General features: G+C 71.8%; 55 protein-coding genes and 1 riboswitch (2 of these 56 only partly in view). Of the genes, 38 read left to right on the forward strand and 17 right to left on the reverse strand.

Annotated features, from left to right (window positions below):
* The 6 genes from G5B31_RS11660 to G5B31_RS11685 form a co-directional block, all read left to right on the forward strand.
* Nucleotides 1-164: the final stretch of a monovalent cation/H+ antiporter subunit D gene (locus G5B31_RS11660; protein WP_165017691.1), read on the forward strand. The gene continues 1483 nt to the left of window position 1, outside the view; the window shows 164 of its 1647 coding nt (coding positions 1484-1647); its start codon lies beyond the left edge, outside the window; the stop codon is at nucleotides 162-164.
* The gene (locus tag G5B31_RS11665; RefSeq protein ID WP_165017694.1) at nucleotides 161-652 is read left to right on the forward strand and encodes a Na+/H+ antiporter subunit E; all 492 of its coding nucleotides are present in this window, start codon (nucleotides 161-163) and stop codon (nucleotides 650-652) included. The genes G5B31_RS11660 and G5B31_RS11665 overlap by 4 nt, the downstream gene beginning before the upstream one ends.
* Complete coding sequence (locus G5B31_RS11670) at nucleotides 649-933, forward strand: K+/H+ antiporter subunit F (RefSeq protein ID WP_165017697.1); 285 nt, start codon at nucleotides 649-651, stop codon at nucleotides 931-933. Before G5B31_RS11665 ends, G5B31_RS11670 begins: the two co-directional genes overlap by 4 nt.
* Nucleotides 930-1301 (forward strand): monovalent cation/H(+) antiporter subunit G, encoded by a 372-nt coding sequence (gene mnhG / locus G5B31_RS11675; protein ID WP_165017700.1) that lies wholly within the window; start codon nucleotides 930-932, stop codon nucleotides 1299-1301. Before G5B31_RS11670 ends, mnhG begins: the two co-directional genes overlap by 4 nt.
* Before the next feature lie 55 nt (nucleotides 1302-1356).
* Nucleotides 1357-1572: riboswitch (cobalamin riboswitch) on the forward strand.
* 33 nt (nucleotides 1573-1605) lie between these two features.
* Entirely contained in the window at nucleotides 1606-1983 is a 378-nt protein-coding gene (locus tag G5B31_RS11680; RefSeq protein WP_165017703.1) for a DUF1636 family protein, read from the forward strand.
* Nucleotides 1980-2669, forward strand: coding sequence for an ABC transporter ATP-binding protein (locus G5B31_RS11685; protein ID WP_165017706.1), 690 nt, complete (start codon nucleotides 1980-1982; stop codon nucleotides 2667-2669). The genes G5B31_RS11680 and G5B31_RS11685 overlap by 4 nt, the downstream gene beginning before the upstream one ends.
* A gap of 245 nt (nucleotides 2670-2914) precedes the next feature.
* On the opposite strand, the gene G5B31_RS11690 is transcribed toward G5B31_RS11685, so the two are convergent.
* Nucleotides 2915-3871, reverse strand: a complete 957-nt coding sequence (locus G5B31_RS11690) for a LysR family transcriptional regulator (RefSeq protein WP_165017709.1) — start codon at nucleotides 3869-3871, stop codon at nucleotides 2915-2917.
* A 99-nt stretch (nucleotides 3872-3970) separates the two neighbouring features.
* Here G5B31_RS11690 and araD1 point away from each other — a divergent pair, with 99 nt between their 5' ends.
* From araD1 to G5B31_RS11745, 11 genes are all read left to right on the forward strand, one after another.
* Nucleotides 3971-4960, forward strand: coding sequence for an AraD1 family protein (gene araD1 / locus G5B31_RS11695; protein ID WP_165017712.1), 990 nt, complete (start codon nucleotides 3971-3973; stop codon nucleotides 4958-4960).
* Nucleotides 4961-4968: 8 nt separating this feature from the next.
* The gene (locus G5B31_RS11700; protein WP_165017715.1) at nucleotides 4969-6480 is read left to right on the forward strand and encodes an aldehyde dehydrogenase (NADP(+)); all 1512 of its coding nucleotides are present in this window, start codon (nucleotides 4969-4971) and stop codon (nucleotides 6478-6480) included.
* A gap of 92 nt (nucleotides 6481-6572) precedes the next feature.
* Nucleotides 6573-7529 (forward strand): galactofuranose ABC transporter, galactofuranose-binding protein YtfQ, encoded by a 957-nt coding sequence (ytfQ, locus tag G5B31_RS11705; RefSeq protein ID WP_165017718.1) that lies wholly within the window; start codon nucleotides 6573-6575, stop codon nucleotides 7527-7529.
* A 58-nt stretch (nucleotides 7530-7587) separates the two neighbouring features.
* Entirely contained in the window at nucleotides 7588-9093 is a 1506-nt protein-coding gene (locus tag G5B31_RS11710) for a sugar ABC transporter ATP-binding protein (RefSeq protein ID WP_346763910.1), read from the forward strand.
* Nucleotides 9093-10115 carry an ABC transporter permease gene (locus G5B31_RS11715; protein WP_165017724.1) on the forward strand — a complete coding sequence of 341 codons (1023 nt, stop codon included), beginning with the start codon at nucleotides 9093-9095 and terminating at the stop codon, nucleotides 10113-10115. Before G5B31_RS11710 ends, G5B31_RS11715 begins: the two co-directional genes overlap by 1 nt.
* A complete protein-coding gene (gene yjfF, locus G5B31_RS11720; protein ID WP_165017727.1) occupies nucleotides 10112-11077 on the forward strand; it encodes a galactofuranose ABC transporter, permease protein YjfF in 966 nt (321 codons plus the stop codon). The genes G5B31_RS11715 and yjfF overlap by 4 nt, the downstream gene beginning before the upstream one ends.
* Nucleotides 11074-12054, forward strand: coding sequence for an aldose epimerase family protein (locus G5B31_RS11725; protein WP_165017730.1), 981 nt, complete (start codon nucleotides 11074-11076; stop codon nucleotides 12052-12054). The genes yjfF and G5B31_RS11725 overlap by 4 nt, the downstream gene beginning before the upstream one ends.
* Nucleotides 12055-12156: 102 nt before the next feature.
* Nucleotides 12157-13134, forward strand: coding sequence for a glycosyltransferase family 2 protein (locus G5B31_RS11730; protein ID WP_165017734.1), 978 nt, complete (start codon nucleotides 12157-12159; stop codon nucleotides 13132-13134).
* Entirely contained in the window at nucleotides 13134-14102 is a 969-nt protein-coding gene (locus G5B31_RS11735; RefSeq protein WP_165017737.1) for a lysylphosphatidylglycerol synthase transmembrane domain-containing protein, read from the forward strand. The genes G5B31_RS11730 and G5B31_RS11735 overlap by 1 nt, the downstream gene beginning before the upstream one ends.
* Nucleotides 14099-15412, forward strand: coding sequence for an NAD(P)/FAD-dependent oxidoreductase (locus G5B31_RS11740; RefSeq protein ID WP_165017740.1), 1314 nt, complete (start codon nucleotides 14099-14101; stop codon nucleotides 15410-15412). Before G5B31_RS11735 ends, G5B31_RS11740 begins: the two co-directional genes overlap by 4 nt.
* Complete coding sequence (locus G5B31_RS11745; protein ID WP_165017743.1) at nucleotides 15405-16271, forward strand: UbiA family prenyltransferase; 867 nt, start codon at nucleotides 15405-15407, stop codon at nucleotides 16269-16271. The genes G5B31_RS11740 and G5B31_RS11745 overlap by 8 nt, the downstream gene beginning before the upstream one ends.
* Before the next feature lie 4 nt (nucleotides 16272-16275).
* Here G5B31_RS11745 and G5B31_RS21065 read toward each other — a convergent pair whose 3' ends face one another.
* The gene (locus G5B31_RS21065) at nucleotides 16276-16443 is read right to left on the reverse strand and encodes a hypothetical protein (protein ID WP_205911906.1); all 168 of its coding nucleotides are present in this window, start codon (nucleotides 16441-16443) and stop codon (nucleotides 16276-16278) included.
* Here G5B31_RS21065 and G5B31_RS21070 point away from each other — a divergent pair.
* Nucleotides 16433-16903, forward strand: coding sequence for a hypothetical protein (locus G5B31_RS21070; RefSeq protein WP_205911907.1), 471 nt, complete (start codon nucleotides 16433-16435; stop codon nucleotides 16901-16903). The genes G5B31_RS21065 and G5B31_RS21070 overlap by 11 nt on opposite strands.
* Before the next feature lie 38 nt (nucleotides 16904-16941).
* Here the strand turns inward: G5B31_RS21070 and G5B31_RS11755 are convergent, their stop codons facing one another.
* Genes G5B31_RS11755 through G5B31_RS11770 form a run of 4 tightly spaced genes read right to left on the reverse strand, consistent with a single transcriptional unit; the run spans nucleotide 16942 to nucleotide 22522 of the window.
* Complete coding sequence (locus tag G5B31_RS11755) at nucleotides 16942-18939, reverse strand: DUF2298 domain-containing protein (RefSeq protein WP_165017746.1); 1998 nt, start codon at nucleotides 18937-18939, stop codon at nucleotides 16942-16944.
* Complete coding sequence (locus G5B31_RS11760; RefSeq protein ID WP_165017749.1) at nucleotides 18936-20531, reverse strand: hypothetical protein; 1596 nt, start codon at nucleotides 20529-20531, stop codon at nucleotides 18936-18938. Before G5B31_RS11760 ends, G5B31_RS11755 begins: the two co-directional genes overlap by 4 nt.
* Nucleotides 20528-21523: a hypothetical protein gene (locus tag G5B31_RS11765; protein ID WP_165017752.1), complete on the reverse strand. Its 996-nt coding sequence runs from the start codon at nucleotides 21521-21523 to the stop codon at nucleotides 20528-20530. Before G5B31_RS11765 ends, G5B31_RS11760 begins: the two co-directional genes overlap by 4 nt.
* A 3-nt stretch (nucleotides 21524-21526) precedes the next feature.
* Nucleotides 21527-22522, reverse strand: a complete 996-nt coding sequence (locus G5B31_RS11770) for an autotransporter outer membrane beta-barrel domain-containing protein (protein WP_165017755.1) — start codon at nucleotides 22520-22522, stop codon at nucleotides 21527-21529.
* A 117-nt stretch (nucleotides 22523-22639) separates the two neighbouring features.
* On the opposite strand from G5B31_RS11770, the gene G5B31_RS11775 reads away from it, so the two are divergent.
* The 7 genes from G5B31_RS11775 (at nucleotide 22640) to G5B31_RS11805 (ending at nucleotide 32542) form a co-directional block, all read left to right on the forward strand.
* Nucleotides 22640-24343 (forward strand): glycosyltransferase family 39 protein, encoded by a 1704-nt coding sequence (locus G5B31_RS11775; RefSeq protein WP_165017758.1) that lies wholly within the window; start codon nucleotides 22640-22642, stop codon nucleotides 24341-24343.
* On the forward strand, nucleotides 24340-25656 hold the full coding sequence (locus tag G5B31_RS11780) for an FAD-binding oxidoreductase (protein WP_165017761.1): 1317 nt from the start codon (nucleotides 24340-24342) through the stop codon (nucleotides 25654-25656). Before G5B31_RS11775 ends, G5B31_RS11780 begins: the two co-directional genes overlap by 4 nt.
* A complete protein-coding gene (locus tag G5B31_RS11785; RefSeq protein ID WP_165017764.1) occupies nucleotides 25653-26387 on the forward strand; it encodes an SDR family oxidoreductase in 735 nt (244 codons plus the stop codon). Before G5B31_RS11780 ends, G5B31_RS11785 begins: the two co-directional genes overlap by 4 nt.
* A 48-nt stretch (nucleotides 26388-26435) precedes the next feature.
* On the forward strand, nucleotides 26436-29807 hold the full coding sequence (locus G5B31_RS11790) for a PAS domain S-box protein (protein ID WP_165017766.1): 3372 nt from the start codon (nucleotides 26436-26438) through the stop codon (nucleotides 29805-29807).
* An 83-nt stretch (nucleotides 29808-29890) separates the two neighbouring features.
* Nucleotides 29891-30868, forward strand: a complete 978-nt coding sequence (locus tag G5B31_RS11795; RefSeq protein WP_165017769.1) for a PleD family two-component system response regulator — start codon at nucleotides 29891-29893, stop codon at nucleotides 30866-30868.
* 306 nt (nucleotides 30869-31174) lie between these two features.
* Nucleotides 31175-31990: a response regulator gene (locus G5B31_RS21460; RefSeq protein WP_165017772.1), complete on the forward strand. Its 816-nt coding sequence runs from the start codon at nucleotides 31175-31177 to the stop codon at nucleotides 31988-31990.
* A gap of 144 nt (nucleotides 31991-32134) precedes the next feature.
* Nucleotides 32135-32542, forward strand: a complete 408-nt coding sequence (locus G5B31_RS11805) for a response regulator (RefSeq protein WP_165017775.1) — start codon at nucleotides 32135-32137, stop codon at nucleotides 32540-32542.
* Between the two features lie 277 nt (nucleotides 32543-32819).
* Here the strand turns inward: G5B31_RS11805 and G5B31_RS11810 are convergent, their stop codons facing one another.
* From G5B31_RS11810 to G5B31_RS11820, 3 genes are all read right to left on the reverse strand, one after another.
* Nucleotides 32820-35000: a histidine kinase N-terminal 7TM domain-containing protein gene (locus G5B31_RS11810; protein WP_165017778.1), complete on the reverse strand. Its 2181-nt coding sequence runs from the start codon at nucleotides 34998-35000 to the stop codon at nucleotides 32820-32822.
* Nucleotides 35001-35078: 78 nt separating this feature from the next.
* Nucleotides 35079-35441 carry an Hpt domain-containing protein gene (locus G5B31_RS11815; RefSeq protein WP_165017782.1) on the reverse strand — a complete coding sequence of 121 codons (363 nt, stop codon included), beginning with the start codon at nucleotides 35439-35441 and terminating at the stop codon, nucleotides 35079-35081.
* A 12-nt stretch (nucleotides 35442-35453) separates the two neighbouring features.
* Nucleotides 35454-36380, reverse strand: a complete 927-nt coding sequence (locus G5B31_RS11820) for a PleD family two-component system response regulator (protein ID WP_165017785.1) — start codon at nucleotides 36378-36380, stop codon at nucleotides 35454-35456.
* Between the two features lie 247 nt (nucleotides 36381-36627).
* Here G5B31_RS11820 and betI point away from each other — a divergent pair, with 247 nt between their 5' ends.
* From betI to G5B31_RS11835, 3 genes are read left to right on the forward strand one after another with little or no spacing between them, the layout of a single operon-like run.
* Nucleotides 36628-38175, forward strand: a complete 1548-nt coding sequence (gene betI / locus G5B31_RS11825) for a transcriptional regulator BetI (RefSeq protein ID WP_165017790.1) — start codon at nucleotides 36628-36630, stop codon at nucleotides 38173-38175.
* Nucleotides 38172-39260, forward strand: a complete 1089-nt coding sequence (locus G5B31_RS11830; protein WP_165017793.1) for a Zn-dependent alcohol dehydrogenase — start codon at nucleotides 38172-38174, stop codon at nucleotides 39258-39260. Before betI ends, G5B31_RS11830 begins: the two co-directional genes overlap by 4 nt.
* A 29-nt stretch (nucleotides 39261-39289) precedes the next feature.
* A complete protein-coding gene (locus G5B31_RS11835; protein ID WP_165017796.1) occupies nucleotides 39290-40219 on the forward strand; it encodes a glycine betaine ABC transporter substrate-binding protein in 930 nt (309 codons plus the stop codon).
* 232 nt (nucleotides 40220-40451) lie between these two features.
* On the opposite strand, the gene G5B31_RS11840 is transcribed toward G5B31_RS11835, so the two are convergent.
* The gene (locus G5B31_RS11840; protein ID WP_165017799.1) at nucleotides 40452-40832 is read right to left on the reverse strand and encodes a putative zinc-binding protein; all 381 of its coding nucleotides are present in this window, start codon (nucleotides 40830-40832) and stop codon (nucleotides 40452-40454) included.
* A 128-nt stretch (nucleotides 40833-40960) separates the two neighbouring features.
* On the opposite strand from G5B31_RS11840, the gene G5B31_RS11845 reads away from it, so the two are divergent.
* From G5B31_RS11845 to G5B31_RS11860, 4 genes are all read left to right on the forward strand, one after another.
* Nucleotides 40961-41584, forward strand: a complete 624-nt coding sequence (locus G5B31_RS11845; protein ID WP_165017803.1) for a MarR family winged helix-turn-helix transcriptional regulator — start codon at nucleotides 40961-40963, stop codon at nucleotides 41582-41584.
* Nucleotides 41585-41658: 74 nt separating this feature from the next.
* Nucleotides 41659-42390, forward strand: coding sequence for a hypothetical protein (locus G5B31_RS11850; protein ID WP_165017806.1), 732 nt, complete (start codon nucleotides 41659-41661; stop codon nucleotides 42388-42390).
* 49 nt (nucleotides 42391-42439) lie between these two features.
* A complete protein-coding gene (locus G5B31_RS11855; protein ID WP_165017809.1) occupies nucleotides 42440-42898 on the forward strand; it encodes a redoxin family protein in 459 nt (152 codons plus the stop codon).
* Nucleotides 42895-43581: an MOSC domain-containing protein gene (locus G5B31_RS11860; RefSeq protein ID WP_165017812.1), complete on the forward strand. Its 687-nt coding sequence runs from the start codon at nucleotides 42895-42897 to the stop codon at nucleotides 43579-43581. Before G5B31_RS11855 ends, G5B31_RS11860 begins: the two co-directional genes overlap by 4 nt.
* A gap of 2 nt (nucleotides 43582-43583) precedes the next feature.
* Here the strand turns inward: G5B31_RS11860 and G5B31_RS11865 are convergent, their stop codons facing one another.
* The gene (locus G5B31_RS11865) at nucleotides 43584-44051 is read right to left on the reverse strand and encodes an Lrp/AsnC family transcriptional regulator (RefSeq protein ID WP_165017815.1); all 468 of its coding nucleotides are present in this window, start codon (nucleotides 44049-44051) and stop codon (nucleotides 43584-43586) included.
* Between the two features lie 123 nt (nucleotides 44052-44174).
* Between G5B31_RS11865 and phhA the strand changes: the two genes are divergently transcribed.
* Together phhA and G5B31_RS11875 are read left to right on the forward strand one after the other, a co-directional pair.
* Nucleotides 44175-44966, forward strand: coding sequence for a phenylalanine 4-monooxygenase (gene phhA / locus G5B31_RS11870; protein WP_165017818.1), 792 nt, complete (start codon nucleotides 44175-44177; stop codon nucleotides 44964-44966).
* Nucleotides 44963-45268 (forward strand): 4a-hydroxytetrahydrobiopterin dehydratase, encoded by a 306-nt coding sequence (locus G5B31_RS11875; RefSeq protein WP_165017820.1) that lies wholly within the window; start codon nucleotides 44963-44965, stop codon nucleotides 45266-45268. The genes phhA and G5B31_RS11875 overlap by 4 nt, the downstream gene beginning before the upstream one ends.
* A 2-nt stretch (nucleotides 45269-45270) precedes the next feature.
* Here the strand turns inward: G5B31_RS11875 and G5B31_RS11880 are convergent, their stop codons facing one another.
* Both G5B31_RS11880 and G5B31_RS11885 read right to left on the reverse strand, forming a co-directional pair.
* On the reverse strand, nucleotides 45271-45570 hold the full coding sequence (locus G5B31_RS11880; protein ID WP_165017823.1) for an I78 family peptidase inhibitor: 300 nt from the start codon (nucleotides 45568-45570) through the stop codon (nucleotides 45271-45273).
* A gap of 110 nt (nucleotides 45571-45680) precedes the next feature.
* Nucleotides 45681-46106, reverse strand: coding sequence for an Rrf2 family transcriptional regulator (locus G5B31_RS11885; RefSeq protein WP_165017826.1), 426 nt, complete (start codon nucleotides 46104-46106; stop codon nucleotides 45681-45683).
* A 152-nt stretch (nucleotides 46107-46258) separates the two neighbouring features.
* Here G5B31_RS11885 and G5B31_RS11890 point away from each other — a divergent pair, with 152 nt between their 5' ends.
* The 4 genes from G5B31_RS11890 to G5B31_RS11905 all read left to right on the forward strand — a co-directional run bounded on the left by G5B31_RS11890 (nucleotide 46259) and on the right by G5B31_RS11905 (nucleotide 49494).
* Entirely contained in the window at nucleotides 46259-46633 is a 375-nt protein-coding gene (locus G5B31_RS11890) for a DUF488 domain-containing protein (RefSeq protein ID WP_165017829.1), read from the forward strand.
* Nucleotides 46630-47643 carry a nitronate monooxygenase family protein gene (locus G5B31_RS11895; RefSeq protein ID WP_165017833.1) on the forward strand — a complete coding sequence of 338 codons (1014 nt, stop codon included), beginning with the start codon at nucleotides 46630-46632 and terminating at the stop codon, nucleotides 47641-47643. The genes G5B31_RS11890 and G5B31_RS11895 overlap by 4 nt, the downstream gene beginning before the upstream one ends.
* Nucleotides 47643-48329 (forward strand): 5-formyltetrahydrofolate cyclo-ligase, encoded by a 687-nt coding sequence (locus G5B31_RS11900; protein WP_165017835.1) that lies wholly within the window; start codon nucleotides 47643-47645, stop codon nucleotides 48327-48329. The genes G5B31_RS11895 and G5B31_RS11900 overlap by 1 nt, the downstream gene beginning before the upstream one ends.
* 325 nt (nucleotides 48330-48654) lie before the next feature.
* A complete protein-coding gene (locus G5B31_RS11905; protein ID WP_165017838.1) occupies nucleotides 48655-49494 on the forward strand; it encodes a fumarylacetoacetate hydrolase family protein in 840 nt (279 codons plus the stop codon).
* 305 nt (nucleotides 49495-49799) lie between these two features.
* Here G5B31_RS11905 and G5B31_RS11910 read toward each other — a convergent pair whose 3' ends face one another.
* From G5B31_RS11910 to G5B31_RS11925, 4 genes are all read right to left on the reverse strand, one after another.
* Nucleotides 49800-51245, reverse strand: a complete 1446-nt coding sequence (locus tag G5B31_RS11910; protein WP_205911908.1) for a cobyric acid synthase — start codon at nucleotides 51243-51245, stop codon at nucleotides 49800-49802.
* Nucleotides 51246-51364: 119 nt separating this feature from the next.
* Complete coding sequence (locus G5B31_RS11915) at nucleotides 51365-52615, reverse strand: ABC transporter substrate-binding protein (protein ID WP_165017841.1); 1251 nt, start codon at nucleotides 52613-52615, stop codon at nucleotides 51365-51367.
* Nucleotides 52616-52700: 85 nt separating this feature from the next.
* The gene (locus G5B31_RS11920; protein WP_205911909.1) at nucleotides 52701-53753 is read right to left on the reverse strand and encodes an aldo/keto reductase; all 1053 of its coding nucleotides are present in this window, start codon (nucleotides 53751-53753) and stop codon (nucleotides 52701-52703) included.
* On the reverse strand, nucleotides 53750-54025 hold the 3' portion of the coding sequence (locus G5B31_RS11925) for a TIGR04076 family protein (RefSeq protein WP_165017843.1). The gene runs 69 nt beyond the window's last position; 276 of the gene's 345 nt are visible here — the last part of the coding sequence; the start codon falls outside the window, past its right edge; it ends in the stop codon at nucleotides 53750-53752. The genes G5B31_RS11920 and G5B31_RS11925 overlap by 4 nt, the downstream gene beginning before the upstream one ends.

Here is a 54025-nt window from a genome sequence, read left to right on the forward strand (position 1 = left end):
TGGTCGTGCTGCTCCTGGTCCTGACCGTCAAGGCCGATGCCGCCATGCGCTACATGCAGCAGACCGCCAATGCGCTGCTGCAACCCTCGATCTATGCCGAGGGCGTGCTCGGCGCGCCGCGGGCGGCCGAGAACGGCGATGCGAAGGCGGAGGGCGCAGAATGAGCCGCTTCCTGCCCCATCCGCTGCTGTCGCTGGGCCTGGTCTTCGTCTGGCTGCTGCTGACCCGCTTCTCGCTGGGCCACCTGATCCTGGGCACGGTGATCGCCGGTTTCGCCGGCTGGGCCTTCGCCCGGATCGAGCCCGACCGCCCCCGCATCCGCGCCTATCTGCCGCTGGTCCGGCTGGCGCTGGTGGTCGGCCTGGACATCATCCGCTCCAACTGGGCGGTCGCCTTGCTGATGCTGACCAACGGCCGGCACGGCGCCCGCAATTCCGCCTTCGTCGAGATTCCGCTGCGCCTGCGCGATCCGGTCGGGCTGTCGCTCCTGGCGATGATCGTCACCGCGACGCCGGGCACCGCCTGGCTGGAATACGATGCCGAGACCGGCGTCCTGCTGCTGCATGTTTTCGACATGATCGAGACGGACGACTGGCCGGCCCTGATCTGCGGCCGCTACGAGGCCCGCCTGCTGGAGGCTTTCGAGGAATGACCAGCGCCACCCTCCTGTGGATCGCCCTGACCTATGCCCAGACCATGCTGGCCATCGCCGGCTGCCTGGCCACCTGGCGGATGTGGAAGGGTCCCCGCGCGCAGGACCGGGTGCTGGCGCTGGACTGCCTCTACATCACCACCATGCTCTTGTTCTTCGTCACCGGGATGCGGCTGGACACGCCGTTCTTCTTCGAGGCCTCGCTGGTCATTGCCATCGGCGGCTTCGTCTCCAGCCTGGCGCTGGCCAAGTTCCTGCTGCGCGGCGAGGTGATCGAATGACCCCGCTCGATTCCCTGCCGCTCTGGCTGGCGGCCCCCGTGGCGGCGCTGCTGGTGATCGGCAGCACGCTGACCGTGCTCGGCGCCTTCGGCCTGGCGCATCTGCGCAGCTTCTACGACCGCATCCACGCCCCCACCCTGGGCACCAGCTGGGGCACGGCGGCGATCCTCTTGGCCTCGATCCTGGCCTATTCCTGGGTGCAGGAGCGGCTGGTGGTGCACGAGATCGTCGTCGGCATCTGCGTGATGGTGACGACGCCGGTGACCACGATGCTGATCGGCCGCGCCGCCCTGCACCGCGACCGCAAGGAGGGCGCCGCGGGCGTGCCGCCCTCGCGCCGCGCCCGCGGCGGCGCGGCAAAGGGCTGACCGGGGCAGGGCGCCGCACCTGCCGGGCCGGGGCTTGACGAGGCCGGCCAAGTCGCGCTTTGCTGTCGGCGATGGTTCCCGGGCGGAGTCCGCTCCTCCGGGTGAAAAGGGAATGCGGTGCGGCGCCTCCGGGCGCCAAGGCCGCGACTGCCCCCGCAACTGTAAGCGGCGAGCCTGCCCCCGCAAGACCACTGGCCCCTCGGGGCCGGGAAGGTGGGGAAAAGGCCGCGACCCGCGAGTCAGGAGACCTGCCATCGCCAGATGAACCCATGACCCGGGCGGGGTGCCCCGGAAGGAGCTTGCGATGGACCATCCCCGGCCGCCCGCGGCCAATCCCTTCCTTCCGCCGCCGCAGCGGCACCAGCTGCATCTCTGCCGGGACTGCCGCCACACCGGCCGGCCCTGCCTTGCCGGCCTCGCCCTGCTGGAGCGGCTGCGCGCCGCCATCGCCGCCTCCGGCGCCGAGGAGGGGTTCGAGATCTCCGGCTCGGCCCGGCTGGAGAGCTGCGACCGTCCCTGCACCGTGGTCTGGCAGGTCTCGGCCGGGGCGGCCTGGCTGTTCGGCGATGCCGATCCCGCCGGGGACATCGGCGAGATGGTGGCGCAGGCCGGACACGGCGACCTGCCGCGCGAGGGCGGCCCCGCAGCGGTGATCGCCACCCGCGCGGGGGCGATCCAGTGACCCCGGCACCAGTCGCCCCCGCCATCGAGGTCCGCAACGTTCGCTGCGGCGGCAAGGGCGCGCCGGGCAGCCTGGAGGGCGTCAGCCTCGCGGTGGCGGCGGGGGAATGCCTCGCCCTCTGCGGTCCGGCCGGATCGGGCAAGGCCACGCTGCTGCGGCTGATCGCGCGCAGGCTGCCGCCGCGGTCCGGCGCGGTCTGCCTGTTCGCGCGCGACATCTGGCTGATGTCGGCCTCCGAGGTGGCGGGCATGGTGCTGCCGCTCTCTCCCGCCGATACGGCCTTGGACGCGATGACGCCCCGGCAGATCGTGGCCGAGGCCTGCCGCCGCGGGGTGCAGGACCCGTCCCCCGCCGCGCGCTCGGCCGCCACCCATGCGGCGCTGCGGCAGGCCGGGCTGGCGGCGGTGCAGGACCGGGCCTTCGGCCTGCTGCCGCCGGAGGACCGGCTGCGGGTGCTGGCCGCCCGCGCGCTGCTGCTGCGGCCGCGGATCGTGCTGCTGTCCGGGGCGCCGCGGTTGCCGGCCGGCCTGCTGGCCGATCTGCGCGATGCCGGCCTTACCGTGATGGCGGCGCTGGAGGAGGCGGCCGGCGCCGCGGCCGGCCGGGTGGTGCACCTGGACCGCGGCCGGATCGTCGCCGACAGCGCGGAGGGTGCCAAGCCGGTGCTTCACGGCAGCCTGGGGTAGGTCGGGCGGGAGAAGGCGAGGCACTGCCTCGCCCCCGCCCGTGCGTGGCGGATGCACCCGGAGACGGTGGCAGCACGAGACCCCGAGAGGCCGGCGCCCGGCCCGGCGGGCGAGAAGCGCCCGCCGAGGGCGGGGCGGGCGCTGGCCGGGCCATTGAGGCCCGGCCGGTCCCGGTTCCAACCGTCGCGCCGTGGCGAAGGCACGCGCCTTCGCCAAGCACGCAGGGGAAAGGACACCTCGCCCCCTCACAGCGCCATACCCGGCCCGCTCTTTGCCCCCGACAACGCGATCAGCCGTTCCCGCAGCCGCATCGCCAGCGGCGACAGCGGCCGGCGGCGCAGGTCCAGCAGGTAATAGGGCGAGACCCGGATGTCGTGCGGCACCCGCAGCGCCACGAAGCCGGCCGAGATCGGCGGGCGGATCAAGAGTTGCGCCACCTCGTCCGACAGAGGCGCCACCGCGTCGCTTTCGGCCAGATAGGCCAGCGTCAGCAGCACCGAGGGGCTGTTGACCACGTTCACCGGCTCGGTCAGCCCCAGCCCGGCGAAGGCCGCCAGCGCCGCCTCGCGGATCGGGGCGCCGCGGCTCTGGATGATCCATTCGTAGCCGTGCAGCTCCGTCAGCGTGACCGAGGGCGAGCGGGCCAGCGGATGGCTGGCGCGGGTCAGGAAGCTGACCTTCTCGTCGCGGATCGGCAGGATGTTGAAGGCCTGGCTGTCGAACTCGGGCAGGATGCGGCCGATGGCCATGTCCAGCTCTCCGGCCGTCAAGAGCGCCAGCAGGTCGCGCGAAGGCATGGCGTCGATGCTGATGTCGGCATCCGGTGCCTGCCGCTTGATGTCGCGCACCGCCCGCACCAGGAACTGCACCGCCGGGCCGGTGACCGCGCCGATCCGCACTGAGCCGGCAAAGCCGTGGCGCAGGTTCTCCAGGTCGCTGGCCATGCTGGCCATCTCGCGCAGCACCACCCGGGCGCGGCGCAGCACCGCGAGCCCGGCCTCGGTCGGTTCCATCCCGCGGGGCTGGCGCAGGAACAGCGGCGCGCCGACCTGCCGCTCCACCTCGGCCAGCATCCGCGAGGCGGCGGGCTGGGTCATGCCGAGCGCCTCGGCCGCGGATTGCAGCTGGCCCTGGTCGGCGATCTCGCGCAGCAGTTGCAGCGCGGCGGGCTTCAGCATCAGGCGGGCGGCGGTCTTCGGCATATCAATTCCGCTATGCAGATGGGTGCAAAAGTCATTTTACCCGCATGTCAGGGAAAAGCTATGTCTGGGCAGCGTCTTTTTTGGAGGGGGAGGACCGGGATGTTCCTGTCGCAGATCCGGCAAGCCGACGGCGCCCGCGCCGTGGTGGCGCGGGACGGCGGGCGGGCGCATGTGGTGCCCGGCGCGGCCTCGACCCGCGATCTGGCTTTGGCCGCCCTTGCCGCCGGGCGCGGGCTGGCCGAGGAGGTCGCCGCGCGCGGGCAGGGGGCCGAGGTCGACCTGCCCGCGCTGCTGGCGCAGGGCAGGGTGCTGCTGCCGCTGGACCATCCCGACCCGGCGCATCTGCACCTGACCGGCACCGGGCTGACCCATCTCGGCTCGGCCTCTGCCCGCAACGCCATGCACGCCAAGGCCGACCCCGAGGCGATGACCGACAGCATGAAGATGTTCCGCATGGGGCTGGAGGGCGGCAAGCCCGCCGCCGGCGCCATCGGCGTGCAGCCGGAGTGGTTCTGGAAAGGCAACGGCGCCCACGCCGTCGCCCCCGGCGCGCCGCTGGTCTCGCCCGGATTCGCGCTGGACGCGGGCGAGGAGCCGGAGGTGGCGGGGCTTTACCTCGTCGCCCCGGACGGCACGCCCTGGCGTCTCGGCTTCGCGCAGGCCAACGAGTTTTCCGACCATGTGACCGAGCGCGGCAATTACCTCTGGCTGGCGCATTCCAAGCTGCGCCCGGCCAGCTTCGGCCCCGAGATGCTGGTGGGCGACCTGCCGGCGCATGTGGAGGGCAGCAGCGCCATCCTGCGCGACGGCCGGGTGATCTGGGAAAGGCCGTTCCTGTCGGGCGAGGACAACATGTCCCACAGCCTGGCCAATCTGGAGCACCATCATTTCAAGTATGACCTGTTCCGCCGGCCGGGCGATGTGCATGTGCATTTCTTCGGCACCGCCACGCTGAGCTTCGCCGACGGCATCCGGGCGGAGCCGGGCGACGAGTTCCGCATCCATTGTCCCGCCCTCGGCCTGGCGCTTTCCAACCCGCTGGACCAGCGGCCGGGCGAGGATGCCCCGGTCGGCGTCCGACCGCTGTGAGGCAGGCGATGACCCATATCCCCCATGGCAGGCACCTGATCGCCGGCGAATGGACCTGCTCCGCCGCCACCTTCGCCTCCGCCCCGGCGCAGGGGCCGGCGCATCGCTTCGCCCGCGGCGATGCCGCGCTGGTCGACCGGGCGGTGCGGGCGGCGGAAGCGGCGTTCGCGGAGTTCGGCTGGACCGAGCGCGAGACCCGTGCCGCCTTTCTGGAAGCGGTGGCGGAGGAGATCGAGGCCCGCGGGTCGCAGATCACCGAGATCGCCCAGCAGGAGACCGGCCTGCCCGCGGCCCGGCTGGAGGGCGAGCGCGGGCGCACCACCGGCCAGTTGCGGCTCTTCGCCGGGCATATCCGCAAGGGCGACTACCTCGACCGCCGCCACGACCCGGCGCTGCCCGACCGCCGGCCCGTGCCGCGGCCCGACATCCGGCTGATGCAGCGGCCCATAGGCCCGGTGGCGGTGTTCGGCGCCTCCAACTTCCCGCTGGCCTTCTCGGTGGCCGGGGGCGACACCGCCTCGGCCTTGGCGGCGGGCTGCCCAGTGGTGGTCAAGGGCCATCCCGCCCATCCCGGCACCGGCGAGATCGTGGCCGAGGCCTTCCACGCCGCCATCGCCCGCAGCGGGATGCCCGCGGGGGTGTTCTCGATGATCCATGGCGACAGTCCCGAGGTCGGCGCCGCGCTGGTCACCCATCCGCTGATCCGCGCCGTCGGCTTCACCGGCAGCACCCGCGGCGGCAAGGCGCTGTTCGACCTTTGCGCTGCGCGGCCCGAGCCGATCCCCTTCTTCGGCGAATTGGGCTCGATCAACCCGGTCTTCCTGTTGCCCGGGGCGCTTGCCGCCCGGCCCGAGGCGCTGGCACAAGGCTGGGCCGCCAGCCTGACCATGGGCGCGGGCCAGTTCTGCACCAATCCGGGGCTGGTGGTGGTCGAATCCGGCCCCGCCGCCGACGCCTTCCTGCACGCCGCCCGGGCCGCGCTGGAAACCGTCGCGCCGCAGGTCATGCTGACCGAGGGCATCGCCGCCGCCTATGACAGCGGCGCGGCCCGGTTGGCCGCTGAGGCGCAGGTGCTGCTGCCGGGCTGCGCGCAGGAGCGCCGGGCAAGCCCGGTGCTGCTGGCCGCGACGGCGGAGGAGTTCCTCGCCCGTCCCGCCCTCGGCGAGGAGGTGTTCGGGCCGCTCGGCCTGGTTGTCACGGTGCCGGAAGCCGGGGAGATGCCCGGCTTCGCGCAGCACCTGCAAGGGCAGCTGACCGTCACGCTGCACATGGAGCAGGACGACACCGATCTGGCCCGGCGCCTGCTGCCGGTGCTGGAGCGCAAGGCGGGCAGGGTGCTCGCCAACGGCTGGCCCACCGGAGTGGAGGTCTGCGACGCCATGGTCCATGGCGGCCCCTTCCCGGCCAGCACGAATTTCGGCGCGACATCGGTGGGGACGATGGCGATCCGGCGCTTCCTGCGCCCGGTCTGCTACCAGAACCTGCCCGCCGCGCTGCTGCCGCAGGACCTGGCCGGATGATCCGGCCCGGCTGACCACCGCCGGGGCGCGCATCGCCCCGGCCCCGGATGCCGGAGGAGGAACCGGCGCCGCAAAACCCAAGGGAGGATCCCATGACCATCAAGACCCTGCTTTCCACCGTGGCCTTCGTCGCCCTCGGCGCGACTTCGGCCATGGCCGAGAAGGTGATCGGCTTCTCGCAGATCGGCTCGGAATCCGGCTGGCGCGCCGCCGAGACCACGCTGACCAAGGCCCAGGCCGAGGAGCGCGGCTACCAGCTGCAATTCTCGGACGCGCAGCAGAAACAGGAAAACCAGATCGCCGCGATGCGGTCCTTCATCGCGCAGGGCGTGGACGCGATCCTGATCGCCCCGGTGGTCGCCACCGGCTGGGACGCCGTGCTGCAGGAGGCGAAGGAGGCCGAGATCCCGGTGGTGCTGCTGGACCGGATGGTGGACAGCGACCCCTCGCTCTATCTGACCGCCGTCGGCTCGAACCTCGTCCACGAGGGCGAGGTCGCGGGCCAGTGGCTGGCCGAGACGGTGGGCGACAGGGACTGCCGCATCGTCGAGTTGCAGGGCACCACCGGATCGTCCCCCGCCATCGACCGCAAGAAGGGCTTCGAGCAGGGCATTTCCGGCCACGACAACCTGAAGATCGTGCAAAGCCAGACCGGCGACTTCACCCGCTCGCTCGGCAAGGAGGTGATGGAAAGCTTCATCCAGGCCGAGAACGGCGGCAAGGACATCTGCGCGCTCTACGCCCATAACGACGACATGGCGGTGGGGGCGATCCAGGCGATCAAGGAGGCCGGGCTGAAGCCGGGCGAGGACATCCTGATCGTCTCCATCGACGGGGTGCCGGACATCTTCAAGGCCATGGCCGACGGCGAGGCCAATGCCACGGTGGAGCTGACCCCCAACATGGCCGGCCCGGCCTTCGACGCGCTGGAGGCGTTCTGGGCCGACGGCACCGAGCCGCCGAAGTTCATCCAGACCGAGTCGAAGCTGTTCACCCAGTCCGACGATCCGGCCGGGGAATATGAGGCGCGCAAGGGCCTGGGTTACTGATAGGCTGATCCCCGGGCCGGCTGCGGCCCGGGGCATCCCGAAGGAGGAGGGGGCTGGCGTGACGCTGCTGACGGTGCGGTCGCTGACCAAGGTGTTTCCGGGCACGAAGGCGCTGGACGGCGTGGACTTCGACCTGCGCGCCGGCGAGATCCATGCCCTCCTGGGCGAGAACGGCGCCGGGAAATCCACGCTGATCAAGTGCCTGACCGGCGCCTATGCCCGCGACGCCGGCACCGTCACGCTGGACGGCCGCCCCATCGCGCCGCGGTCGACGGTGGAGGCGCAGGACCTCGGCATCGGCACGGTCTATCAGGAGGTGAACCTGCTGCCGAACCTGACCGTGGCGCAGAACCTGCTGTTCGGCCGCGAGCCGCGCCGCTTCGGCCTGATCGACAGCCGCGCCCTGCGGCGGCAGGCGCGCGAGGTGCTGACGCAATACGGGCTGGACCTGAACGTCGACCGCGACCTGGGCAGCTATTCGGTGGCGATCCAGCAGATCGTCGCCATCGCCCGCGCCGTCGCCCTGTCCGGCAAGGTGCTGATCCTGGACGAGCCGACCGCGAGCCTGGACGCCCGCGAGGTGGGAATGGTGTTCGAGGTGGTGCGGGGCCTGCGCGACCGCGGCCTGGGCATCGTCTTCGTGTCGCATTTCCTCGACCAGGTCTTCGCGCTGACCGACCGCATCACCGTGCTGCGCAACGGCCGCAGGATCGTGACCGAGGACACCGCCGCGCTGGACCGGATGAGGCTGATCGAGCACATGCTGGGTCGTGCGCTGGAGGACGAGGTGATGCACAGCCCGCCCCCCGCCCGCGGCCCCCGCGCGCCGATGCTGCGCTTTGCCGGCATGGGCCGGCGCGGCGCGGTGGAGCCCTTCGACCTGGCCGTGGGGCAGGGCGAGGTGGTGGGGCTGGCGGGGCTGCTCGGCTCCGGCCGGACCGAGACTGCCGAGACCATCTTCGGCCTGCGCCCGGCACAGACCGGCAGCGCCGCCGACGAGAACGGGCCGCTCCGCCTGGCCTCGCCCCGCGCGGCCATCGCGGCGGGCTTCGGCTTCGCGCCCGAGGACCGCAAGACCGACGGCATCGTCGCCGACCTGACGCTGCGGGAGAACGTCGTCTTGGGCCTGCAGGCCCGCCGCGGCTGGATGCGGCCGATCCCGCGGGCCGAGCAGAACCGGCTGGCCGAGGATTACATCAAGCGGCTGGACATCCGCACCTCGGGCCGGGAAAAGCCGGTGGGGGAGCTGTCGGGCGGCAACCAGCAGAAGGTGGTGCTGGCGCGCTGGCTGGCGATGAACCCGCGCTTCCTGATCCTGGACGAGCCCACCCGCGGCATCGACGTGGGCGCGCATGCGGAAATCCTGCACCTGATCCATGACTTGGTGGAACGGGGCATGTCGCTGCTGGTGATCTCTTCCGAACTGGACGAACTGATCGCGGTGTCGGACCGGGTGATCGTCCTGCGCGACCGCCGCCATGTCGCCGAACTGACCGGAGCGGAGATCTCCGGCGAGACGATCATGCGGGCCATCGCCGCGGCCCCCGCGGAAGGAGCGGCCTGATGCGCGCGGACCTCCGGCGGCTGGCGCCGCAGCTGATCGCCCTTGCCGCGCTGATCGCGCTGGTGACGGTGTTCTATCCCGGCTTCCTGTCGGTCACGGTGAACGACGGCCGGCTGGTCGGCCCGGTGATCGACGTGCTGAAGCGCAGCGCGCCGGTGGCGCTCTTGGCCGTCGGGATGACGCTGGTGATCGCCACCCGCGGCATCGACCTGTCGGTGGGCGCCACCATGGCGATCTGCGGCGCGGTGGCGGCGCTGGCCATCGCCTCGGGCTGGGGGATCGCGGCGGCCATTCTGCTGGCGCTGCTGGCCGGCGCGGCGGCGGGGCTGTGGAACGGCGCGCTGGTCGCCGCGGTCGGCGTGCAGCCCTTCGTCGCCACGCTGATCCTGATGACCATGGGCCGCGGCCTGGCCCAGCTGGTCACCGAGGGCCGCATCCTGACCTTCACCGACCCGGCCTTCGCCTGGATCGGCTCGGGCAGCTTCCTCGCCCTGCCGGTGCCGGCCTGGATCTGGCTGGCGGTGGCGGTGGCCGCCATCCTGATCATGCGCCGCACCGCGCTCGGGATGCTGATCGAAGCCATCGGCATCAACCGCCGCGCCTCGGCGCTGGCCGGGGTGAACGCGCCGGTGCTGCTGGTGGCGGTCTATGTCATCGCCGGGCTTTGCGCCGCGCTGGCGGGGATGATCGTCACCGCCGACATCCGCGGGGCCGATGCCAACAACGCCGGGCTCTGGCTGGAACTGGACGCCATCCTCGCCGTGGTGATCGGCGGCAATTCCCTGCTGGGCGGGCGGTTTTCCATCATGGCCTCGGTGATCGGGGCGCTGATCATCCAGACCATCTCCATCGGCATCCGGCTGGCCGGGTTCCCCTCGGAATACAACCTCGTCATCAAGGCGGTGCTGGTGCTGGTGATCCTTGTCCTGCAATCGCCCCGCATCGCCGCCGAGTGGCGGTTCTGGCGCGAGGGCCTGCGCCGCCGCCGCGAGGGCGCGCCCGCAAAAGGAGCCACGGAATGAACACCCGCGCCCTGCCGCTTTACGTCACCATCGCCATCTTCGCGCTGGCCTGGGTCGTCTGCTGGCTGCAGTTCCCGGCCATGGCCTCCACCCGGGTGATCGGCAACCTGCTGACCGACAACGCCTATCTGGGCATCGTCGCCGTGGGGATGACGCTGGTGATCCTGTCGGGCGGGATCGACCTCTCGGTCGGCTCGGTCATCGCCTTCTCCGGCGTCTTCATCGCGGTGATGCTGCGCGACACCGGGCTGCACCCCTTGGCGGTCTTCGCGCTGCTGCTGGCGCTGACCACCGCCTTCGGCGCGGCGATGGGAGGGCTGATCCACGGGCTGGCGATGCCCGCCTTCATCGTCACCCTGGCGGGGATGTTCCTGGCCCGCGGCGCGGCCTACCTGCTGTCCATCGACTCGGTGCCGATCCAGCACGAGTTCTACAAGACCCTGCAGGGCGCCTACTGGCTGATGCCCGGCAAGGGGCGGCTGACGCTGATCGGGGTGCTGATGCTGGCGGTCTTCGTCCTCGGCATGGTGGTGGCGCACCGGACCCGCTTCGGCGCCTCGGTCTATGCGCTCGGCGGCGGCGAGGCGACGGCGCGGCTGATGGGGGTGCGGCAGGGGCGGACCACGGTGCTGGTCTATGCCTTCTCCGGCCTGATGGCCGGGCTTTCGGGGATCGTGTTTTCGATCTACACCGGCTCGGGCTATTCGCTGGCCACGGTGGGGACGGAACTGACCGCCATCGCCTGCGTCGTCATCGGCGGCACGCTGCTGACCGGCGGGGCGGGCTATGTGATCGGGACGCTGGTGGGGGTGCTGACCATGGGGCTGATCCAGACCTACATCGTCTTCGACGGCAGCCTGTCGTCCTGGTGGACCAAGATCGTGATCGGCATCCTGCTGCTGGCCTTCATCCTGCTGCAGAAGGGGCTGGTGCGGCTGTCGCAGGCCCGGATGGCGGCATGAGCCTGTCCGGTTTCGGCGTCACCCCGGACGGCCGCCCGGTCGAGGCCGTCGCCCTGCGCGGGCCGCGGCTGGCGGCGCGGGTGCTGACCCTGGGCGCCACGGTGCAGGACCTGCGGCTTGCGGGCGTGGCGCATCCGCTGGTGCTGGGGTTCCCCACCGCGGAGGCCTATTTCGGCCCCGGCCTCTATGCCGGCGCGCTGGTCGGGCGCTTCGCCAACCGGCTGGCCGGCGGGCGGTTCATCATCGACGGGAAGGAGTATCGGGCCGACCGCAACGAAGGCGGCCGGACCCTGCTGCACGGCGGGTCGGACGGCATCCACCACCACATCTGGAGCATCGCCGATCTGGCCGCGGACCGGGTCACCCTGACGCTGGAGCTGCCGGACGGCCACATGGGCTTTCCCGGTGCCCTGTGCATCCGGGCGGAGATCTCGGTCGCCGGGGACGCGCTGGCCTTCGACCTGCAAGCCACGACCGACGCCCCGACCCTGTGCAACCTGGCCCATCACGGCTATTTCGCGCTGGATGACAGCGGCGACGCCCGCGGCCACCTGTTGCAGGTCGCGGCCGACCATTACCTGCCGGTCGACGCCGACCTGATCCCGACCGGAGAGATCGCCCCCGTCGATGGCACCCGCTTCGACTTCCGCCGGCCCCGCGACCTGCGCGGCGGCGACTATGACCACAACCTCTGCCTCGCCCCCGCCCGCGGCCCGCTGCGGCCGGTCGCCGCGCTGACCGGCCGGACCGGCCTGCGGATGCAGGTTGAGACCACCGAGCCCGGCCTGCAACTCTACGACGGCCGGCATTTCGACGGCGCGGCCGGGCTGGACGGCCGCCGCTACGGTCCCCATGCCGGCCTGGCGCTGGAGACGCAGGGCTGGCCCGACGCGCCCAACCATCCCGGCTTCCCCGACGCGGTGCTGCGCCCGGAGCAGGACTACCGCGCCGTCACCCGCTACCGCTTCGGCCGCTGAAGGGCAAGGACCGCCGCCCTTCCCGCGCTGGACAGGGGCCGGTCCTCTCGCCTAGGCTTTCCCTGCGGGAAACCTTCCCCGGCGAGGAACCGACCAAGCGCCATGCCAGCATCGCCTTCCCCCGGCCCCTCCGCCCCTCCGCTGATCTCGGTCATCCTGCCCTGCCTCGACGAGGAGGAGGTTCTGGGCGAGACCCTCGCCCGGCTGGACCGGATGGCGGCGGACCAGCCGGGCTGCCGGTTCGAGTTCGTCTTCGTCGACGACGGCTCGCGCGACGGCACCGCGGCGATCCTGCGCGCCGCCGCCGCCCGCGACCCCCGGGTGCGGCTGCTGCGCTTCGCCCGCAACTTCGGCCAGCAGATCGCGGTCTCGGCCGGGATCGAGGTCGCCCGCGGCGATGCGGTGGTGCTGATGGACGCCGACCTGCAGGACCCGCCCGAGGTGGTGGGCGAGATGGTCGCGCTGTGGCGGCAGGGCTTCGACGTGGTCTACGGCACCCGCAGCGCCCGGCCCGCCGACGGCATGGTGAAACGCGGCACGGCGCGGCTGTTCTACGCCGTGATCAACCGCCTTTCCGAAGTGCCGATCCCCAGCGACACCGGCGACTTCCGGCTGATGAGCCGTCCGGTGGTGGAGGTGCTGCGCCGGATGCCCGAACGCCACCGCTTCATCCGCGGCATGGTCAGCTGGGCCGGCTTCCGCCAGACCGCGCTGCACTACGAGCGGCCCGAGCGCTTCGCCGGCCGCACCAAATACCCGTTGCGCAAGATGCTGGCCTTCGCCGCCGACGGGATATTGTCCTTCTCGATCAGACCCTTGCAGCTGTCCATCGCCCTCGGCCTGGTGGCGGCGGGGCTGGCGCTGCTGGGGATCGGCTATGCGCTTTTCATGCGCATCTTCACCTCGATCTGGGTCGAGGGCTGGACGGCGCTGATGCTGGCGGTGCTGTTCATGGGGGGCGTGCAGCTGCTGTGCCTCGGCATCCTCGGCGAATATGTCGGGCGGATCTACAGCGAGGTGAAGCGCCGCCCGCTTTACGTCGTGGCCGAGCGGGCGGGCTTCGACGAAGGCGAGGGCTGATGCGGCGGGGGGCGCATCTGCTCCTGGGGCTGGCGCTGGCGGGCCTCTGCGGCTGGCTGGTGCTGCGCGATCTGGACTGGCGCGCGCTGGCGGCGGCGCTGGCGGCGCCCGACCTGCGCTGGCTGGCGCTGGCGCCGGTCTTCCTCGCGGCGGGCTATGCCTGCCGGGTGGCGCGCTGGCGGGCGATGCTGGCGACCGCCCGGCCCGGCCTCGGGCTGGGGCGCTGCGCGGTGCCGCTGCTGGGCTCGATCGCCGCCAACAACCTGCTGCCGCTCCGCATGGGCGACGTGCTGCGCTGCGTCGGCTTCTCGCGCTGGCTGGGGCTGGACGCGGGCACGATCACCGCCACCGTTCTGGTGGAGCGGCTGCTGGACCTGCTGACCGTGCTTCTGGCCTTCGGGCTGGCGCTGCTGGTCCTTGCCCCCGGCCGGGCGCTGGTCGGCGCCGGGGCCGGGGCGCTGGTGGCGCTCGGCCTCGCCGCGCTGGTGCTGCTGCTCGCCCCCGGCCTGCTGCGCCCGCTGGTCCGGCTGGCGGAGGCCGGGCTGCGCCGCATCCGCCCCGGGGCGGGGGCCGCCTTCGCCCGCTTCGCCGAGCCGCTGCTGGCCACGCTGGCGCGGGGCCGCCGGATGCCGGGGCTGATCCTGTGGTCCGCCGCCGCCTGGGGCTGCGAGGGCGCGGTCTACTGGGCCGTGGCCAAGGCGCTGCCGGCGATCACCGCCCCGATGGCCGCCTGGCTGGCGATGCCGGCGGGGACGCTGGCGACGCTGCTGCCCTCCACCCCCGGCCATGTCGGCACCTTCGACTATTTCGCCATCCGGGCCGCCGAAAGCCTCGGCAATTCCGCCGCCGCCGCCACCGCCTTCGCGGTGCTGGTCCATGCCGTGCTCTACCTGACCACCACGCTGGCGGGCAGCCTGTGCCTGCTGGTCTGGCGCCTGCGCGCCGCGCCGCAGGACGCCCGGGCATGAGCCATGTGCTGATCCTCGGCGCCGGCTTCACCGGCCTTGCCGCCGGGCTGGACCTCGCCCGCGCCGGGCATCGCGTCACCCTGCTGGAGGCCGAACCCTTCGTCGGCGGCCTCGCCGGGGCCTTTGACACCGGCGGCGCGCGGCTGGAGCGGTTCTACCACCACTGGTTCACCTCGGACACCGCGATCATGGACCTGGTGCGGGAGCTGGGGCTGGAGGGCGAGATCACCACCCGCGCCACCGCGACCGGCGTCTGGCACAACCGCAGCCTCTACCGCCTGTCCTCGCCGCTGGACCTGCTGCGCTTCACCGCGCTGCCGTTCCACGACCGGATCAGGCTGGGCCTGCTTTACCTGCGCGCCCGGCGCATCCGCGACTGGCGGGCGCTGGAGGGGGTGACGGCGGCCGACTGGCTGCGGCGACTGGGGGGCGAGACCGTCTGGCGGGTGATGTGGCAGCCGCTGATTCAGGGCAAGTTCGGCCCCCATGCCGACGAGATTTCCGCGGTCTGGATCTGGAACAAGCTGAAGCTGCGCGGCGGCTCGCGCGGGGCGAAGGGCGAGGAGCGGCTGGCCTATTTCCGCGGCTCCTTCGCCCGGCTGGCCGAGGAGACCGCCGCCGCCATCCGCGCCGCGGGCGGCGAGGTGCGGACCGGCGCGCCGGTGACGGCGCTGGAGCGCGGCGCGGGCTGGACCGCCCGCGGCCCCTGGGGCGAAGTCACCGGCGATGCGGTGATCGCCACGCCGGCGCCGGCGGTGCTGGCCGACCTGCTGGAACCTGCCGGGCAGGCGGAGGCAGGGGCGCTGGCGGCGCTGCGCCGCATCCCCTATCTCGCCAACCTCTGCCTGGTGCTGGAACTGGACCGGCCGCTGAGCGGGACCTACTGGCTGAACGTCAACGATCCCGGCTTCCCCTTCGTCGGCGTGATCGAGCACACCAATTTCGAGCGGCCCGAAAGCTATGGCGGCCGCCACATCGTCTATCTGTCCAGATACCTGCCGGTGGAGGACCCGCTCTGGCAGATGCCCGACGATCGGGTGCTGGCATATGCCCTGCCGCATCTGGCGCGGATGTTCCCGGCCTTCCGCCCCGACTGGGTGCAGCGCCATCACGTCTGGCGCGCCCGCTGGGCGCAGCCGGTGGTGGGGCGGCATTATTCCGCGCTGATCCCGCCCGCCGAGGGGCCGCTGCCCGGCCTGTTCCCGGCCTCGATGGCGCAGATCTACCCAGAGGACCGCGGCACCAACCATGCCGTGCGTGATGGGCGCCGCGTCGCCGCCCGGGTGATCGGCAGGCTGGGCCATGGCTGACCTCCTGCGCGCGCTGCGCCCGCATCACTGGGTCAAGAACCTGCTGGTCTTCCTGCCGATGGTCGCCGCGCATCGCTGGGCGGAGTCCGCGCTCTGGCTGTCCGCCGCGCAGGCCTTCGCCGCCTTCTGCCTGTGCAGCTCGGCGCTCTATCTGGTCAACGACCTGATCGACCTGGCCGACGACCGCGCCCATCCGCAGAAGCGCCACCGCCCGCTGGCCGCCGGACGGCTTTCGCCCCGGACCGCCCTTGCCGCCGGTGCCGCGCTGCTGGCCGCGGCGCTGCTGCTGGCCGCGGCGGCCGGGGCGCTGGCGCAGGTCGCCGGCTATGCGCTGGCGGCGCTGGCCTATTCGCTGTGGCTCAAGACCCGGGCGCTGGCCGACCTGTTCTGGCTGGTCGGGCTTTACCTGCTGCGGGTGCTGGCGGGGGCGGCGGCGACCGGCATCCAGCCTTCGGACTGGCTGCTGGCGCTCAGCGCGCTGGTCTTCGCCTCGCTTGCCTGTGCCAAGCGCTGCGCCGAACTGACAGGGGCCGCAAGCGGCGCGCTGCCGCTGCCGCGCCGCCGCGGCTACCGGGTCGAGGACCGCGGGCTTCTGACCACCGCCGGCCTTGCCGCCGCCTTCGCCACCCAGATCGTGCTGCTCCTCTACCTGCAGGAGGCCGCGGCGGGGGCGCTTTACCCGCGGCCGGGCTGGCTGATGCTGGCCGGGGCGGTGATCCTCGGCTGGCTGATGCGGGTCTGGCTGCTGGTCGGGCGCGGACGGATGCAGACCGATCCCATCGTCTTCGCCCTGCGCGACCCCGCCAGCCTTGCCGCGGGGCTGGCGCTGGCCGGCTGTTTCCTGCTGGCGGCGGGCTGAGGGATCAGCGGGCGCCGCGCCGCGCCCAGAGCAGCAGCCCGGCCAGCGCCGCAAGGGCCGCGAAAAGCGCCAGCGGCAGCGCCCCGCCCGGGCCACCCCCGGCGCCGGGCACCACCGGCACATCCACCGGCGTGGGGGTGGCGGTCGGCGCGGTGGTTACCGTGGGCGTCACCGGAGGCGGTGTCGGTGTTGGCGTGACGGTGGGCGTGACCGGCGGTGGCGTCGGGGTCGGCGTGACGGTGGGCGTGACCGGCGGCGGCGTCGGTGTGGGCGTGACGGTGGGCGTCACCGGCGGCGGTGTCGGGGTGGGCGTGACGGTGGGCGTCACCGGCGGCGGTGTCGGGGTGGGCGTGACGGTGGGCGTGATCGGCGGCGGTGTCGGGGTGGGCGTGACGGTGGGCGTGATCGGCGGAGGCGTCGGTGTGGGCGTGGCGGTCGGCGTGACCGGCGGCGGTGTCGGGGTCGGCGTGACGGTGGGTCCGATCGGCGGGGTCGGCGTCGGCGTGACCGTCTGGGCCTCGGCCGCCAGTGCCAGCGCGCAGAGGCCAGGTCCGGCAAGGCCAATTCGCAGGATCGACCGGAACGTCATGGAACTGCCTCGCGCTGACATGCCTCTCGGGCGCCGAGGATAGCACAATCGCCTTCCCGCGCAACGAACTCTGCAGCGGGGTCAGCCCGGGCAGGCACCGGGCGGAATCCGCAGGATCGACCCGCCGGCCGAGGCATGGACCTCGGCGCCGAGGGCGCGCAGCCCGGCCTCGTCCAGCTCCGGGTAGCGGGCGCGCTCTTCCCGGCCGAGGATGACGTAGCGGATGCCGTAGCGGGCGGCGATCCGGCAGCGGGCGGCCGGGTCGGCGGTGGTGTAGAACAGGTCCACATCGGCGGCCCGCGCCAGCGCCGGGCCGGCCGCGCCGCGCCACAGCCATTCGTGCCCGGTCCAGCCGATCACCGCCGGCTGGCCGGTCATCGCCGAGACCCGGGCGCCGCCGGTGAAGGCGTCCGAGGAGGCCTCGACCAGCGCCTCGCCGGGGGCCAGCGGCAGGCGGTCCGCCGCCTCGATCAAGGCGCGCTCGTTGCCGAGAAAGGCGAGGCCGTCGAGGCTGCGGATGGTGGACAGCGGCGCCTGGACATGCGGCAGATAGGCCAGCGTCGCGACCAGCGGGGCCAGCGCGGCCAGCCCCGCGAGCGTCCAGCCGCCGCGCCGCGCCAGCACCGGCGCCAGCACGGCCAGCCCGGCGGCCACCAGCAGGGTCTGCGCCCGGAAGGCCAGCTTGAACATGGTGTTGGCGCGGGCGAAGTCGGCGCCGTAGATGTCCTTCAGGTAAAGCGTCTCGGGCAGGGCGACCAGCAGCAGCCCCGCCGCCGCCATGACGGTGATCGGCAGCAGCGGCGGCGCCGGCGCGCGGGCCAGCGCCAGCGCCGGGATCAGCAGCAGCGCCGGCAGGACATGGCCCCAGACCACCAGCAGCTGCCACGGCGGCGTGCGGGCGGGCGCCGCGGCGATCCCCTCGGCGAAGGGCCGGAAGCCGGCCAGGAAGGGCGCCGCCGCCAGCGCCGCCGCCGCCAGCGCAATCACCGCCGCGCCCCCCAGCCCGTCGGCCCGGATGCGGAAGGGCAGGGGCGAGGGCCGCGCCAGCAGCACCGCCAGCGCCACCAGCGCCATCAGCCCCAGGATCGCCAGGTCCCAGCTGTTCACGGTGAAGGCGACCCCGAGCATCCAGCCGAACCCGGCCGCCTGCACCGGGCCGGGCAGCGCTCCGGCCAGTCCGCGGCGCAGGATCGACAGCACCAGCACCGCGGCCAGCAGGAACAGCGGCGTCGCCAGCACATGGGCGTGCATGTCGCCTACCGTGTAGGCGTAGGAGGTGAACTCGGTGAAGGCCTTGTCCGGCCCCTCGGGGTCGAAGCCGATGAAGCGGGTCGAATCGGGGTAGTAGAAGCTGTCCTTGGTGGTCGGCATCCAGCCGCGGACCAGCTGGTAGAGGACGGAATGGCCGTTGCCGCCGTAGACCGCCAGCAGCCCCGCCGTTCCTCCCAGCACCGCCTGCATCCGCCGCCCCCAGGGCGCCGCCAGCCGCGCGGTCAGCAGGCCCGCGCCAAGCGCGGTCAGGGCGAAGAGGGTGGCCATCGCCAGCTGGTAGCCATGGGCGGCGCCGACCCCGGCCAGCTTGGCCCAGGCCGCCGCCATCGCCTGGCCGACGTAGTAGTAATTGACCGGATGGCCGGCGAACCAGGCGTCCTGCGGCGGCATCGCCTCGGCCCGCATCGCGGCGGCGAGGAAGGCCATGTCGGTGAACTTCTCCAGCCCCGACAGGCCGGCATTGTTCAGCCGCACCGCGAGGCCGAGCCAGAACAGGACGGCGAACGCGGCCTCCAGCGCCAGGAAGCCGCGCCAGTCGAAGGGCCGCAGGCCGAGGCGCAGCGCCAGCAGCGCCAGCGCCAGCAGCCCGGTGGCCGCCGCCGCGCCGAAGGGCAGGATCTGGAACGAGGCCAGCAGCCAGGGCACCCAGCCCACGACCAGCCAGCCGAGCAGCTTGCCGGCGATCCAGCCGCCTTCGCCCGGCATCAGCCGCAGCGCCAGCGGGCGGGCCAGGACGGTCGCCAGCGCCAGCCAGGCCAGCCAGCGCAGCACCTCGGCCCAGTCGGCGGCGGGAAGCGCGCCCATCATCGCGGGCGCTCCCATGCCGCGGCCAGCGCCGCGGGCGTGCAGTCGCCGGGCGGGGCGGACAGGCGGTCGGCCAGGGTGGCGGCGTCCAGCCGCTCCTCGTTGCGCAAAAGGATCACCTGGGGCCGGTCGAAGACGCTGCGGGTCTCCTCGGCGGCGAGGTCGGGTTGCAGCAGCGGGCCGAAGGGACTGGCGCGGCGGAAGAGGGCGACGGGGCGCCAGCCCAGGTCGCCCGCTGTCAGCGCGGCGTAATAGCCGCAGGCCAGCGGCGCGGCGGGATGGCCCGGCAGCACCGCCCAGTTGCGGCGGCTGGCGACCAGCATCCAGTCGGAAGCCGCCAGCACCCCGGCCAGCGCCGCCGGGTCCGGGTCCTCCAGCGGCAGGACCAGCGTTTCCAGCCCGGCGGTCTGCGGGCTGTCGTAGGGCTCCACCGCCAGCCTTGCGCCGGGGGCGGCGCGGGTGCGCAAGGCGGCCTCGGCCAGCACCCGCGGGTCGGTGGCCTGATAGCTGGCGGCGAGGTCGAGGCCGGTGACCGCCATCAGCGCCAGCCCGGCCCCGGCCAGGGCGCGCGCGGTCTGCGACGGCAGGGCCAGCAGCCGCGCCGCGCCGAGGCCGGCCAGCACCAGTAGCGCCGGGAACAGCGGCGCGAGGTAGCGGAAGAAGGCGGCGTGCCAGCCGAAGCTCAGCCCCGCATAGACCAGCGCGAAGGCGAGGCCCGGCACCAGCCCCCGCAGCCGATCCGCCGGTGCCAGCAGGCCGAGCGCGGCCAGCGCCAGCCCCGCCCCCGCGGTCGCGCCCCAGAGCTGGCGCAGCTGGAACAGCGGGCCGGAGCCGGCGGCGAACTGCCGGGTCCAGAACACCTCCAGGCTGCCGTCGACCACCCCGCGCTCGAACCGCATCACCGCCAGCCAGTCGGCGGGGGCGAAGATCAGCGAGGGCACGGCCGCCAGCGCCAGCGCTGCGGTCAGCGGCAGCGCCCAGGCCAGCGTGCGCAAGCTGGGTCCGAGGGGACGGCGTGTCACCGCCAGCGCGGCCAGCGGGATCACCGCCGCCGCCAGCGCCGAGGTCTTGATGCCGAAGCCCGCCGCCAGCAGCAGCGCCGAGGTCAGGGCGAGCCCGGAGTTGCCGATCTCGCCCCGCTGCCAGCGCAGGGCCTGCAGCCACAAGAGGGCGGTCAGCAGCACCAGCGCGCTTTCGGTGGTGCCGAAATGCGCCCATTGGATCAGCGGCGCCGAAGTGGCGGCGATCAGCGCGGTCGCCAGCATCGCCGGCTGGCCCGCCAGCCGCAGGGCGATGGCCGCCATCGCCCAGACCGAGACGGCGGAGAACAGCGCCGACAGCACCCGGGCGGCGGCGCGCAGGCAGGGCTCGGCCGAGGTGTCGCAGAAGGGCGCGGCGGCCAGTTTCGGCAGCCAGAGGGCAAGGTCGTTGTAGGCATGGAACGCGGGGATCCAGCGGCCCGGCCCCAGGGCGGCGGCGGCGCGGACCAGGTTGCCCTCGTCCGGGTGCAGCCCGCGGCCCTGGTCCCAGTCCAGCCCCTGCAACCGCAGCACCAGCGCGGCCAGCAACAGGGCGGGAAGCAGCCCGCGGCTCATGCCGGTTTCCGCGGAGGCGCGGCGATCAGCAGCGGCAGCACCAGAAGGTTGAAATGCACCAGCGTGTTCTGCGCCAGCCGGACCAGCGCCTGCGCCGCGGCGGGCGGGGTGAAGTCGACCGGCAGGAAGGCGCCGCTGCCGTCGGGGACCAGCAGGGTGGCGGGGGCATGGGCCTCGGCCAGGCTCCAGACCGCGGTGAAGGCGCCGGCGACCAGCGCCAGCGGAAAGGTCACCGCGGCCAGCGCCAGTCCTCCCGGCCGGCGCGCCAGCAGCACCGCCGCCAGCACCACCGGCGCGCCGAGGGCGAAGTCCGTCGGGCGCAGCGGGGCGAGGTAGAGGCTGATCTGCCCGCCCTCGGTCGAGGCCAGCAGGTTGGTCCCCAGGCTCCATCCCCCGGCGCGCTCGGCGAGGCGGCCGATCTCGGGCGCGGGCAGGGCCGAGAGCAGCAGGTCGGCCGCCTTCGCCAGCGGCAGGCTGAGCAGGTCGGCCAGCGGCAGCCACAGCGCCGTCAGCGGCAGCGCGATGAGCAGCAGCCGGGTCGCCCGGGCGGCGGGCAGCAGGCAGAAGGCCAGCAGCGCCACGGTCAGGAAGGGGAAGATCCCGGCATGGACGGTGTCGAAGGCCGCGGGCGCATGGGCCAGCAGCAGCGCCAGCACGGCGATGCGGAGCAGGTTGAACACCTGGATCGCCGCCAGCCCGAGCGCCAGCCGCGCCAGCCCGCCGCGCAGCGCCGCCAGCCCGGCGGCCAGCGAGATCGCCAGCCCGTGCCCGTCGCAGACCGCGCCGACGCGGATCGCCCAGCCGTCGGGGCTGCGCAACTCGGCGCCCCGGCGAAGAATCTCCGGCTCGAACAGGTGCAGCAGCGGCGCGACGGCGATGGCCAGCGCCCCGGCGACCGCATCGCTGAGCGCCTTGCCGGCGGCGCTGTCGGCGAAGGCGAAGCCCGCCGCCAGGACGGCCAGCGCCAGCGCCGTCTCGGCCGTCGCCCGCAAGCGTCAGAACCGGACGGTATAGCTGAACCGGGCGTCCAGCCCCTCGAAGCCGTCCTCGCCGAAATTCGACCCCAGCCCGAGGTCGAAGCCGGACCGCGCCCCGCTTTGTTGCAGGCCGAGGCCCAGCCGTCCGCTCCAGTCGCGGTCGTCGCCGGGGTCCAGCACCGCGGGCAGGCCGGAACTGCCGGCCAGGCGGAACCAGGTCTCGGCGTCCAGATAGGGCCGCAACTCGCCGGGCCGGCCCCAGGCGCTGCGGGCCGACAGCTTGCCGGACAGCTGCTCGCTGGTGAAGCCGGCCACCGCGGTGCCGCCGCTTTCGGTATAGGCGTCGTTCTTCTGGTTCACGTAGAGCAGGCCGAAACCAAGGGTGATCTCGGCCAGGTCGGTGCGGAAGACGTAGTCGCCGCTGAGGTCGACGAAGCTGCGGCGGGCGCCGAAGCTGCCGGTCACCGCGCCGTTGCCGCGGCTGACGTCGTAGTCCATCTCCATCAGCCCCAGGATGCCGGTCAGGAACAGCCGGTCGCCGGCCCGGTGGTCCACCCCGACGGCGATGCCGATGCCGTCGGCCTCGATCCGGCCGCTGTTGTAGGGGGTGTCGACGTCCAGCCGCTCGGCCAGCAGCCCGCCGAAGACCAGGGTGCGCCCGTCGATGGCATGGCCGAGGAACAGGGTGCCGATGCCGAGGCTGCCGTCCAGCCGCCCGGTGTCGAGGTCGCGGTGGTCGTAGCCGAAGGCCAGCGGCATGTCGCCGCCGACGACGCCCGCGCCCGAGACCCGGCCTGAGGTGGAGACGAAGACCGCGCCGCCCGTCCCTTCGCGCAGCGGCACCACATGCGCCTTGATCGAGCGCACGATCATGCCGGTGGCGATCTCGGTCTCCTCCGGCAGGGCGGTGGCGGCGGAGCCGGGAATGTTGTCGGCCGAGGCGGGAAGGGTGCCGAGGAGGAGGATCAGGGCGGTGAGAAGGCCGCGGAGCCGGGCAAGGACGGAATGCTGCATGTTCGGCGCCATGAAAGCTGATTTTGGCGATGCTAGCAGCGATGTTGCGATTTTCCAAATGCAATGGGCGGGAGGCTGTGAAAAAACCACGGGGTGAGAACCGACCGGAAGGGTGCCTTGCCCGCCTCCCGCCTCGACCCGCCGCTGCCCGTGCTGCTGGCCGCCACGCTGATCTTCGGGGCGGCGGTCTGGCTGCGGCTTTCCGGCGTGGCCTGGGACGGCTGGGCCAACCTGCACCCGGACGAGCGGCACATGATCTTCGTCGCCCAGGACCTGCAACGCAGCCTGGCCGCGGCGCTGGAGCGGGGGCAGGGGGTCTGGTCGGTCTGGTTCGGGCCGGAGCAGGTGCTGGATCCTCGGGCCGAGGGGCGGCTGCATGTCTACGGCGACCTGCCGCTCTTGGCGCTGGTCTGGCTCGGCCGGGCGGCGGGGATGGCGGACTGGGGCTCCACCCTCTGGCTGGGCCGCAGCCTGACCGCGGTGGTCGAGGCCGGCTCGGTGCTGGCGGTCTTCGTGCTGTCGCGGCAGTTGGGGCTGCCGGCGCGGGCGGCGCTTACGGCGGCGGCGCTGCTGGCGCTGGCGCCGACGCCGTTGCAGCTGTCGCTGTTCTTCACCGCCGATGCCTGGCTGGCGGCCTTTTGCACCTGGACGCTGGTGGCGCTGGTGGCGCTGGCCCGGGGCGGCGATCCGCGGGCGGCGCTGGCGGCGGGGGCGCTGGCCGGGCTGGCGGCGGCCTGCAAGCTGACCGCCGTCGCCCTGGTGCTGCCGGCGCTGGCGGCCCTGGCGCTGGTCTGGCGGGGGCAGGGCGGCCGCGCGGCGCTGCGCGGGCTGGTGCTGGGGGTGGCGGCGGGGCTGGTGGCCTTCCGCATCGCCAACCCTTCCGCCTTTGCGGGCGGTGGGTTCTGGGACCTGCGGCCCTCGGCGGCGATGATCGCCGATTTCCGGGAGCTGGCCGATCTGATGGCCAGCCCCGACATCCCGCCGAACTGGCAATGGCTGGCCGGCTATCCCGCCGCCGCGCTGGCCCGCGACGCGGCGCTGTTCGGCACCGGGCCGGTGCTGGCGCTTCTGGGCCTTGCCGGGCTGTGGCGGCCGCGCGGGGCGGTCTGGGTGGCGGTGGCGGCGCTGGCCGGGCATCTGCTGATGAACGCCACCAGCGAGCTGAAGATCCTGCGCTACCTGGCGCCCGCGGTGCCGGTGATGGCGGTGCTGGCCGCCGGCCCGCTGGCGCGGCTGTCCCCTGCCGTGCTGGCGGTGGCGCTGGCGGCGGCGGGCTGGTGGGGCAGCGGCACGCTGCGGCTGCACGACGGCCAGCACCCGCGGCTGATCGCCACCGAATGGCTGCGCGGCCTGCCGCCCGGCACCGCCCTCGGCGTCGAGACCGGCTGGGACGAAAGCCTGCCGGTGGTGCAGGCCTTCCCGGGCGGGGACTGGAGCACGCCGCCCGGCCCCTTCGCCCAGGTGCCGCTGAACCTGACCGACCCCGATGGGCCCGACACCGCCGCCCGGCTGGCCGCGGCGCTGGCGCAGGCGGATTATCTGGTGATCTCCTCCGGCCGCCAGATCGAGGTGCTGCCGCGGCTGCCGCAGCGCTTCCCCACCGTCGCCCGCTACTACGCCGCGCTGCTGGCCGGGGAACTGTGCTTCGCCCGTGTCCTGCATCTCGACCGCGGCTATCCGCTGCCGCTCTGGCGGCTGGACGACGGCTTCGCGCAAGAGGCCTGGCGGGTCTACGACCACCCGGTGGTGCAGATCTGGCGGAAGCAGCCCTGCTTCGACCGCGAAAAAGCCGAACGCCTGCTGTCGGGCGCGGGGCCATGAGGCTGTCGGGCTGGGGCCGCTATCCGGTGCTGGAGGCCCGGACCCATGCGCCGCGGGATGCCGCGGCGCTGCGGCAACTGGTGGCCACCGCGCCGCCGCTGATCGCCCGCGGCAACGGCCGGGCCTATGGCGACTCGGCGGTGCATCCGGCCGCCACGGTGGAGATGCGCCGTTTCGACCGGATGATCGCCTTCGACCCGGCCTCGGGGCAGCTGGTGGCCGAGGCCGGGGTGCTGCTGGCCGACATCATCGCCGCCTTCCTGCCCCGCGGCTGGTTCCCCCTGGTCCTGCCGGGAACGAAGTTCGTCACCCTGGGCGGCGCCATCGCCGCCGATGTCCACGGCAAGAACCACCACCGGGACGGCAGCTTCCGCGCCTGCGTCGACTGGCTGGAGGTGATGGGGCCGGAGGGCGAGGTCCGCCGCTGCTCGCGGCAAGAGGACCCGGCGCTGTTCGACCATACGCTGGGCGGGATGGGCCTGACCGGCATCGTCCTGCGCGCCGCCCTCCGCCTGCGCCCGGTGGAGACCGGGTGGATCCGCCAGACCACGGTCGCCGCGCCCTCGCTGGCCGCCACGATGGCCGCGCTGGAAGCGGCGGAGGCAACCTATTCCGCCGCCTGGATCGACGGGTTCGCCACCGGCGCCGGCCTCGGCCGCGGGCTGGTGATGCTGGGGGAGCACGCCCTTCGCGCCGATCTGCCGCCGGGGCAGGCACCGTTCCCGGCCGGGCCGCGGCGCAGGCTGTCGGTGCCGCTGGACCTTCCCCACTTCGCGCTGAACCGGCCCGGCCTGCGGGCCGCCAATGCGCTTTATTATCGGACGGGCGGGCGCAAGGCGGGCAGCCGGCTGGTGGGATGGGACGGGCATTTCCATCCGCTGGATGCCCTTCACGGCTGGAACCGGCTTTACGGCCGCCGCGGCCTTGTCCAGTTCCAATGCGTTCTGCCGCCCGCCCGGGCCGAACCCGGCCTGGCGGCGCTGCTGGCCGAGACCGCCGGGGCGGGGGGCGGGGCGTTCTTGGCGGTGCTGAAGCGGCTCGGGCCGCAGGAGAGCGCTTTCTCCTTCCCGATGGAGGGCTATACGCTGGCGCTGGACTTCCCGGCGAACGAAAGGACGCTTGCCTTGCTGGACCGCCTCGACGCCATCGCGCTGGCCCATGGCGGCCGCTTCTACCTGGCGAAGGACGGAAGGATGAGCGCCGCGACCCTGCGCGCCTCGGACCCGCGGGTGGAGGGGTTCCGCGCCTTCCGCGAGGCCCGCGGCCTGACGGGCCGGTTCCGCTCGGCCCAGTCGGAAAGGCTGGGGCTGTGAGGGCCCCCGTCCTGATCCTGGGCGCGCGGTCGGACATCGGCCGGGCGGTGGCGCATGAATTCGCCGCCCGCGGCCACCCGCTGCAACTGGCCGCCCGCGATGCCGCCGGGCTGGAGCCGGACCGGGCCGACATTTCCCTGCGCCACGGCGTCGCCGTCACCCTGCACGAGTTCGACGCGCTGGCGACGGCGACCCATGACGCCTTCGTCGCGGGCCTGCCGGAGCTGCCCGGGATCGCGGTCTGCGCCGTCGGCCTGATGGGCCGGCAGGAGGAGAGCGAGCGCGACATCGCCGCCGCCCTGCGGGTGATGCGCAGCAATTACGAAGGCCCGGCCGGCATCCTGGCCGTGCTGGCCAACCGCTTCGAGGCGCGCGGCAGCGGCACGCTGGTCGGCATCAGCTCGGTCGCGGGCGAGCGGGGGCGGGCGGCGAATTACGTCTACGGCTCGGCCAAGGCCGGGTTCACCGCCTTCCTCTCCGGCCTGCGCAACCGGCTGGCGCGGCGCGGCGTCCATGTCGTGACCGTGCTGCCGGGCTTCGTCGCCACGCGGATGACCGAGGGCATGGCGCTGCCGCCGCGGCTGACTGCGCAACCGCAGGATGTGGCCCGGGCCATCGCGCGGGCGGTGGAGCGGGGGCGGGACGTGGTCCATGTCCGCCCGGTCTGGCGGCTGGTCATGGCGGCGATCCGGGCGATCCCCGAGCGGATCTTCAAGCGGATGCGGATCTGACGCCCGGGCTCTGGCGCCCGGCCCGGCGAAGGTGCAAGGAAGCACTTGATGCGCCGCGCCGACCCGTTCAACGTGGAGGCGAGGTGCCGCGGGGGGCTGCTGCTGGCGAAAGCCCGTGCGAGGGAAGACCGGATGGAACGACACAGCGCCGCAATCAGGGTGGTCAGGGACCTGATCGTCAGGCCGCCGGGCGAGATCGCGGCCGGCCTGCGGCAGGCGCTGGCGGACCTGTCGCGCCTTCTCGACCTCGGCCGCTGCTGGCTGTTCCTGCCCGGGCCCGGCGGCGCTTTCGGCCCCGGCGGAGAGGAGGCCGCGGTCTGCACGGCGCAGGAGCTGTTCGCGGCCGTGCCCGCCGCCATGGTGATCGACGGGCCGGAGCGGCTGGCCGCGGCGCCCGGGCTGCGGGCCTTCCTGGCCGACCGCGGTGCCGGGCGCTGTGTGCTGTCGCCGCTGGTCGAGAACGGTGCGCTGGCCGGCCTGCTGTGCCAGGAGGCCGCCGCGGCGCATTCCGACCGCAGGAGCCTCGACCTCGCCGCCGAATGCGCCGCGCTGCTGGCCCAGATCCTGGCGCGGGCGCGCGAGGATCTGCAGCGCGCGGAAACCTCGGCCCGGCTGACCGCCACGCTGGAGGCGATGCCCGACCTGCTGTTCGAGATCGACAGCAGCGGCCATTACACCGGCTTCGTCTCCGGCCCCCGCCACACGCTGCTGCTGAAGCCCGAGGATTTCATCGGCCGCGAGGTCGGCGAGGTGCTGCCCCCGGACGTCGCCGAGATCGCCCGCAAGGCGGTCCGCCGGGTGCTGAGGGACGGCGAGGCCAGCGACATCACCTACGAGATCGACCTGCCCGACGGCCGCCACAGCTATGAGGTCCGCGGCGCCCGCAAGCCCGCCACCGGCCCGGGAGAGGAGCCGACGGCGATCTTCCTCGTCCGCGACATCACCCGCGAGCAGGCCCTGCGCGAGGAACTGCGCCGGCTGGGCAGCGTGACCCGGGCGATGAGCAACCTGGTGGTGATCGTCGACACCGAACTGCGGGTGACCTGGATCAACCCCGCCTTCGAGCGTCAGGTGGGATGGTCGCTGGACGAGATCCGCGGCAGGAAGATCACCGACCTGGTCCGCTGCGAGGAAAGCGATCCCGAGGTCGTCGCCGCCGTGGCGAAGGCGATCGAGGAGGTGCGGCCCTTCAGCGGCCAGATGATCAACAAGGACCGCCACGGCGGCCGCTACCACGTCGATTTCAACATCCTGCCGCTGCGCGGCGCCGACGGGCGGCTGCAGGGCTTCGTCTCGGTCGAGACCATCGTCACCGAGCTGAAGGAGCAGAAGATCGCGCTGGAGCGGCTGGCGCGCGAGGCGGCGGCGGCGCAGAACCGGCTGGAGAACGCGCTGAACGCGCTGCCCGACAGCATGATGATCTTCGATGCCGACCGCCGGCTGGTGATCGGCAATCCCGCGCACCGCCATGCCTTCGAGCGGCTGGCCGACATCCTGAAGCCCGGACTTCGGCTGGAAGACCTGCTGCGGATCGCCATGGAGCGGGGCTATTTCGACGGGCCGGCGGACCCGGCCGAGGTCGGCCCCTTCCTGGAAAACCTGATGCAGCCCTACCGGCAGGCCAGCTACAGCGACGAGTTCCAGCTGAAGGACGGCCGCTGGTTCCGCCGGGTGAACAAGGAGACGGCGGACGGCGGCCTGGTCACCGCGATGATCGACATCACCGCCCGCCAGCGCCACATGGCCGAGCTGGACGCCGCCAACGAACAGCTGTGGCGGTCGCTGGAACAGCGCGAGCTGGCCGAGCGGCGGCTGAGCAGCATCATGGACGCCACCCGCGTCGGCACCTGGACGCTGGACCAGAACACCCATCAGATGTCGGCCTGCGAGCATTGGGCCCGCATCATCGGGCTGGAGGGGCCGCTGGCGCTGTCCCATGCCGAATTCCTCGACCTGGTGCATCCCGAGGACCGGCCGATGCTGCAGGACGACACGCCGCAGCAGACCAGCGCGCTGTCGCCCGACGTGTTCGAGCACGAGTTCCGGATGCGCCACCGCGAGGGGCACTGGGTCTGGGTTCTGTCGCGCGGCCGCATCATCCGCCGCGACGAGGAAGGGCGGCCGGTGCTGTTCGACGGCGTGGACATCGACATCAGCGAGCAGAAGCGGCTGGAGATGGAGATCCGCCGCAGCGACGCGCTGCTGAAGTCGGCGCTGGAAAGCAACGTCGCCGCCGTCGCCATCTACGGCAGCGACGACATCCTGCTCTACTGCAACCCCGAGGCCGAGCGGATGTTGCAATTGCAGCCCGGGCTGCTCTACGGCCGGCGGATGGACCGGCCGCTCTGGACGATGGAGCGGCTGGACGGCCAGCGCCTGTCCTACGAGGAGGGGCCCTGCAGCATGGCCCGCCGCGCGGGCCGGCTGCTGCGGGGCCTGCGCTTCGCCATCCGCTGGGCCGACGGCCGCCGCCAGGTGCTGACCTGCAACGCCACCCCCTTCGCCGCCGGCGACGGACAGACCCATACCGCGGTCTCGTTCTGGGACAGCACCGAGGAACTGGCGGTGACCGAGAAGCTGCAGGAGGCGCTGGCCAATGCCGAGGCGATGAGCCGGTCGAAGTCGATCTTCCTCGCCAACATGAGCCACGAGATCAGGACGCCGCTGAACGGCGTCCTCGGCCTGGCCGAGGTGCTGAGCCTGCAGATCAAGGACCCCGAGCAGAGCCGGATGATCGCCACCATCCGCCGCTCGGGCGAGACGCTTTTGTCGGTGCTGAACACTATCCTCGACATGTCGAAGATCGAGGCCGGCAAGATCGAGCTGGAGCGGATGCCGCTGCGGCTGCTCGACATCCTCCAGCAGGTCGAGGCGGTCTATTCCGTGCTGGCCGAGGAGAAGGGGCTGGACTTCGAGGTGATCACCTCGGCCGGGGCCGAGCTGACGCGGATCGGCGACCCGCACCGCATCCAGCAGATCCTCGGCAACCTCCTCAGCAACGCGATCAAGTTCTCCTCCGAGGGCGGGGTGACGCTGACGGTTTCCTGCCGGCCGGGCCGGCCGGTGGTGTTCTCGGTCGCCGACACCGGCATCGGCATGACGCCGGACCAGTGCGCCCGGGTCTTCACCAGCTTCGAGCAGGCCGACGAGAGCGTCAGCCGCAGGTTCGGCGGCACCGGCCTCGGCCTGTCGATCGTGCGCGAACTGGTGCACCTGATCGGCGGCACCATCGAGCTGGAAAGCGAACCCTGCGTCGGCACCACGGTGCGGGTGACGCTGCCCCTGCCGCCGGCCGACGCGGAAGGCGCGATTCCGCCGATGCCGCAGCCGGCCAGGGTTCCGCCGGCCGCGGAACCGGCCTTGGTCACAACATTGCCTCAATCTGACCACGATCTTTCGACAAAGATACCCAAAGGTTGAAACTGTCCGGAAACCGTCAATCTTGGATCGTGCCCCACCGGCTGCCCCCCGATCCGCCGGTTTCCAGATGAAGAGGTGCGAAGATGAGAATCCTTGCCGTCGATGACGAACCCCTGTTCCTCGAGCTGCTCGAGGCCGCGCTGCGGGATCTCGGCTTCACCGATGTGACGCCGATCTATTCGGCGAAGGAGGCGCTGCGCGAGCTGGAAGCGGGCAAGAAGGGGTTCGACTGCATCCTGCTGGACATCCGGATGCCGGGGATGAGCGGGGTCGAGCTGTGCCGCAACATCCGCGCCATCGCCGGGCACAAGCGCACGCCGATCATGATGGTGACTGCGCTGACCGACCGCGCCTATATCGACGACGCCTTCGCCGCCGGGGCCTCGGACTACCTGACCAAGCCGCTGGACCCGCTGGAGCTGAAGGTGCGGATGTCGATGATCGAGCGGCTGATCGCCGAGCAGTCGCGCAACATCTTCCTGGAGCAGAGCGTCGAGGCCTCGGCCGAGGACGACGATGCCGAGGACGACATCGACACGCTGGACTTCGACTTCGCCGCCGCGGTGCCGATGCCGGGGCTGGACCGGATCATCGACTGGCCGGCGATGGAGAACTATCTCTCCAGCCTGCCGGTCAAGGACAGCTATGCCGCCGCGGTCTTCGCAGTGTCGATCCGCAATGCCGCCGCCTTCTTCGCCTGCGCCTCGCGCGTGGACTACATGAACATGCTGCACGACCTGGGCGTCACGCTGGAATCCGTGCTGAAGCGGCACGAGGCGATGATCTCGCACGCCGGGCGGGGCGTCTTCGTGGTGGCGACCATCGGCACGCAGGAGCCGGACGTGCAGCGGATCGAGGGGCAGATCCGCGAGCGGCTGGAGGACTACCGGCAGATCTACGACCGGGACGGGCTGCCGATGCCGGAGATCGCGGTGGGACAGGCGGTGCGCAAGTCGCTGTTCTCGCGGCCGAATGCCGGCGACCTGCTGCGCGCGGCCATGGCCTCGGTCGAACGGCCGGCCGTGCTGTTGCCCGCGGCCGCCGTGCTGCAGACCGCCTGAAGGGGTCCGGGGAAGGCGCCGCAAGGCGACAGGGGCATCGGCGGGTTGCGGGCGGGGTGGCGGTTTTTTGCTGTATCTCCGCCGCAGGTTATTGAACCCCCGCCGGGACCTTGTATCTAGGGCCGGTCGCCCATAGCCTTCCCATTGCCTTGCCTCGGTGCGCGGGTTCCGGCATGGAGGGCCGCCGGAGACCGATCGCCGACCACGCGATGTGCTTTTGTGACAGTATTTCGTGATGTTGTGGGTCTGGTTTCCGTCCCCTGCGGGGCAGGGCCCTTGGGCAATCGACTTCAGAATGGACCAAACGTGAGCGCCAGTTCTTTCAGGCCGGTGGATGTCCTTCGCCAGATCGAGGACGAGTTCGGGGCGAAGGCAGAAAGCGTCGGTGCGACCTTCGAGGCCTTCAGCAGCCTTGGCAGCGACAGGGGCCGCAAGGGCGACGGCGAGACGCTGGCCCGGATCCTGCGCCAGATCGTCGGGCCGGCGCCCTTCGGCTCGGCCGCCAGCAGCCTGCGGCTGAAGGTCTCCGCCAAGAGCGGCAAGCCGGTGGTGGTCGAGATCGTCTCGGCCGCCGACCGGCTGACCGTGGGCGCCGAGACCGCGGCGCTGGTGGCGGGGATGAACGGCACCGTCAGCGAGACCGCCGGCGCGGCCGGCGGCACCGTGCGGGTGACGCTGCCGCTGGACGAGGCCGAGTCCGATGCGGTGGAGCCCGAGGCCCTGCCGCAGGAAGAGAACGCCAGCCTGGCCGGCACCCGCATCCTGATCGCCGACGACAGCCCGACCAACCGGCTGGTGCTGGAGGAGATGCTGGCCGACACCGGGGCCGGGCTGGTCAGCGTCAACGACGGCAAGGAGGCGCTGGACGCCTGGCGCGCCTCGCCCTTCGACCTGCTGCTCCTGGACATCTCGATGCCGGTGATGGACGGGGTGACCGCGATCCGCGAGATCCGCGCCGCCGAGCAGGAGCGCGGCGTGCCGCCCACCCCCGCCATCGCGGTGACGGCGAATGCGCTGGTCAACCAGGTCGCCGACTATCTGGTCGCCGGCTTCGACACCCATCTCGCCAAGCCGTTCCGCCGCAAGGACCTGATGCACGCGATCCTGACCCTGCGCCGGTGACCCGCGCCTCACGGATGACATTTTTCTTTGTCATCTGGCTGTTGCGCGCTATAGGGGCGGTGCCTTTCGCCCGCGCCCCCGTAACCTCCTGGAAGAGGGATCTCGATGCCGGAGAGTGAAAGCCCCGCAGAGGGGCTTGCGGACATGCCCCGGACCGCTGCGCCGCAGCGGCCGCTCAGGATCCTTCTGGCGGACGACGACGAGATCAACCGGGCCATCGTCGGCCATCTGCTGGCGCCCGTGCCCCATGCCGTGCTGACCGAGGCCGCCGACGGCCGCACCGCGCTGGAACTGGCGCAGACCCAGCGGTTCGACCTGCTGATCTTCGACCTGAACATGCCCGAGATCAACGGCGACCGGCTGATCCGCCATTTGCGCGCCAGCCAGTCGCTGAACGCGGATTCGCCGATGATCCTGTTCAGCGCCGCCACCGACCGCAACGGCCAGATCGACGGCAACCGCGCCGCCCCGCTGGCCGATCTGGTGCTGCCGAAGCCGATCCCCGCGGCGGAGTTCCTGTCGGCCATCGAACGGTTGGCGACCCGGCGCTGAGACGCTTGGAATGACGAAGGCTATCGCCTTCGTCACATCCCGACGTATCCCCCTTGTCCCGGCCGGGCCCCAAAAGGCCCGGCCAGCGCCCGCCCCGCCCCCGGCGGGCGCTTCTCGCCCGCCGGGTCGGGCGCTGGCCTCTCGGGGTTTGGCGCCGCCATCGTTTCCGGGTGAAGCCATTCGCACGGGCGGGGGCGAGGCAGTGCCTCGCCTTCTCCCGCCCGGGCCGGGACAGCGCAGCGGTTCCGGGCCGATGGCCTCCGCCCGACGTCCCCGCTCAGGCCTCTTCCAGCGGCAGGTGGACGCGGATCGTGGTGCCGTCGCCGGGCTCGCTTTCCACCTCGATCCTGCCGTTCATCATCGAGACCAGCCGGGCGACGATGGCCATGCCCAGGCCGGTGCCGCCGAAGCGGCGGGTGACGCTGCCGTCGGCCTGCTCGAAGGCGTTGAACATGCGGGCGACCTGCGCCTCGGTCATGCCGATGCCGGTGTCGCGCACCTCGATGACGAAGGGCTTGCCCGGCGGGCAGGAGAACGTGACGGTGATCTCGCCCGCCTCGGTGAACTTGATGGCGTTGCTGATCAGGTTCTGCAGGATCTGCATCAGCCGGTGCGGGTCGCCGATGCGGGGCAGGTCGGAGCGGCCGCTGGTGTAGATGTCCAGCTCGATCCCCTTCTCCTCGGCCGAGACGCTGTAGAGGTCCTGCACCCGGGCGGCGATCTGGTCGGGGCGGAACTGCGTCGCCTCCAGCTCCAGCTTGCCGGCCTCGATCTTCGACATGTCCAGCACGTCGTTCAGGATGCCCAGCAGAAGCTCGCCCGAATGGCGGATGGTGGACAGCATCTTCTTCTGCTCGGCGTCGCGCACCAGCCGGTCCAGCACCTCGGCCATGCCGAGCACCCCGTTCAGCGGCGTCCTGATCTCGTGGCTCATGTTGGCGATGAACTGCGACTTGCTGCGGCTTTCGGATTCCGACTTCGCCACCATGGCGCGCAGGTCCTGCTCGGTGCGGTGCTGGTCGGTCACGTCGACCAGCGAGACCACCACCCGTTCGTCCGACTCCGCCGAGGTCAGCAGCGTGGCGTTGACCGAGATCATCCGCCGCTCGCCGTCGCCGCGGCGCAGGAAGGACAGGCGGCGGTTGCGCACCGGCTTCTGGTTGACCAGCATCCGGGCGAAGGCGTGCCCCAGCCCCACCGCCGGCGCGCCCTCGGGCGTCTGGAAGCCCCAGGCCGGATCGCCCAGCGTGACCTCGCGCAGGAGAAGCCCCTCGATCCCCAGGATGCGCCCGGCCTCGGAGTTGATGAACATGATGGTCCCGCGCATGTCCAGCGCGATGATGCCGGACAGGCTGGTCTCCATCAGCAGGGCGAGGAAGTCGCGCTCGTTCTGCAGCGCGCCGGAGAGGAAGCGCCGCTCGGTCGAATCCTGCAGCCGCACCACCCAGCCGACCACCGGCCGCTCGGTGCCGAAGGGCTGGCGCACCGGGAAGACGTCGGGGTCGTAGAAGCGGTTGTGCAGGAACAGCATCTGCCGGGTCGGCTGGCCCGAAGTGGCGATGATCTCGGCGATGAAGGTCTGCAGCTCGAAGTTCCCCTCGGCCTCGCCCTCGGTCCCGGGGGCCTCGGCGTCGAGCACCGCCCGCGCCGCGGGGTTGCGGCCGACCTGGTTGCCGGCCAGGTCCAGCACGATCACCGGATCGGGGACGTTGTAGAACAGCAGGTCCTTGGCGATGGCGGCCACATCCATCAGCCGGTTCTGCGCGATCATCAGCGACAGGATGATCAGTGTGGCGGAAAAGGCGAAGGGGGTGGGGTCGAAGCCCTTCAGCGTCACGCCGAAGACGATGTAGAGCAGGTTCGACAGCCCCGGCGCCAGCGTCACCAGCAGAAGCCCGACGAAGAAGGTGCGGTGCTGCGGCGGCGCCAGGACCGAGCTGCGGACCGTCACGAAGATCGCCCGCAGCAGGAAGACGTAGATATAGGCCGCCAGCAGGTAGAAGAACGGGCCGTGGTCGAACTGCACCGAGGCCCGGCCCGCGGTCTCGACCATCCGGGTGTCGGGGCCGTAGAACATGTGGTGCCAGTCGTTGGTGAAGGCGGCCAGCCCTGCCGCCAGCGGGCCGCCGATCAGCGGCAGCAGGCGCTCGCGCGGCATTTTCCGCGAGATGCCCCGGGCGTAGTCGGTCAGGAAGAAGGCCCAGGCCGTGGGCAAGAGCACGATCACCGGCCAGGCCGCCTTGGCCCAGAACACCTTGCACTCCAGCCGGGTCATGTTCAGCTCCATGAACACCGCGACCAGCCAGCAGAGCATGGCTATGAGGGCGATCACGAAGTAGCGGCGGCCGAAGAAATAACCGCGCGAGGTCCAGTAGAGCAGGAAGGCGATTCCCAGCCAGAAGAACAGCGTCACGCCGCCCATCTCGTCGATCCGGGAAACCTCAAGGCATTCCAGCATTCCGGGCCTCACCTGCACCGCCGGGCAGCTGAGGGGCCGGCGCCGTCCATCCTGCGGTTGTCACCCTGCATCCGGCCGTCAGCCTGCTTTCCCGGCCTGGGCATCGTGCAGCGCGGCGTGAAACCGGGCGACGGTCGTGTCGAACTCCCGCACATCCAGCGGGCCGGATTTCAACCCCAGGCTGAGGCTCTGGTCAAGCTCGGCCGCCACTTCGCCGAGGGAGCGGAAGCCCAGTGTGGCGGCGACGCCCGCCACGCGGTGGGCGATCATCATGATGCCGGTCAGCGCCTGCTGCCGGCCTGCCGGTTCCTCGGCCGCCCGGCGCAGCAGCGCCAGCTCGAAGATGTGGGATTCGACCGCATCCAGAAAGCGCCGCCGGATCGGGGCAAGCGCATCGGCGGGCGGGCCGGGAACCCGGTTGTCGGGACCGAGGACAAGCATGGCCGACCCCGCTTATCTGACCGCCACCTGGTCCCGGGCGCTCTGGCGCGCCTCGTGGAACAGGCGTTTGACCGAGGTGCGGGTGAAGAGGCCGGCGCGCTTGACCTCGCCGACCTGGACGCGCGGCAGCGGGATGCCGAGCGCCTCGTGCATCTGCGCATAGCGGTCCAGCGCCAGCTCGATCTGGTCTTCCAGCAGCTGCGGGTCCAGGTCGCCGCGCTGCACCATGGCGACGAACTCGCCCTGGCCGGCGAAGGCGATCAGGTGGTTGCCCGGCCGCAGCACGGCGTCGATGACCGCGGCGACATTGGCCATGGTGTCGACATAGCCGATGGCATCGGTCGAGCAGTAGATCGCCTGGGCATTGGCCACCCGGAAGGCGATGACGCCATGGCCCGACAGCCGCAGCCGCCCCAGGGTCAGCGCATAGTTCTCCAGCGCCAGCCAGTCCATCACGCTGCCGACTTCGGTCAGCTTGACCGGCTCGTCGAAGGAGATGTTCAGCACCGGCAGGCCGAAGTCGGTGGACATCCGGCTTTCGGCGGTGGAGCGGCGGCGGCGTTCCTCGATCAGGTCGCCCACCATGCGCAGCCGCGTCTGCATCTCCAGCTCGTCGATGGGCTTGTGCACGTAGTCGTTGGCCCCGGCGCGGAAGGCCGGCTCCACGAACTCGATCGACTTCATCGCCGTGATCATCACGATCGGCAGGTCGTTGCGCGAGGGCAGGGCGCGGACGCGGCGGCACAGCTCGATCCCGTTCATGCCCGGCATCTCGATGTCGAGAAGCAGGCAGTCGAACTTGTGGCGCGGGTCGCGCAGCAGCGCCAGCGCCTCGCTGCCCGAATTCACGCAGATCAGGTCCCGGTAGCCGAGCGAGGCCAGCACATGCTGCAGCAGCATCAGGAACACGGGGTCGTCGTCGACTGCCAGTATCCGCATCGGTGTCATCTTCGTTACTCCAGCCGGTCCCGATGTTCGCGCGATTGCAGGGGGAGCCGGCACAATCCTTGGGTGTGTCCCGGCCATTAGGGACCCATGATGATGGCGAAAATTTGACCTTTTCCGGCCCATCGTCGTTCGCCCGGCGACAATCGGCGCGGGGGTGGAGGGATGGATTTGCTTTATTGTATTCTCATACTATAAAAACGATTGAAGGGCGCCGGGAAGGCGTCCGGGCGGAGGACGGATGCCCAAGGTCGGAATGGAGCCGGTGCGCAGGCGCCAGATCATCGCGGCGACGATGGCCTGCATCCACGAGGAGGGCATCGCCAAGGCCAGCTTCGGCCGCATCGCCCGCAAGGCCGGCGTGGCCCCGGCGCTGATCCAGCACTATTTCGAGGACAAGGAGACGCTGCTGCTGGAAACCTTCCGCAGCCTCTACCGCGAGTTCACCTCGGGCATCCGGCGGCGGTTGGCGCTGGCGCGCACCCCCGAGGAGAGGGTGACCGCACTGATGGAGGCGCAGATCGCGCCCTCGGTGCTGACGCCCGAGGCGGTGAACAGCTGGCTGGCGATCTATGCGCTGATCCGCGAGTTTCCGCTGTTGCAGCGGATCGAACATGCCTACGACCGCCGCTTCATCTCCAACCTGTCGCACGCGCTGCGCGACATGGGCCTGCCGCCGGAGGAGGCGCGCGAGGTGGCCGAGGAACTGGCGATCTTCATCGACGGGCTGTGGCAGAATGCGGCCAACCCGGTGACTTTCACCCCCGAACGGTCGCGCGACCTGCTCTACCGGGTGCTGCACCGCCGGCTGCCCGGCCACAGCTTCACCCCGCCCGCGGACGAGACCCGGCGGCGCGAGGCCGAGGATGCCCGCCTCAGCCCCGAGGCGCGGCAGTTCCTGCGCGACAACCTGCCGGTCGGGCCGATGAGCGTCTCGGCCGCCAGCCTGCCGGCCTTCCGCGACAACTACCTGCGGCTCAGCCGCCCCGAGGGCCGCGCCGCCGCGCGCGACCATGCCGTGGCGCTGACCCGGATGCCGGTGGGCGGGGTGGACAGCCTGGTCGTCCGGCCGAAGGACGGGCCGCGGCCGGGTGCGCCGCGGATCTTCTACCTGTTCGGCGGCGGCTACATCAGCGGCGAGCCCGAGGCCGACCTGCCGATCTCGGCCGCGCTGGCCGCCCGGCTGGGGGCGCGGATCACCTCGCCCGCCTACCGGCTGGCACCGGAACATCCCTGGCCCGCCGCGCCGCAGGATGCGCTGGCGGCCTATCGCGCCTTCGTCGCCGATGCCGGGGCGCCCTTCGCGGTGGTGGGCGAATCCGCCGGCGGCGGGCTGGCGCTGGCGATGCTGCAAGAGGCGCGGCGCGAGGGGCTGGCGATGCCCGCCGCCATGGCGCTGCTGTCGCCCTGGGTCGATGCCGGGCAGGGCCTGCCCTGCGCCAACGACGGCTGGGACCCGACGGTGACCCGCCGCCACCTGGCCGACGCCGCCCGGCTTTACGCCGGGGCCGAGGCGAAGGGGCGCAACCCTTCGGTCTCGCCGCTCCACGGCCCGATGGAGGGGATGCCGCCGGCGCTGATCACCACCGGCAGCCGCGACCTGCTGCGCGAGCAGGCCCATGCGCTGGCCGCAGCGCTGGAGCGGGCGGGCATCCCGGTCGTGCTGCGCGACTGGCCCGGCCTCTGGCATGTCTTTGAATTCTATCGCGTCCTGCCCGAAGCCGCCGCCTCGCTGGACGAGATCGCCGCCTTCCTGCGCAGCCACCTTTCCCCGGAGACCCGCCCATGAAAGCCGCCATCTTCCACGGCCCGCACCGGCCGCTGACCCTCGGCGAGGTGCAGGTCGCCGACCCCGGCCCGCGCGAGGTTCTGGTGCGGACCATGGCTGCGGGCCTGTGCCATTCCGACCTGCATTTCATCGACGGCACCTATGCGCTGGACGCCCCCGCGGTGCTGGGGCACGAGGTTTCGGGCATCGTCGAGAAGGTGGGCGAGGGGGTGATCGGGCTGCGGCCCGGCGATCACGTCATCGGCTGTCTCTCGGTCTTCTGCGGCCATTGCGGCCATTGCACCAGCGGCCGGCCCTACAGCTGCGACCATCAGCACGAGACCCGGCGCGGACCGCAGGAGCCGCCGCGGCTGTCGCAGGCCGGCGCCCCGGTCGGCCAGTTCTACGAGCTGTCGGCCTTCGCCGAGTTGATGCTGGTCCACGAACACGCGCTGGTGAAGATCCGCTCCGACATGCCCTTCGACCGCGCCGCGCTGATCGGCTGCGCGGTGACCACCGGCATGGGCGCGGTGATCAACACCGCAAGAGTGGAGGTCGGCGCCACCGTCGCGGTGATCGGCTGCGGCGGCGTCGGGTTGTCGGCGGTCAACGGCGCCGCCATCGCCGGGGCCGGGCGGATCATCGCGGTGGACATCAGCGGTGCCAAGCTGGACCTCGCCCGCGACTTCGGCGCCACCGATACTGTCGACGCCTCGGGCTGCGACCCGGTAGAGGCGGTGCGCGACCTCACGCGGGGCGGGGTGCAGTATTCCTTCGAGGCGCTCGGCCTGAAGCGCACCTCGGAACAGGCCTTCGAGATGCTGGCGCCCTCGGGCATTGCCACGATCATCGGCATGGTGCCCGAGGGCCAGCGGCTGGAGATCGACCCGGTGTCGCTGCTCTACGACCGCCGGTTGCAGGGGTCGAACATGGGGTCGAACCGCTTCCGGGTCGACATGCCGCGCTATGTCGACTTCTACCTCTCCGGCCGGCTGCATCTGGACCGGATGATCTCGCGCCGGCTGCCGCTGGCCGCCATCAACGAGGGCTTCGACGACCTGCGCGCCGGCCGGGTCGCCCGGTCGGTCATCACCTTCGATCCATGACTGCCACCACAACCAACGGGGAGAAGACCATGAAGACGCTTGCCGCCACCCTGATCGCCTGCCTTGCCGCCGGCACCGCGCTTGCCGATGTCGAAAGCTGCAGGACCATCCGCCTGGCCAACCTGGGCTGGACCGACATCCTGCTGACCGACGCCACCGCCGAGGTGATCCTGAACGCGCTCGGCTACGAGGCGGGCAACACCCAGCTCGGCCTCGGCATCGCCTATACCTCGCTGCAGGAGGGGAACATGGACGTGTTCCAGGGCAACTGGCGCCCGGTGCAGGACGAGAACTTCAAGGAGTTCTTCGACAAGGGCTGGGTCGAGGTCCTGGGCAAGAACCTTGAGGGCGCGAAGTTCACCCTGGCGGTGCCGGCCTATGTCGCCGAGGGCGGGATCAAGACCTTCGCCGACGTGGCCGCCAACCGCGAGATGTTCGAGGGCAAGATCTACGGCATCGAGCCGGGGTCGAACGACTACCTGCTGGATATGGTGGCGCAGGGGCTTTACGGCTTCGACGCCAGCTGGGAGGTGGTGGAGACCAGCGAGACCGGGATGCTGTCGCAGGTGGAGCGCGCGGTGTCGCGCGAGGAGCCGATCGTCTTCCTCGGCTGGGAGCCGCATCCGATGAACATCGACTACCAGATCGCCTATCTCGGCGGCGGCGACGAGGTGTTCGGCGCGGATTACGGCGGCGCCACGGTCTATACGATCTCGCGCCCCGGCTTCGCGGCGGAATGTCCGAATGCGGCCAGGCTGTTCTCGCAGCTGGCCTATACGCTGGACTACGAGAACTATGGGATGCGCCGCATCCTGGCCGACGGGCTGGAGCCGCAGGAGGCCGCCCGCGCCCAGCTGGCCGAGATGCCGCAGCTGCTGGAGGGCTGGCTGGCGGGCGTGACCACCTTCGACGGGCAGGAGGGGCTGCCGGTGGTGAAGGCGGCGCTCGGGATCGAGTAGGGGATGTCGGCCGGGCGGGAAAAGGCGAGGCACTGCCTCGCCCCCGCCCGTGCGCAGCGGTTCAATCGGAGACGGTGGCGGCACGAGCCCCTGTGAGGCCAGCGCCCGCCGAGGGGCGGGCGGGCGCTGGCCGGGCCTTGGAGGCCCGGCCGGGACAAGGGGAAGCGGTGCGCTGTGGCGAAGGCACGCGCCTTCGCCAGAGTGGCCGGGCAGACGAACGCCGAATTCTAACCTAACCCCGCGCAGCCGCTTCCGCCGCCAGCGCTTCCGCCATCTCCTCCAGCACCCGCTCGGCCTCTTCCGGGTCGAAGTCGGTCTGGTAGCGCTTCCTCACCCCGTGGTCGGACAGCAGGTGATACTCCGAAGGTGCCACCCCGTGGCGGGCGAGGGTGTTCTTCACGCAGGCCAGCGCGCAGCCGTCGATGGCGATGATCGGGCGGCCGGAGGTGGCCACCCGCACCAGCTTGGGCACGTCGCCGCCGACGCCGGCGATGCAGGACATCTCGGCCAGCCCGCGCCGGTCCAAGGCGACCGCCAGCCAGTTCGCCATCTGCGCCGCGCTGGAGCAGCCGGAGCAGGAATAGACCAGGGGCAGATGAGCGCGGGAGGACATGGCGGGACCGGAGGTTTGCTGCCGCAATTCCGGCACAGGACCGTCCCGATGTCGATGGACAAGGCGTCGCAGGGGTAGTCTTGCTATTAGTTAGGAATCCTAATATAAATGGCGCAGGAGGAGTCGCCATGTCCGCCGCCGCCGAAAACATCGCCCATGCAATGTCCCGCCTCGCGCTCTACTGGCGCGCGGCGGGGTGGCGGGCGGCGGGGGCGCAGGGGCTGACGCCGACCCAGGCGGAGATCCTGTCGCAGCTGGCCGCCGGGCCGCTGCGCAGCGGCGATCTGGCCCGCGGACTTGGCGTCTCGGCGCCGACGCTGACCGATGCGGTCTCCACCCTCGCCGCCAAGGGGCTGGTGGAGCGCCGGCCCGACCCGCAGGACCGCCGCGCCGCGCGGGTGGCGCTGACGCCGCAGGGAGCAGGGGCCGAGGCCCGGCTGCCCGACATGCCCGAGGCCATCGCCCCGGTGCTGGACGGCCTGTCCGAGCCCGACCGGGCGGGGCTCTTGCGGGGCCTGACGCTGGTGATCCGCGGCTTGCAGGAGGCAGGCGCGATTCCGGTGCAGCGGATGTGCCTGACCTGCCGCCACTTCCGCCCCCATGCCCATGACGATGCGGCCCGGCCGCATCACTGCGCCTTCGTGGACGCCGCCTTCGGCGATGCCGCCCTGCGGCTCGCCTGCGCCGACCACGGGGAAGCCGCGGAAGAGGAGCGCGCCCTTGCCTTGGCGCGCTTCGCCGCCGTGGCCTGAGTTGGGCGCCCGGAGCCGCGGCAACGGCCCGGACGCCCGGTTGCAACCCCTCTGACGAAAGGAAGCCCCTCATCATGTCACGGAAACCGCGCCTGCGCCATCTCCTCGCCGTGCCGCTTGCGCTGGCAGGCCCCGCCTTCGCGCACGGGATCGAGACCGAAGCCGGCACCGCCGGGATCGCCGATTTCGACATCGTGGCCGCCGCCATCGCCACCGAAGGCAACATCGCCACCTTCACCATGGACGTGGCCGGCACCCCGGGCGCCACCGCGCCGGAGGCCACCGGCGACCTCGGCGGTGCCACGGTCTACTCCTACGTCTGGCCGACCTCGCTGGACCCCGCCGCCGCGGGCTTTGCGCCCGAAGCGGGCATCCTCGCCTTCGCCGTCACCCTCCACCCGGATTTCGACGACACGCCGCTCTTCGACGAGAACGGCAGCAACGATGCCGGCGACGACGGCGGCAGCTGGCACAGCCACTGGGTGGTGCTGGGGCCCGACGCGACCTGCGGGGAGGGCGCGCTGAAGGTGATCGACATCCCCGAGGGCGAAACGCCGCCGCTGCCGGCGACATGGCCCGGCCTGCCGATCCTGATCGACAGCCCCGGCTGGTCGCCGGTGTTCCGGGACCGGACCGTCAGCGTGCGCGTCCCCTTCGCCGACATCGGCGCGGTCAAGGGCGCCAGTTTCGACGGCGTGACCGCGGCGCTGCGGGTGGACGCCAACATCCATGCGCCGCTTCTCTGCGTGACCGATGTGTTCGACGTGGCCTCGGGCGACCTGAGCCTGCCCGGCAAGGTCGACTGACCCTTGCGGCCGCGCGTCCCCCGCGCGGCCGTCCAGACAGGAGGACGACATGACCGACCCCGCGATCCAGGCCTCGGACTGGCTGAACACCGACGACCCGCCCAGGCTGGCGGGGCTGAAGGGCCGCGTCGTGGCGGTGGAGGCGTTCCAGATGCTCTGCCCCGGCTGCGTCAGCCACGGCTTGCCGCAGGCGCAGCGCATCCGCCAGACCTTCCGGCCCGAGGACGTGATGGTGATCGGCCTGCATTCGGTGTTCGAGCATCACGCGGCGATGACTCCGGTGGCGCTGAAGGCCTTCCTGCACGAATACCGCATCCGCTTTCCGGTGGCGGTGGATGCGGCGGGGCAGGGGCCGATGCCGCGGACCATGGCGGAGTGGGGGCTGGAGGGCACGCCGACGCTGATCCTGTTCGACCGGCAGGGCCGGATGCGGGCGCGGCACCTCGGGCAGGTCCCGGATATGGCGGTGGGGGCCGAGATCATGCAGCTGATGCTGGAGGGGGCATGACGGAGTTCACCGTCGCCGAGGTCCGGGTCGGCCCGGCGCGGCCCTTCGGCCCGGGCACCAGCGCCATCGACAAGGCCCCGGTTTCCGGGCCGGTCATGGCCGGGCCGGAGGGGCTGGCGGGCGACGAGCAGGCCGACCGCGGCCACCACGGCGGGCCGGACAAGGCGCTGCACGCCTATGCCCTGTCGAACTATCCCCTCTGGGCGGCGGAGATGCCGGACAAGGCCGGGCGGTTCCGCCCCGGAGCCTTCGGCGAGAACCTTGTGGTAGAGGGCGCGGATGAAAGCGCCGTCTGCCTCGGCGACCGTTTCCGCCTCGGCGGCGCGCTGGTCGAGGTCAGCCAGGGCCGGCAGCCCTGCTGGAAGCTGAACCTGCGCTTCGGCCGCCCCGACATGGCGCGGCGGGTGCAGGAGAGCGGCCGCTGCGGCTGGTATTTCCGGGTGCTGGAGCCGGGGACCATCACCGCCGGCGACCGCGCCGCGCTGGTGGCCCGCCCCAACCCGCGCTGGACCTTGGCTCGCACCAGCCACCTGCTCTACCACGACCGGCTGAACCGCGCCGATCTGGCGGAATTCGCCGCGCTGCCCGGCCTGCCCGACAGCTGGCGCCGTCTCGCGCTGGCCCGGCTGGACAGCGGCCGGACCGAGGACTGGTCGCGCCGCATCGACACGCCGGGGGCGTGAGGTCAAAGCGGCAGCTCGGTCGTCGCCTTCATCTGCCGCAGCACGAAGCTGGTCGAGGAGGTGCGCGCGATGTCCATTGCCAGCAGATGCCGCATCAAGAATTCCTCCAGGTCCTCGGTGTTGGTGCAGATCACTTTCAGCATGTAGTCGAAGGCCCCGGCGATGCGGGCGCATTCCAGCACCCGGGGCTGGTCGCGGACGAAGGCGTCGAACTTCGCCACCGTCGCCTCGACATGGTCGGTCAGGGTGACCTGGACATAGGCCAGCGTCTCCAGCCCCAGCCTGCGCGGGTCCAGCAGCGCGACATGGCCGCGGATCACGCCCAGGTCCTCCAGCCGCTTCAGCCGCCGCCAGGCGGGCGAGGTCGACAGGCCGGCGGCCTTGGCCAGGTCCTGGGTCGAGACCCGGGCATCGCGTTGCAAAAGCCGCAGCAGGCGGCGGTCGGTCGGGTCCAGATCGACGGCGGGCATGGGATTCCCCTGTTGGCGATGTTCCGCGAAATCCTATGCCGGGACGGCGCGGATTTCCAACATCTCCGGCAAGCATTTTCACCCCCGTCGCGGCATCATGATCCCGGAGAGGAGGACCCCGCGATGCCCAAGAATACCACCTATCAGGCCCGCCTGCCGGACGCCTCCGGCCATATCCCCTACGATGCCGGGGAAGATGCCGTCTGGCGCGACCTGCTGGCCCGGCAGCTGCCGGCGGTGCGGCGGCACATGGCCTCGGCCTATCTCGACGGTCTGGCCCGGCTGGCGCTGCCCGCCGACCGGGTGGCGCAATGCGCCGAGGTCTCGGCCACGCTGCGCGCCGCCACCGGCTGGCGGGTGGAGCCGGTGCCGGCGCTGATCCCCTTCGGCCGCTTCTTCGCCCTGCTGGCGGACCAGGCCTTCCCCGCCGCCTCGTTCATCCGGCGGCGCGAGCATTTCGACTACATCGAGGAGCCGGACATCTTCCACGAGATCTTCGGCCACACCCCGCTGCTGACCGATCCCCGCTTCGCCGCCTTCAGTCAGGCGATCGGCCGGGCCGGGCTGGCGGCGGACAAGGCGGATTATGCCTGGCTGATCCGGCTCTACTGGTTCACCATCGAGTTCGGGCTGATCCGCGAGGGCGGCGCGATCAAGGGGCTGGGGTCGGGGCTGGCCTCCTCGGTGGCCGAGCTGGACTGGGCGACCTCGGGCAAGCCGGAGCTGCGGCCCTTCGACGTGCTGGACATCCTGCGCACGCCCTATCGCATCGACATCCTGCAGCCGGTCTATTTCGTGATCGGCGATCTGGACGAGCTGTTCGCCGCCGCCGGCCGCGACCTGCTGGCCGATGTGGCGCAGGCGCGGAAGCTGGGGCTGCACGCGCCGAAGTTTCCGGCGAAGGCGGCGGGATGACCGCCTGTTCCGACGGCCGCTGCGGCATCGGCGGGGTGCTGGACGATCCCTCGCTGGAGGGGCTGCATCCCGACTGGCGGCTGGACGGTGACCGGCTGTTGCGCCGCTTCACCGTCAAGGGCTATGCCCGCGCCGTGCAGCTGGCCAATCTGGCGGCCTGGCTGGGCGAGACGCTGGGGCATCACCCGGATGTCGGCTTCGGCTGGGGCTGGTGCGAGATCGCCTTCACCAGCCACGAGGCCGGCGGCCTGACCGGCCGCGACCTCGACGCCGCGGCCCGGCTGGACCGTATCCTGGCCTGAGATCAGCCGCAGGAGGCGCGGATGATCCGGGTGCCGCTGTCGTCGGTCACCACGGTGACGCGGAAGGGCAGGTAGTCCATCGTCAGCGCTTGGCCCTCCGTCGCCCGGCGGACGGTGCTGGCGCCGGTCAGTTCCATGATCTTCGCGTCGCTCGGCGCGGCCTTGCCGTCCAGCTTGGCGGCATCGTCGGGCCGGCAGGCGGCGGTGGGGTCCGGGGTAGCCGGGCTGTCTTCGACGCAGCCGGCAAGGGCGGCGGTGGCGGCGGCGGCAAGGGCCAGGGCGGCAAGGCGATCCGGTTTCATCGGTCGGTTCCTTTGCTGTGCAGGAGGTTTCCGGGCAACAGATAGAAGCCGGGGCAGGGGCGGGCAATGCCGGGGGGCCGTGGCGTGGGGTCGAACCGGCAGCTGCCCGCCTATTCCGCCAGCGCGAAGCCCCGCGCCGGGGCGGCGATCTGCGCCAGGGTGGAGCGGTTCAGGTCGCGCAGGAAGCCTTCCTCGGCGGCGCGCAGCCGGTGCTTCAGCCGGCAGTCGCCGGTCAGCACGCAATCGCCGCCACCCTCGGCGAAGCATTCCACCAGCGCCTGCCCGTGCTCCAGCAGTCGCACCAGATCGCCCAGCCGTATCTCGCCGGCCGGGCGGGCCAGCATCGCCCCGCCGCCGCCGCCCCGCCGGGTGGCGACATAACCCGCCCGCGCCAGCACCTGCATGATCTTGCCGAGGTGGTGGCGCGAGATCCGCAGCTCGGCCGCCAGTTCGGCGGTGGACAGCATCTGCTCCGGCGCGGCGGCCATCCGCATCAGCGCCCGCAGCCCGTAGTCGGTGAAGGAGGTCAGCCGCATCTTCGGTCCCCTGAATGGGTATTTACAATACCTATTCATCGGCCTACCCCTTGGGCAACCCCCGAGTTTCCCTGCGGCGCAGGGCCGGGGAAGGAGGAGGATATGCTGTCCCTCAGCCACCCTTCCTGTGGTGCCTACCGGCGGGGCAGGCGATGACCCTGCGCTTCCCGATCCATCTGGCCCGGGTCTACGACGCCGATCTCCCCGCAGGCGCGCGGCTTCTCGTGGACCGGCTCTGGCCCCGCGGCATTGCCAAGGCCGAGTTGCATCTGGACGGCTGGCCGAAGCAGGTCACCCCCGACAGCGAATTGCGCAAGTGGTTCCACGCCGAGCCCGAGGCCCGCTGGCCGGACTTCCGCAAGCGCTACCGGGACCAGCTGGAGTCGATGCCCGAGGCGGTGGCGCACTGCCTCGACTGGTGCCGCAAGGGGCCGGTGGTGCTGCTGACCGCGGCGCGCGACCCCGAACGCAGCCATGCCGCCGTGCTGCGCGATGTCCTGACCGACGCGATGGAGACCAGCCGATGACCCCGCATCCCCGCCTGAAGACCCCGCTTTGCGACCTGCTGGGCTGCGAGGTGCCGGTGATGCTGGCCGGGATGGGCGGCGTCTCCCGCTGGGAACTGGCGGCGGCGGTGGCCAATGCCGGCGGCTATGCCCAGTTGGGCATGGTGCGCGAGGACCCGGGCCTGATCGCAAGCGAAATCAAGGCGCTGCGGGCGGCCACGACGCGCCCCTTCGCGGTGAACGTGATCCCCTCGGCCACCGAGCCGGGGCTCCTGGACCGCCAGATCGGCACCTGCCTGGACCTTGGCGTCACCGATTTCTCCTTCTTCTGGGACGTGGTGCCCGCGGTGATCGCCCGCGTCATCGCGCAGGGTGCCCGGGTGATCCATCAGGTCGGCACCTTGGAGGCCGCGCGTCAGGCCGAGGATGCCGGCGCCGCGATGCTGGTGGCGCAGGGGGTGGAGGCGGGGGGCCATGTCCATGGCACCACCGGGATGCTGCAACTGGTGGAACTGGTCGCCCGCGCGGCGAAGGTGCCGGTGGTGGCCTCGGGCGGCATCGCCTCGGGCGCCGGGCTGGTGGCGGCGCTGGCGGCGGGGGCGCAGGGGGTGCATCTCGGCACCGCCTTCCTCGCCACGCAGGAGTCCTTCGCGCACGACTACCACAAGCAGCGGGTGGCGGAGGCCGGGCCGGCGGATACCGTCTATACCGACATCTACGTGCTGAATTGGCCCGCCCATGCCGCCGTCCGCGTCATCGCCAACAGCGTGACCCGGGCGCTCGGCTTCGACCTGACCGGCCACGATCCCGACCGCCTGCCGAGGGAACCCATCGCCGACGAGGGCGGAAGGCCGATCCTGCGCTACAGCACCGACTCGCCGCTGCGGATCACCACCGGCGACCTGGAGGCGATGGCGCTGTTCGCGGGGCAGGGGGTGGGGGCGATCACCGACATCCCCCCCGCCGCCGAACGGCTGCGGCGGATCGTGGCCGAGGCCGGGGCGGTGCTGGACCGGCTGGAGGGAAAATGATGAGTGACGACAAGCCGCAATCCTCCTACGCTTCGCCGCCCTGCATGGCGGGCGAGGTGGCGCCGGATTACTTCGACCCGCTGGCGGTGGACCCGCAGCAGGCGGTGGACGTGGCGCGCTGGCGGAAGGCGAAACGTGCCGAATTGCTGGCGATGCGCGCCGCGCTGCCGGTGACGGAACTCCAGGCCATCGCGAAGGGCATCGCCGCCGGGCTGGACCGGGTGCTGGAGGAGCTGCTGCCCGATGTGCGCGGCAAGGTGATCTCCGGCTTCTGGCCGATCAAGGCCGAGCCCGACCTGCGCTTCTGGCTGGCATCGCTGGCGGAGCGCGGCGCGATCACCGCCCTGCCGGTGGTGGAGACCCGCTTCGCGCCGCTGGTCTTCCGCCCGTGGAAGCCCGGCGACCCGATGGTGCGCGGCGACTGGAACATTCCGGTGCCGACGACCACCGAGACGGTGCAGCCCGACCTTGCCCTTGCGCCTCTGGTCGGCTGGGACCGGCAGGGGTATCGGCTCGGCTACGGCGGCGGCTATTTCGACCGCACGCTGGCGGCGCGGAAGCCGATGGCCGTGGGCATCGGCCTGTCCGCCGCGCGGATCGGCAGCATCTTCCCGCAGCCGCACGACATCCCGCTGGACCGCATCGTCACCGAGGAGGGGGTGCAGGAGATTTCCCGGCCGGGTTGAGGCCGGGGCTGCGGCCATGGCGAAGGCCATCGCCTTCGCCACAGCGCACCATCTCAACCTGGCCCGGCCGGGCCTCAATGGCCCGGCCAGCGCCCGCCCGCCCCCTGGCGGGCGCTTCTCGCCCGCCCGGGCGGACGCTGGCCTCTCCCGGTCTCGTGCCGCCAATGTCTCCGGGTGAACCCATCCGCACGGGCGGGGGCGAGGCAGTGCCTCGCCTGATCCCGCCCGGACGCACAGCGGCGGAAAGGTCTTGCGCGGGGTCGCCGGGCGGGCTCACATGGGCGGCGGAACGCGCGGCCTTCGCCGCCACGACAGGGAAATCGGAATGAAACTGCTGCGTTACGGGCCCCGCGGGGCGGAGAAGCCGGGGATTCTGGATGGCGAGGGCCGCATCCGCGACCTCAGCGGCATCGTCGGCGACATCGCCGGCGAGGTGCTGGTGCATCTGGACCGCCTCGCCGCGCTGGACCCGGAGACGCTGCCGCTGGTGGAAGGGAACCCGCGCCTCGGTGCTTGCGTCGGCGGGACGGGGAAGTTCATGTGCATCGGCCTCAACTACGCCGACCACGCCGCCGAAAGCGGGCTGAAGGTGCCGCCCGAGCCGGTGCTGTTCCTGAAGGCCAATTCGGCGATCTGCGGCCCCGACGACCCGATCATCATCCCCCGCGGCTCGGTCAAGACCGACTGGGAGGTGGAGCTTGCCGTCGTCATCGGCAAGCCGGCGAAATACGTGACCGAGGCCGAGGCGATGGACCATGTCGCCGGCTATTGCGTGGTGAACGACGTGTCGGAGCGGTCCTATCAGGCCGAACGCGCGGGCCAGTGGACCAAGGGGAAAAGCTGCGACAACTTCGGCCAGACCGGCCCCTGGCTGGTGACGAAGGACGAGGTGCCGGACCCGCAGGCGCTGGACATGTGGCTGACCGTGGACGGCCGGACCATGCAGCAGGGATCGACCAGGACCATGGTCTACGGCGTGGCCTTCCTGGTCTCCTATCTCAGCCAGTTCTTCACCCTGCATCCGGGCGACATCATCTCGACCGGCACGCCCCCCGGGGTGGGGCTGGGGATGAAGCCGCCGCGCTACCTGAAGCCCGGCGAGGTGGTGGAGCTGGGGATCGAGGGCCTGGGCCGGCAAAGGCAGCTTTGCGTGGCGGACGGGTGAGGGGACGCAGCGTCGGCGGGGTGAACCCCGCCCTACGCTCACGGTGGAAAGCCCGTAGGGCGGGGTTTCACCCCGCCATCCGCGGTGTCCTTGGCGAAGGCCGTCGCCTTCGCCACAGCGCGACGTTGCAACCCTCCCGGCCGGGCCCCAAAGGCCCGGCCAGCGCACGCCCCGCCCTTGGGCCAAGCGCTTCTCGCCCGCCGGGTCGGGCGCTGGCCTCTCGGGGTTCAGGGCTGCCACCGTCTCCGGTTGACATGTCCCGCACGGGCGGGGCGAGGCAGTGCCTCGCCTGTCCCCGCCCGAGCCTACCGCGCCAATCCCAGCAGCCTGCCCACATCCAGATGCGCCTCCAGATGGTCGGCGAGATCGTCCAGCACCGCCTCCACCCCCGCCGCATAGGCCAGGCCCGAGGCCGAGGCGCCGAGGCCGGCGAGGAAGGCCGCGCGGAAGCTGTCGTCGGCGAACATCCCGTGCAGGTAGCTGCCGGTCACCCGCCCGTCGGGCGAGGTGGCGCCCTCGGGCCTCCCCTCCAGCAGGGCGAAGGGGCGGGCGCAGTCCGGGCCTTCGGTGCGGCCGATGTGGATCTCGTAGCCCGAGACCGGCAGCCCGCTGGCGCGATGCACGGCGGCCGATCGGGTCAGCCGCTTGTCCGCCGTCATCACCGTCGCCACGTCCAGCAACCCGAGGCCCGGCGTCTCGCCCGCCGGCCCCTCGATCCCCCCGGGGTCCGAGACCGAGCGCCCCAGCATCTGGTAGCCGCCGCAGATGCCGAGGATGTGGCCGCCCCGCCGCCGATGCGCCAGCAGGTCGATGTCCCAGCCCTGCTGGTGCAGGAAGGCGAGGTCGCCGCGGGTGGATTTCGACCCCGGCACGATCACCAGCCGGGCGTCGCCCGGGATGGCGCGGCCGGGCAGCACCATCTCCACCGCCAGCCCCGGCTCCTGCTTCAGCGGATCGAGATCGTCGAAATTGGCGATCCGCGACAGGGCGAGGCAGGCCACCTTGACCGGCCCGCCGATGCCGTTGCCGGCGAGGTCCAGCGCATCCTCGGCCGGCAGGCGGGCGGCGCCAGGGAACCACGGCACCACGCCGAAGCCCGGCCAGCCGGTGCGGTCGGCGATCATCCGATAACCGTCGTCGAAGAGCCGCGGGTCGCCGCGGAACTTGTTGACGAAGAAGCCCGCGACCAACGCGGCATCCTGCGGGTCGAGGATGGCTTGCGTCCCCACGATCTGCGCGATCACCCCGCCGCGGTCGATGTCGCCCGCCAGCACCACCGGCACCCCGGCCGCCCGGGCGAAGCCCATGTTGGCGATGTCGTTCGCCCGCAGGTTCACCTCGGCCGGGCTGCCCGCGCCCTCGACGATCACCAGATCGGCGCGCGCCTGAAGCCGCCGGAAGCTTTCCAGCACCGATCCCATCAGGCCGGGCTTCAGCGCCGCATACTCCGCCGCCCGGGTGGTGGTCAGCCGCTTGCCCTGCACCACCACCTGCGCGCCGACGTCGGTTTCCGGCTTCAGCAGCACCGGGTTCATGTCGGTGTGCGGGGCGACGCCGCAGGCCAGCGCCTGCAATGCCTGCGCCCGGCCGATCTCGCCGCCGTCCTCGGTCACCGCGGCGTTGTTCGACATGTTCTGCGGCTTGAAGGGCAGCACCTTCAGCCCCCGCCGCAGGGCGGCCCGGCAGAGCCCGGCCACGATCAGCGACTTGCCGACATTGGAGCCGGTCCCCTGGATCATCAGCGCGGGCATGTCCCCTCCGTGGCGGCGCGGGGCCTTTCTGGACCGGAAGCCGGGCGCTGTCCATGGCGGGAGGGCGGAAACGCGAACGGCGGCGCCGGGGCGCCGCCGTCGGGGGCCGCGTCGGGCCCTTACTTGATCTTGGCCTTCACCGCCTCGATGTCGTCCGTGGACATCTCGCCCACCGTGGTCACCACGCCGTCGACGATCTGCCACAGCCGGAACGGCCCGGCGATGTCGCCGTAGTCGTCGAAATGCACCGGGCCGATGACGCCCTCGTAGCGGATCGGCTTGCCCTCGGCGATCAGCGCCAGCGCCTTGGCGAATTCCTCCTTGCCGGCATAGATCGGCTCGCCCGCCGGATCGACGGCGGCGCGCAGCGCGTCGGGCAGCTTGGCCCGGTCCGGCCCGCCGGCGATGGCGATGGCCAGGCCCACCAGCGCGCCCGCGTCATAGGAGCGGTCGGCGGCCGGCGCGGCGGGGTCGATGCCGGAGAAGTCCTTGTAATTGGCGTTGAAATATTCCGTCGAGGCGGTCGGATCGGTGCCCGAGGAGGTGCCGAAGGCCTCGCCCAGGTATTCCTTGCCGACCGCGCCGATGAAGTCTTCGCTGTTCATGCCGTCGTTCAGCAGGAACTTCTGCACCCCGCCCTGGCTGATCCAGGTCCGGGCGATGGTGGCGCCGTCCACCGGGTCCGACACCAGGTAAAGCGCGTCGATCTCGCCCGCCGCCATCGCCGCGGTGACTTCGGAGGCATAGGAGGACTGCTTGCCGTTGTAGGGCGTGACCGAGACCACGGTGCCGCCCATGGCGGTGAAGGGGTCGGAGAATTCCTTCACCATGTTCACGCCGAAGTCGTTGTTCTGGTGGATGATGGCGATCTTCTTGAAGCCGCGGTCGATGGCGAACTGCGCCGCCGCCACGCCCTGCAGCGCGTCCGAGGTGATGGTGCGGAAGAAGACGCCGCCGGTCTTGCCCTCGCGGCCGAGCGCGGTCAGCGTCGGCGAGGAGGAGGCGGGCGAGACCTGCAGCACCCCGGCCGGCGCGGTGACCGAGGTCAGGATCGGGATCGACATCGGGCTGATCACGCCGCCGATGATGGCGGGGACCTTCTCGACCTGCACCAGTTGCGTCGCCGCGTCCACGGCGACATTGGCCTGGGTCTGGCTGTCGCGGGTATCGGTCTTCAGGGTGCAGCCGGCGACGCCGCCGGCCTCGTTCAGGTCGCGGAAGGCCATCTCGACCGATTTCGCGCTGGCCTGGCCGTATTCGCCGGCCGGGCCGGTCAGTTCCAGCACCAGGCCCACGGTGATCTCGCAGGCTGCTGCCAGCCCGGGCGTCAGCGCCAGCGCGGCGGCGCTGGCGAGAAGGATGCGTTTCATGGGGTCGTCCTCTCTCGTTGGATTTCGGGTCTCGGCCCTTGTTCGATGCGCCGCCGCGGCCGGGCCTGGCCGGGCGGCTGATGGCTCAGGCTTCGGCGTTGAGGTTGTATTTGATGATCTGGCCGTGGCGGCCGTGGCGGTCGCGCTCCAGCGTGTAGGTGTCGCCCTCGGGGATGTGCCCCTGGGCCAGCACCGCGGCGATCTCGGCCCGGTCGGCATCGGTCAGCCGCAGCGCGCAGATGGCGAGGTTGCGGGGCAGGTGGTCGCGGTTCCTGGCCCCGACGATGACCCCCGCCACCGCCGGCCGGTCCAGCATGGCGGCCGAGGCGACGGTGGCGATGTCGCTGCCGTGGCGGTCGGCGATGCGGCGCAGGGTTTGCAGCAGCGCTTGGAACAGCTCCCACCCGCCGAAATCGTCGATGATCAGCTTGTATTTGGTCAGTGAGCGGTTCTCCAACTCGCCCTTCGGCTCCGGTTTCCCCAGCCAGCGGTCGCCGAGGAAGCCGCCCGCCACGGTGCCGTAGCAGAGGATCCAGAAGCCGTTCCTCTGCGCCGACTGCGCCAGCAGCCCCTCGGCCCGGCGGTCGATCAGCGAATACTGCACCTGCATCGACAGCAAGGGAACCCCGGCGGCGATGATCTCCTCGGTCCGCGCGGTGTCGAAATTGGTGCCGCCGATGTTGGCGACCTTGCCTTCGACCCGCAGCTCGTCCAGCCAGCCGACGGCATCCAGGTAGCGCGGCACGGCATAGTCCCACCAGTGGAACTGCACCAGATCCAGCCGCTCCATCCGCAGCCGCTTCAAGGAGGTCTCGACGATGCCGCGGACGTAAGCGCGGTCGCAATCGGCCAGCCGTGACAGGTCGGGGACCAGTTTGGTGTGGACCCTGATCCGCGCCAGCGCCTCGGCGCCGTGGCGGTTGCCGTATTCCGTGCGGAAGGCGCCGATCATCTCCTCGACGCCGGTGTAGATGTCGGCGCAGTCGAAGGTGGTGATCCCGGCCTCGGCGAAGGCGATCATGTCCTCGACGGCGGCCTTCGGGTCCACCGCGCCATGGCCGCCCGCCAGCTGCCAACCGCCGCGCAGCACGCGCGAGATGTCGTATCCGGGGCGGAGGGTGATCGTCGGCACGGTCATTCTTGCGGTCCTTCGGGCAGGGGAACTGCGGTGGTCTCGGCATGGCTGAAGCGGCGCTTGCCCAGCCGGGTGATCCGCAGCCGCGAGGGGCAGTTGGGGTCGGGGCAGGCGACCTCGGCGTCCGACGTCATCCAGTCGTTGGGATGGGTGACGCGCTGCTTGGCGGGCAGCAGCGGCAGGATCGCCGACAGCGAATAGATCGAGAAGCTCTGCCCCGGCGGCAGGTGCAGCTGCTCGCCCCGCAGCTCGAACCAGTCGCCGGGGGTGCCGCA

Source organism: Rhodobacter sp. SGA-6-6, assembly GCF_011043545.1.
Taxonomy (GTDB): Bacteria; Pseudomonadota; Alphaproteobacteria; order Rhodobacterales; family Rhodobacteraceae; genus Pseudogemmobacter.

Bases quoted from the DNA above. Each gene is read 5' to 3' on its own strand.
- G5B31_RS11665 (WP_165017694.1), top strand. From the start codon at position 161: ATGAGCCGCTTCCTGCCCCATCCGCTGCTGTCGCTGGGCCTGGTCTTC.
- G5B31_RS11670 (WP_165017697.1), top strand. From the start codon at position 649: ATGACCAGCGCCACCCTCCTGTGGATCGCCCTGACCTATGCCCAGACC.
- mnhG (WP_165017700.1), top strand. From the start codon at position 930: ATGACCCCGCTCGATTCCCTGCCGCTCTGGCTGGCGGCCCCCGTGGCG.
- G5B31_RS11680 (WP_165017703.1), top strand. From the start codon at position 1,606: ATGGACCATCCCCGGCCGCCCGCGGCCAATCCCTTCCTTCCGCCGCCG.
- G5B31_RS11690 (WP_165017709.1), bottom strand. From the start codon at position 3,871: ATGCCGAAGACCGCCGCCCGCCTGATGCTGAAGCCCGCCGCGCTGCAA.
- araD1 (WP_165017712.1), top strand. From the start codon at position 3,971: ATGTTCCTGTCGCAGATCCGGCAAGCCGACGGCGCCCGCGCCGTGGTG.
- G5B31_RS11700 (WP_165017715.1), top strand. From the start codon at position 4,969: ATGACCCATATCCCCCATGGCAGGCACCTGATCGCCGGCGAATGGACC.
- ytfQ (WP_165017718.1), top strand. From the start codon at position 6,573: ATGACCATCAAGACCCTGCTTTCCACCGTGGCCTTCGTCGCCCTCGGC.
- G5B31_RS11715 (WP_165017724.1), top strand. From the start codon at position 9,093: ATGCGCGCGGACCTCCGGCGGCTGGCGCCGCAGCTGATCGCCCTTGCC.
- yjfF (WP_165017727.1), top strand. From the start codon at position 10,112: ATGAACACCCGCGCCCTGCCGCTTTACGTCACCATCGCCATCTTCGCG.
- G5B31_RS11725 (WP_165017730.1), top strand. From the start codon at position 11,074: ATGAGCCTGTCCGGTTTCGGCGTCACCCCGGACGGCCGCCCGGTCGAG.
- G5B31_RS11730 (WP_165017734.1), top strand. From the start codon at position 12,157: ATGCCAGCATCGCCTTCCCCCGGCCCCTCCGCCCCTCCGCTGATCTCG.
- G5B31_RS11735 (WP_165017737.1), top strand. From the start codon at position 13,134: ATGCGGCGGGGGGCGCATCTGCTCCTGGGGCTGGCGCTGGCGGGCCTC.
- G5B31_RS11740 (WP_165017740.1), top strand. From the start codon at position 14,099: ATGAGCCATGTGCTGATCCTCGGCGCCGGCTTCACCGGCCTTGCCGCC.
- G5B31_RS11745 (WP_165017743.1), top strand. From the start codon at position 15,405: ATGGCTGACCTCCTGCGCGCGCTGCGCCCGCATCACTGGGTCAAGAAC.
- G5B31_RS11755 (WP_165017746.1), bottom strand. From the start codon at position 18,939: ATGATGGGCGCGCTTCCCGCCGCCGACTGGGCCGAGGTGCTGCGCTGG.
- G5B31_RS11760 (WP_165017749.1), bottom strand. From the start codon at position 20,531: ATGAGCCGCGGGCTGCTTCCCGCCCTGTTGCTGGCCGCGCTGGTGCTG.
- G5B31_RS11770 (WP_165017755.1), bottom strand. From the start codon at position 22,522: ATGCAGCATTCCGTCCTTGCCCGGCTCCGCGGCCTTCTCACCGCCCTG.
- G5B31_RS11780 (WP_165017761.1), top strand. From the start codon at position 24,340: ATGAGGCTGTCGGGCTGGGGCCGCTATCCGGTGCTGGAGGCCCGGACC.
- G5B31_RS11790 (WP_165017766.1), top strand. From the start codon at position 26,436: ATGCGCCGCGCCGACCCGTTCAACGTGGAGGCGAGGTGCCGCGGGGGG.
- G5B31_RS11795 (WP_165017769.1), top strand. From the start codon at position 29,891: ATGAGAATCCTTGCCGTCGATGACGAACCCCTGTTCCTCGAGCTGCTC.
- G5B31_RS11805 (WP_165017775.1), top strand. From the start codon at position 32,135: ATGCCCCGGACCGCTGCGCCGCAGCGGCCGCTCAGGATCCTTCTGGCG.
- G5B31_RS11810 (WP_165017778.1), bottom strand. From the start codon at position 35,000: ATGCTGGAATGCCTTGAGGTTTCCCGGATCGACGAGATGGGCGGCGTG.
- G5B31_RS11815 (WP_165017782.1), bottom strand. From the start codon at position 35,441: ATGCTTGTCCTCGGTCCCGACAACCGGGTTCCCGGCCCGCCCGCCGAT.
- G5B31_RS11820 (WP_165017785.1), bottom strand. From the start codon at position 36,380: ATGCGGATACTGGCAGTCGACGACGACCCCGTGTTCCTGATGCTGCTG.
- betI (WP_165017790.1), top strand. From the start codon at position 36,628: ATGCCCAAGGTCGGAATGGAGCCGGTGCGCAGGCGCCAGATCATCGCG.
- G5B31_RS11830 (WP_165017793.1), top strand. From the start codon at position 38,172: ATGAAAGCCGCCATCTTCCACGGCCCGCACCGGCCGCTGACCCTCGGC.
- G5B31_RS11835 (WP_165017796.1), top strand. From the start codon at position 39,290: ATGAAGACGCTTGCCGCCACCCTGATCGCCTGCCTTGCCGCCGGCACC.
- G5B31_RS11840 (WP_165017799.1), bottom strand. From the start codon at position 40,832: ATGTCCTCCCGCGCTCATCTGCCCCTGGTCTATTCCTGCTCCGGCTGC.
- G5B31_RS11845 (WP_165017803.1), top strand. From the start codon at position 40,961: ATGTCCGCCGCCGCCGAAAACATCGCCCATGCAATGTCCCGCCTCGCG.
- G5B31_RS11850 (WP_165017806.1), top strand. From the start codon at position 41,659: ATGTCACGGAAACCGCGCCTGCGCCATCTCCTCGCCGTGCCGCTTGCG.
- G5B31_RS11855 (WP_165017809.1), top strand. From the start codon at position 42,440: ATGACCGACCCCGCGATCCAGGCCTCGGACTGGCTGAACACCGACGAC.
- G5B31_RS11860 (WP_165017812.1), top strand. From the start codon at position 42,895: ATGACGGAGTTCACCGTCGCCGAGGTCCGGGTCGGCCCGGCGCGGCCC.
- G5B31_RS11865 (WP_165017815.1), bottom strand. From the start codon at position 44,051: ATGCCCGCCGTCGATCTGGACCCGACCGACCGCCGCCTGCTGCGGCTT.
- phhA (WP_165017818.1), top strand. From the start codon at position 44,175: ATGCCCAAGAATACCACCTATCAGGCCCGCCTGCCGGACGCCTCCGGC.
- G5B31_RS11875 (WP_165017820.1), top strand. From the start codon at position 44,963: ATGACCGCCTGTTCCGACGGCCGCTGCGGCATCGGCGGGGTGCTGGAC.
- G5B31_RS11880 (WP_165017823.1), bottom strand. From the start codon at position 45,570: ATGAAACCGGATCGCCTTGCCGCCCTGGCCCTTGCCGCCGCCGCCACC.
- G5B31_RS11885 (WP_165017826.1), bottom strand. From the start codon at position 46,106: ATGCGGCTGACCTCCTTCACCGACTACGGGCTGCGGGCGCTGATGCGG.
- G5B31_RS11890 (WP_165017829.1), top strand. From the start codon at position 46,259: ATGACCCTGCGCTTCCCGATCCATCTGGCCCGGGTCTACGACGCCGAT.
- G5B31_RS11895 (WP_165017833.1), top strand. From the start codon at position 46,630: ATGACCCCGCATCCCCGCCTGAAGACCCCGCTTTGCGACCTGCTGGGC.
- G5B31_RS11900 (WP_165017835.1), top strand. From the start codon at position 47,643: ATGAGTGACGACAAGCCGCAATCCTCCTACGCTTCGCCGCCCTGCATG.
- G5B31_RS11905 (WP_165017838.1), top strand. From the start codon at position 48,655: ATGAAACTGCTGCGTTACGGGCCCCGCGGGGCGGAGAAGCCGGGGATT.
- G5B31_RS11910 (WP_205911908.1), bottom strand. From the start codon at position 51,245: ATGCCCGCGCTGATGATCCAGGGGACCGGCTCCAATGTCGGCAAGTCG.
- G5B31_RS11915 (WP_165017841.1), bottom strand. From the start codon at position 52,615: ATGAAACGCATCCTTCTCGCCAGCGCCGCCGCGCTGGCGCTGACGCCC.
- G5B31_RS11920 (WP_205911909.1), bottom strand. From the start codon at position 53,753: ATGACCGTGCCGACGATCACCCTCCGCCCCGGATACGACATCTCGCGC.